The sequence below is a fragment of the Undibacterium pigrum genome (assembly GCF_003201815.1).
Taxonomy (GTDB): domain Bacteria; phylum Pseudomonadota; class Gammaproteobacteria; order Burkholderiales; family Burkholderiaceae_D; genus Undibacterium; species Undibacterium pigrum.
On record NZ_QJKB01000001.1, the window covers coordinates 1,153,427 to 1,211,097 of the forward strand.

47 protein-coding genes and 2 tRNA genes (2 of these 49 running past the window's edge) are annotated in these 57,671 nt (G+C 49.2%); 12 read left to right on the forward strand and 37 right to left on the reverse strand.

The features are described from left to right. Window positions 1-515 carry the 5' portion of a phosphoribosylanthranilate isomerase gene (locus DFR42_RS05065; protein WP_342766832.1) on the reverse strand. Its footprint begins 163 nt before the window's first position, so only the first 515 of its 678 coding nucleotides appear in the window; the start codon lies at window positions 513-515; its stop codon lies off the left edge, out of view. Window positions 516-636: 121 nt separating this feature from the next. Between DFR42_RS05065 and DFR42_RS05070 the strand changes: the two genes are divergently transcribed. After that, window positions 637-1,428, forward strand: a complete 792-nt coding sequence (locus DFR42_RS05070) for a WecB/TagA/CpsF family glycosyltransferase (RefSeq protein WP_110253820.1) — start codon at window positions 637-639, stop codon at window positions 1,426-1,428. A gap of 108 nt (window positions 1,429-1,536) precedes the next feature. Here DFR42_RS05070 and aceA read toward each other — a convergent pair whose 3' ends face one another. Then, the gene (gene aceA, locus DFR42_RS05075; protein ID WP_110253821.1) at window positions 1,537-2,835 is read right to left on the reverse strand and encodes an isocitrate lyase; all 1,299 of its coding nucleotides are present in this window, start codon (window positions 2,833-2,835) and stop codon (window positions 1,537-1,539) included. A 384-nt stretch (window positions 2,836-3,219) separates the two neighbouring features. Then, window positions 3,220-5,544 carry a cellulase family glycosylhydrolase gene (locus DFR42_RS05080; RefSeq protein ID WP_170133414.1) on the reverse strand — a complete coding sequence of 775 codons (2,325 nt, stop codon included), beginning with the start codon at window positions 5,542-5,544 and terminating at the stop codon, window positions 3,220-3,222. A gap of 137 nt (window positions 5,545-5,681) precedes the next feature. Between DFR42_RS05080 and DFR42_RS05085 the strand changes: the two genes are divergently transcribed. Beyond that, window positions 5,682-7,001 carry an O-antigen ligase family protein gene (locus DFR42_RS05085; protein WP_110253823.1) on the forward strand — a complete coding sequence of 440 codons (1,320 nt, stop codon included), beginning with the start codon at window positions 5,682-5,684 and terminating at the stop codon, window positions 6,999-7,001. On the opposite strand, the gene DFR42_RS05090 is transcribed toward DFR42_RS05085, so the two are convergent. Genes DFR42_RS05090 through DFR42_RS05110 form a run of 5 tightly spaced genes read right to left on the reverse strand, consistent with a single transcriptional unit; the run spans window position 6,990 to window position 12,353 of the window. Continuing rightward, window positions 6,990-8,039 carry an acyltransferase family protein gene (locus tag DFR42_RS05090; RefSeq protein ID WP_110253824.1) on the reverse strand — a complete coding sequence of 350 codons (1,050 nt, stop codon included), beginning with the start codon at window positions 8,037-8,039 and terminating at the stop codon, window positions 6,990-6,992. The genes DFR42_RS05085 and DFR42_RS05090 overlap by 12 nt on opposite strands. A 3-nt stretch (window positions 8,040-8,042) precedes the next feature. Next, window positions 8,043-9,008 (reverse strand): glycosyltransferase family 2 protein, encoded by a 966-nt coding sequence (locus tag DFR42_RS05095; RefSeq protein ID WP_110253825.1) that lies wholly within the window; start codon window positions 9,006-9,008, stop codon window positions 8,043-8,045. A 6-nt stretch (window positions 9,009-9,014) separates the two neighbouring features. After that, entirely contained in the window at window positions 9,015-9,953 is a 939-nt protein-coding gene (locus DFR42_RS05100) for a polysaccharide biosynthesis tyrosine autokinase (protein WP_170133415.1), read from the reverse strand. Next, window positions 9,940-11,370, reverse strand: coding sequence for a Wzz/FepE/Etk N-terminal domain-containing protein (locus DFR42_RS05105; RefSeq protein ID WP_110253827.1), 1,431 nt, complete (start codon window positions 11,368-11,370; stop codon window positions 9,940-9,942). Before DFR42_RS05105 ends, DFR42_RS05100 begins: the two co-directional genes overlap by 14 nt. 5 nt (window positions 11,371-11,375) lie before the next feature. Continuing rightward, entirely contained in the window at window positions 11,376-12,353 is a 978-nt protein-coding gene (locus DFR42_RS05110) for a polysaccharide biosynthesis/export family protein (protein ID WP_110253828.1), read from the reverse strand. A 207-nt stretch (window positions 12,354-12,560) separates the two neighbouring features. Here DFR42_RS05110 and DFR42_RS05115 point away from each other — a divergent pair, with 207 nt between their 5' ends. Both DFR42_RS05115 and DFR42_RS05120 read left to right on the forward strand, forming a co-directional pair. Beyond that, on the forward strand, window positions 12,561-13,487 hold the full coding sequence (locus DFR42_RS05115) for a glycosyltransferase family 2 protein (protein ID WP_110253829.1): 927 nt from the start codon (window positions 12,561-12,563) through the stop codon (window positions 13,485-13,487). Window positions 13,488-13,537: 50 nt separating this feature from the next. After that, window positions 13,538-14,956, forward strand: coding sequence for an undecaprenyl-phosphate glucose phosphotransferase (locus DFR42_RS05120; protein WP_110253830.1), 1,419 nt, complete (start codon window positions 13,538-13,540; stop codon window positions 14,954-14,956). Between the two features lie 21 nt (window positions 14,957-14,977). Here DFR42_RS05120 and DFR42_RS05125 read toward each other — a convergent pair whose 3' ends face one another. Both DFR42_RS05125 and DFR42_RS05130 read right to left on the reverse strand, forming a co-directional pair. Further along, window positions 14,978-16,033, reverse strand: coding sequence for a GNAT family N-acetyltransferase (locus tag DFR42_RS05125; RefSeq protein WP_110253831.1), 1,056 nt, complete (start codon window positions 16,031-16,033; stop codon window positions 14,978-14,980). Then, on the reverse strand, window positions 16,034-17,287 hold the full coding sequence (locus DFR42_RS05130; RefSeq protein ID WP_110253832.1) for a YihY family inner membrane protein: 1,254 nt from the start codon (window positions 17,285-17,287) through the stop codon (window positions 16,034-16,036). Window positions 17,288-17,361: 74 nt separating this feature from the next. Between DFR42_RS05130 and wrbA the strand changes: the two genes are divergently transcribed. Genes wrbA through DFR42_RS05145 form a run of 3 tightly spaced genes read left to right on the forward strand, consistent with a single transcriptional unit; the run spans window position 17,362 to window position 19,803 of the window. Next, window positions 17,362-17,973, forward strand: coding sequence for an NAD(P)H:quinone oxidoreductase (wrbA, locus tag DFR42_RS05135; protein ID WP_110253833.1), 612 nt, complete (start codon window positions 17,362-17,364; stop codon window positions 17,971-17,973). After that, window positions 17,970-18,371, forward strand: a complete 402-nt coding sequence (locus DFR42_RS05140; protein WP_110253834.1) for a DUF2069 domain-containing protein — start codon at window positions 17,970-17,972, stop codon at window positions 18,369-18,371. The genes wrbA and DFR42_RS05140 overlap by 4 nt, the downstream gene beginning before the upstream one ends. Beyond that, on the forward strand, window positions 18,346-19,803 hold the full coding sequence (locus DFR42_RS05145) for an FAD-binding oxidoreductase (protein ID WP_245936828.1): 1,458 nt from the start codon (window positions 18,346-18,348) through the stop codon (window positions 19,801-19,803). Before DFR42_RS05140 ends, DFR42_RS05145 begins: the two co-directional genes overlap by 26 nt. A 42-nt stretch (window positions 19,804-19,845) precedes the next feature. On the opposite strand, the gene DFR42_RS29840 is transcribed toward DFR42_RS05145, so the two are convergent. Together DFR42_RS29840 and DFR42_RS05155 are read right to left on the reverse strand one after the other, a co-directional pair. Then, window positions 19,846-21,462 (reverse strand): methyl-accepting chemotaxis protein, encoded by a 1,617-nt coding sequence (locus DFR42_RS29840; protein WP_110253835.1) that lies wholly within the window; start codon window positions 21,460-21,462, stop codon window positions 19,846-19,848. Window positions 21,463-21,834: 372 nt separating this feature from the next. Beyond that, window positions 21,835-22,911: a metallophosphoesterase gene (locus DFR42_RS05155; RefSeq protein WP_110253836.1), complete on the reverse strand. Its 1,077-nt coding sequence runs from the start codon at window positions 22,909-22,911 to the stop codon at window positions 21,835-21,837. A gap of 133 nt (window positions 22,912-23,044) precedes the next feature. On the opposite strand from DFR42_RS05155, the gene DFR42_RS05160 reads away from it, so the two are divergent. After that, complete coding sequence (locus tag DFR42_RS05160) at window positions 23,045-23,944, forward strand: BrxR family transcriptional regulator (RefSeq protein WP_110253837.1); 900 nt, start codon at window positions 23,045-23,047, stop codon at window positions 23,942-23,944. 140 nt (window positions 23,945-24,084) lie between these two features. Here DFR42_RS05160 and DFR42_RS05165 read toward each other — a convergent pair. From DFR42_RS05165 to DFR42_RS05185, 5 genes are all read right to left on the reverse strand, one after another. Then, window positions 24,085-24,161: transfer RNA gene (locus DFR42_RS05165), tRNA-Arg, on the reverse strand. 112 nt (window positions 24,162-24,273) lie between these two features. After that, the gene (gene glmM / locus DFR42_RS05170) at window positions 24,274-25,620 is read right to left on the reverse strand and encodes a phosphoglucosamine mutase (RefSeq protein ID WP_110253838.1); all 1,347 of its coding nucleotides are present in this window, start codon (window positions 25,618-25,620) and stop codon (window positions 24,274-24,276) included. Window positions 25,621-25,634: 14 nt separating this feature from the next. After that, on the reverse strand, window positions 25,635-26,474 hold the full coding sequence (gene folP / locus DFR42_RS05175; protein WP_146218784.1) for a dihydropteroate synthase: 840 nt from the start codon (window positions 26,472-26,474) through the stop codon (window positions 25,635-25,637). A gap of 85 nt (window positions 26,475-26,559) precedes the next feature. Then, window positions 26,560-28,449 (reverse strand): ATP-dependent zinc metalloprotease FtsH, encoded by a 1,890-nt coding sequence (gene ftsH, locus DFR42_RS05180; RefSeq protein ID WP_110253839.1) that lies wholly within the window; start codon window positions 28,447-28,449, stop codon window positions 26,560-26,562. Between the two features lie 123 nt (window positions 28,450-28,572). Beyond that, a complete protein-coding gene (locus DFR42_RS05185; RefSeq protein ID WP_110253840.1) occupies window positions 28,573-29,217 on the reverse strand; it encodes an RlmE family RNA methyltransferase in 645 nt (214 codons plus the stop codon). A 32-nt stretch (window positions 29,218-29,249) separates the two neighbouring features. On the opposite strand from DFR42_RS05185, the gene DFR42_RS05190 reads away from it, so the two are divergent. Beyond that, window positions 29,250-29,726: a YhbY family RNA-binding protein gene (locus tag DFR42_RS05190; protein ID WP_110253841.1), complete on the forward strand. Its 477-nt coding sequence runs from the start codon at window positions 29,250-29,252 to the stop codon at window positions 29,724-29,726. Window positions 29,727-29,879: 153 nt separating this feature from the next. Here the strand turns inward: DFR42_RS05190 and greA are convergent, their stop codons facing one another. The 4 genes from greA to DFR42_RS05210 all read right to left on the reverse strand — a co-directional run bounded on the left by greA (window position 29,880) and on the right by DFR42_RS05210 (window position 35,582). Further along, on the reverse strand, window positions 29,880-30,356 hold the full coding sequence (gene greA / locus DFR42_RS05195; protein ID WP_110254249.1) for a transcription elongation factor GreA: 477 nt from the start codon (window positions 30,354-30,356) through the stop codon (window positions 29,880-29,882). Window positions 30,357-30,485: 129 nt separating this feature from the next. Then, window positions 30,486-33,704 carry a carbamoyl-phosphate synthase large subunit gene (gene carB, locus DFR42_RS05200; protein ID WP_110253842.1) on the reverse strand — a complete coding sequence of 1,073 codons (3,219 nt, stop codon included), beginning with the start codon at window positions 33,702-33,704 and terminating at the stop codon, window positions 30,486-30,488. A 4-nt stretch (window positions 33,705-33,708) separates the two neighbouring features. After that, complete coding sequence (gene carA, locus DFR42_RS05205; RefSeq protein WP_110254250.1) at window positions 33,709-34,863, reverse strand: glutamine-hydrolyzing carbamoyl-phosphate synthase small subunit; 1,155 nt, start codon at window positions 34,861-34,863, stop codon at window positions 33,709-33,711. 311 nt (window positions 34,864-35,174) lie between these two features. Then, complete coding sequence (locus DFR42_RS05210; RefSeq protein ID WP_110253843.1) at window positions 35,175-35,582, reverse strand: GlcG/HbpS family heme-binding protein; 408 nt, start codon at window positions 35,580-35,582, stop codon at window positions 35,175-35,177. 297 nt (window positions 35,583-35,879) lie between these two features. On the opposite strand from DFR42_RS05210, the gene DFR42_RS05215 reads away from it, so the two are divergent. Continuing rightward, window positions 35,880-36,362, forward strand: a complete 483-nt coding sequence (locus tag DFR42_RS05215; protein ID WP_245936865.1) for a C40 family peptidase — start codon at window positions 35,880-35,882, stop codon at window positions 36,360-36,362. Window positions 36,363-36,499: 137 nt separating this feature from the next. Here DFR42_RS05215 and DFR42_RS05220 read toward each other — a convergent pair whose 3' ends face one another. Further along, window positions 36,500-37,459 (reverse strand): patatin-like phospholipase family protein, encoded by a 960-nt coding sequence (locus DFR42_RS05220; RefSeq protein WP_110253845.1) that lies wholly within the window; start codon window positions 37,457-37,459, stop codon window positions 36,500-36,502. Window positions 37,460-37,818: 359 nt separating this feature from the next. Here DFR42_RS05220 and DFR42_RS05225 point away from each other — a divergent pair, with 359 nt between their 5' ends. Next, window positions 37,819-39,942: a bifunctional 2',3'-cyclic-nucleotide 2'-phosphodiesterase/3'-nucleotidase gene (locus DFR42_RS05225; protein WP_110253846.1), complete on the forward strand. Its 2,124-nt coding sequence runs from the start codon at window positions 37,819-37,821 to the stop codon at window positions 39,940-39,942. A 73-nt stretch (window positions 39,943-40,015) separates the two neighbouring features. Then, the gene (locus tag DFR42_RS05230) at window positions 40,016-40,750 is read left to right on the forward strand and encodes a tetratricopeptide repeat protein (RefSeq protein ID WP_170133416.1); all 735 of its coding nucleotides are present in this window, start codon (window positions 40,016-40,018) and stop codon (window positions 40,748-40,750) included. A 41-nt stretch (window positions 40,751-40,791) separates the two neighbouring features. Here DFR42_RS05230 and DFR42_RS05235 read toward each other — a convergent pair whose 3' ends face one another. The 15 genes from DFR42_RS05235 to truB form a co-directional block, all read right to left on the reverse strand. After that, entirely contained in the window at window positions 40,792-41,613 is an 822-nt protein-coding gene (locus DFR42_RS05235; RefSeq protein ID WP_110253848.1) for a response regulator, read from the reverse strand. A gap of 31 nt (window positions 41,614-41,644) precedes the next feature. Beyond that, a complete protein-coding gene (locus tag DFR42_RS05240) occupies window positions 41,645-44,377 on the reverse strand; it encodes a PAS domain S-box protein (protein ID WP_110253849.1) in 2,733 nt (910 codons plus the stop codon). 52 nt (window positions 44,378-44,429) lie between these two features. Further along, complete coding sequence (locus DFR42_RS05245; protein ID WP_110254251.1) at window positions 44,430-45,233, reverse strand: Crp/Fnr family transcriptional regulator; 804 nt, start codon at window positions 45,231-45,233, stop codon at window positions 44,430-44,432. Window positions 45,234-45,628: 395 nt separating this feature from the next. Continuing rightward, entirely contained in the window at window positions 45,629-46,438 is an 810-nt protein-coding gene (locus DFR42_RS05250; protein WP_110253850.1) for a Crp/Fnr family transcriptional regulator, read from the reverse strand. 280 nt (window positions 46,439-46,718) lie between these two features. Beyond that, window positions 46,719-48,917, reverse strand: a complete 2,199-nt coding sequence (locus DFR42_RS05255) for a DNA/RNA non-specific endonuclease (protein ID WP_110253851.1) — start codon at window positions 48,915-48,917, stop codon at window positions 46,719-46,721. A gap of 229 nt (window positions 48,918-49,146) precedes the next feature. Further along, a tRNA-His gene (locus DFR42_RS05260) sits at window positions 49,147-49,222 on the reverse strand. A gap of 150 nt (window positions 49,223-49,372) precedes the next feature. Continuing rightward, window positions 49,373-49,906 (reverse strand): hypothetical protein, encoded by a 534-nt coding sequence (locus tag DFR42_RS05265; RefSeq protein ID WP_110253852.1) that lies wholly within the window; start codon window positions 49,904-49,906, stop codon window positions 49,373-49,375. A gap of 227 nt (window positions 49,907-50,133) precedes the next feature. Further along, window positions 50,134-51,180, reverse strand: a complete 1,047-nt coding sequence (gene dusA / locus DFR42_RS05270; RefSeq protein ID WP_110253853.1) for a tRNA dihydrouridine(20/20a) synthase DusA — start codon at window positions 51,178-51,180, stop codon at window positions 50,134-50,136. A 141-nt stretch (window positions 51,181-51,321) separates the two neighbouring features. Then, window positions 51,322-51,711, reverse strand: a complete 390-nt coding sequence (locus DFR42_RS05275; RefSeq protein ID WP_110253854.1) for a cupin domain-containing protein — start codon at window positions 51,709-51,711, stop codon at window positions 51,322-51,324. 82 nt (window positions 51,712-51,793) lie between these two features. Then, window positions 51,794-52,138, reverse strand: a complete 345-nt coding sequence (locus DFR42_RS05280) for a DUF1294 domain-containing protein (protein ID WP_245936830.1) — start codon at window positions 52,136-52,138, stop codon at window positions 51,794-51,796. A gap of 30 nt (window positions 52,139-52,168) precedes the next feature. Continuing rightward, complete coding sequence (locus tag DFR42_RS05285; protein ID WP_146218785.1) at window positions 52,169-52,999, reverse strand: amidohydrolase family protein; 831 nt, start codon at window positions 52,997-52,999, stop codon at window positions 52,169-52,171. Window positions 53,000-53,076: 77 nt separating this feature from the next. Continuing rightward, on the reverse strand, window positions 53,077-54,441 hold the full coding sequence (gene trhP / locus DFR42_RS05290; RefSeq protein WP_110254253.1) for a prephenate-dependent tRNA uridine(34) hydroxylase TrhP: 1,365 nt from the start codon (window positions 54,439-54,441) through the stop codon (window positions 53,077-53,079). A 103-nt stretch (window positions 54,442-54,544) separates the two neighbouring features. Then, window positions 54,545-55,414 (reverse strand): DMT family transporter, encoded by an 870-nt coding sequence (locus DFR42_RS05295; protein WP_245936831.1) that lies wholly within the window; start codon window positions 55,412-55,414, stop codon window positions 54,545-54,547. A gap of 121 nt (window positions 55,415-55,535) precedes the next feature. Beyond that, on the reverse strand, window positions 55,536-57,368 hold the full coding sequence (gene typA / locus DFR42_RS05300) for a translational GTPase TypA (RefSeq protein WP_110253857.1): 1,833 nt from the start codon (window positions 57,366-57,368) through the stop codon (window positions 55,536-55,538). A 123-nt stretch (window positions 57,369-57,491) separates the two neighbouring features. Continuing rightward, window positions 57,492-57,671, reverse strand: the end of a protein-coding gene (truB, locus tag DFR42_RS05305) for a tRNA pseudouridine(55) synthase TruB (RefSeq protein WP_110253858.1). It continues 753 nt past the right edge of the window; the window shows 180 of its 933 coding nt (coding positions 754-933); its start codon lies beyond the right edge, outside the window; it ends in the stop codon at window positions 57,492-57,494.

Here is a 57,671-nt window from a genome sequence, read left to right on the forward strand (position 1 = left end):
AAAACGACCCGAGGCGCGAGCTCTTTTGGAATGAGAGACCAATCAAAAACCTTTCCACTACCGCCATACCCATCAACATGGGTATCTAGCAATAAACCACTGAATAAAGGACTAGCCTTACGATAAGACTGCTCACATTCTAGCAAATCCTCAGGCCTTGTGTCAGCTTTGACGCGATAAGCACGAATAAAAGGACGATTGACACTGGCCGCCAGGCTGGCACATTGCTCAGGCGTTTCATCGCCGTGGAATTGCAGCAGTTGCACGGGAGCCTTGCTAATGACATCTTGCAAGCCTGCTTCATCGATATTGACGAACAGGCCCACCGACATGACGAAAGGAGGCATTCCGCTTAGCAAAGCTCCGGCGGTATCAGGTGCGACATAGCGCGGACTGGGTGGATAAAAAACAAAACCCAAGGCATCAGCCCCAGCCGCGACAACGAATCGCACATCTTCTGGTCGGGTTAAGCCGCAAATTTTGATTCTTGTTTTGTGTTGCATATTGTGTTGCATGGATGCCACCGATTTTTAGTTTGCTTTATTTTACCTGCTTAATCCATTTACTCCTCATACCCTGAACATTTCCGTACATCTCTTATGCGATAATTAATTTACCACTTCAGCCATACAAATCATGAATTCAACAGCGACACATCTGCTCATTACCCGCCTGTTCGGATTGGATATCTGCAATATGCGCTTTGCAGATGCCAATCAGCATTTGCTGGAAGTTGCCAGCAGCCGTGATCATGCCAGCCGCGTGGTGGTGACGCCAAATGTGGATCATATGACCAAGCTCGAATATGAGCCTGAGTTCAAAACCCTTTATGCAACTTCAGATTATATTTTTGCCGATGGCATGCCGATTATCTGGGCCAGCAAAATGTGCGCCCTGCCCTTGCCGGAGCGCGTGACTGGTGCGGATTTGTTTGTGTCTCTATGCCGAGGCTGTATAGAAAAGGATTTGTCGATTTTTGTTTTAGGCGGCATGCCGGGGCAAGAAAGCCTGTTGCTGGAATCTTTTGCCAGGACTTACCCTGGCCTCAAGGTTGATATTTTTTGCCCGTCCATGCAATTCACTGCCGACGGCGCTGAAAGTGATCAGGCAATACAGCGCATACAAGCTGTAAAACCAAATATCCTTTTCATTTGCCTGGGTATGCCCAAGCAGGAAAGACTGGCGTTTCGCTATCGTGCGCAATTCACTACTGATAATGTGCCGTTGATATTGTGCGTAGGTGCAGCTATGGAATTTGCATTGGGACAGAAAAAACGTGCGCCCCTATGGATGCAAAAGATAGGCATGGAATGGTTCTGGCGTCTGGCCAGCGAACCGCGCCGCCTATGGCAAAGATACACAACGCAGGCTTGGCGCTTTGTCGGACTCTTGCTGCGTGAGAGAAAAATACAAAAGCAAATGCGCTGAATTCCAAAAAAATTCCAGCAAACTGTACTCTAAGTTTGGGTAAAACGATAAAAAAACCGCACAGATAACAATCTGTGCGGTTTTTTCTTGGGAGATTACTTTAAATACTTATGCCACTTTTTTTGCATCGAAGAATTGCTCATCTTCCGTAGATCCATGCAAAGCTGTCGTGGAAGACTTACCTTGCTGGATAGTTTGCGTCACAGCATCAAAGTAACCAGTACCAACTTCACGTTGATGTTTGACGGCTGTAAAGCCTTTTTCTGCTGCTGCGAATTCAGCTTCTTGCAATTCAACGAAAGCAGACATCTGGCGACGTGCATAACCATGCGCCAGGTTGAACATGCCGTAGTTCAATGCATGGAAGCCTGCCAGTGTGATGAACTGGAATTTGTAGCCCATTGCGCCGAGTTCTTTCTGGAATTTGGCGATCGTTGCATCGTCCAGGTTTTTCTTCCAGTTGAAAGAGGGTGAGCAGTTATAAGACAGCAATTTACCTGGGAACTTGGCGTGGATAGCGTCAGCAAATGCTTTAGCAAATTCCAGATCTGGTTTGCCAGTTTCGCACCAGATCAAATCAGCATATTCTGCATAAGCCAGGCCACGGGAAATCGCTTGTTCCAGACCTGGTTTGGTTTTGTAGAAGCCTTCAACCGTGCGCTCACCTGTGCAGAAAGGCTGATCGTTAGGGTCAACGTCAGAAGTCAGCAAATCAGCCGCTTCAGCATCGGTACGGGCCAAAATCACGGTAGATGTACCCATGATGTCAGCAGCCAGACGTGCTGCATTCAGTTTTTCAATCGCTTCACGGGTAGGAACCAAAACCTTGCCGCCCATATGGCCACATTTTTTAACAGAAGCCAGTTGATCTTCAAAGTGAACGCCAGATGCGCCTGCTTCGATCATGGCTTTCATCAGTTCAAAAGCATTCAATACGCCACCGAAACCGGCTTCAGCATCCGCCACGATAGGGGCGAAGAAATCGATGTCGTCTTTGCCTTCAGACCATTGGATCTGGTCAGCGCGTGTCAGTGTGTTATTGATGCGCTTAACAACCAGTGGTACAGAATTGGCTGGGTACAGGGATTGATCAGGATACATTTCGCCGGCAACGTTGGCGTCACCTGCAACTTGCCAGCCAGACAGGTAGATGGCTTTCAAGCCAGCTTTAACCTGCTGCATGGCCTGATTGCCAGTCAGCGCGCCCAGAGCATTGATGAAAGGCTCGTTATTCACCAGATCCCACAATTTGATCGCGCCGTTTTTGGCGATAGTGTGCTCAACCTTCATGGAGCCGCGCAGGCGAACCACGTCTTCTGCCGTGTAATTACGCTTGATACCGTTCCAGCGTGGATTGGTATCCCAGTCTTTTTGCAATTCTGCTACTTGTTGTGCGCGAGTTGTCATATTTCTCTCCTGTGGGCAAATCAAATGAAAAGGTGCATCCGTTGAGAGAAATAATAGAGTATTTTTTGCGGAGCAACAAGGTCTTATATAAGACATATGACAAATATTTAATCGTTTAAAATCAAATACTTAAAATTCATTTTTTGCGATGTGAAATTATATTTCTTAGAATGAGAAAAATAATTTGTGCAGCGAGTCAGTATTTTTCACAATGTGAAAAATTGATTTCACATCATAAAATTTGGCAATTCAGTTTTTTGCACAAAGAAAATTAAGTTTCAAATTCTCTCGGGAAACTGCAAATTTCTTATGCAGAATCCTTGTTGCAGCAACATCACTCCAGTTTCTTCAAGCTAAGCACTCAAAAATATTAGTCCGAAGGAACTACTCCAGCACAAGCTCATACCATGGCGACGGAAAGTCAAAAGCCAGCTCAAAGCCTTCTGCTTTTTTCTTGACTGCACCATCCGGCAAAGCCTTCATGCGCACACCATTGCCGTCCAGAGGATAGACCGTCATTTTTTTACTTTTACTGGCATGGAATAATGTGACGGGCAAACGTTCCAGCCAGGCTGGCGCAGTGCCATCCAGTGAGCCTGAAGGTTTTGTCGCAGTTGCCAGATCTGGCTCCAGCGTCCACCAGGCAGCCTGCCCTTCGTAATTAATCAACTGCTTGGGTCTTTCGGGTTGCACCCCTGGCTGTGTACTTGCAGTTGCGCCACTGAGCACCAGCAACATGTGACGACTATCTTTGAGGGGCAAGGTGTCACGACTGGTCAACATAATGACGCCGTATTGCCGGCCTTTTTCTGCGAATGCCGGCAAGAATTTATCTATATCCAATACGGCCTGAACTGGTGCCTTGCGCCCGGCAAAAATACGCGTATAGCTGGTTTCTGCCGCCAGCCAGGGGCCAGACTCGCTGTAACGCAGTTGCCCGCCAGGGGCGGACCAGAGCATTTCCTGCTCATTCCAGAGTTTGGCTGTATGCCCTGCTGCCCCCAGTGGCCTCGGCTGCGAGCCATACAACATGGCTACGCGTGTATGGAAAGCATGTTTGTAGTCAATTGCATATTGCGTCTGCAAATAGGCAGGCAGGCCACCGCCGCTGACACCATCACGCAATGCGCCCAGCATGGTACGCTCTTCCGGTGCAAGCGTAATATTCATCTGTGTTGGCAAAGGCTGCACCTGGAATTGCCTGAACATGCTTGCTGCCATGCCATTGACCACCAATTGGCCGCTATGCCCACTCAAGCCAAAACTATCAGGCACAGAAAGCCAGCGGTCGCCATCTATATACTGGAATAAGAACAGACCATCCCAATCCTGGGCACTGGCGACTGCGCTCATGACAGGCAGTATCTCTGCCGACTGGCGGTTCGGAAATGCCTGATTGAACTCACTGACCACAAAGGGCTTGCGCGCATCTCGCACAAAAGCGCGTTGCAACAACGACTGCCAGCCCTCGCGCAAGACTGAACTATCGCGGATACGCCAGTCATTCCTGTCCCATTCCTTACGGGGAAAATCATAATGATCAACATAAAAATGTTCATCAACATAATCCATCTGCTGCTGCGCATCAGCAAGTGCAACACCACCGAAATACATCTGCGTGCCTGTCACTGGCAGCAAATCCCCCGCCTCCTGCCTGACTGTTTTACGCAAAAGATTCAGATACTGCTGGTCCAGTTCAGACAAAAAACGTACATAATCCAGCACCCTGCGCCCATTACCCTTTTGATGCGGCAGGTATTGCGGCTGCAGTGACTCTGGCGTATCCCAGCCCAGCTTATTGATAGCACGGCGCGAAAAGCGCTGCATGCCAGCGACCCAGCCTTCACCGTATTCAAGTATGCCGCTTTCTGATGACTTGACATTGATGACACCCTTGCGTGTATATGAACAACTATCCCAGAGCTTACAGGCATTATCAGCACTGCCATGCTGACGCAACACCCATTTTTGCCATAGCTGTTGCAAGGACCTTTCATATTCACCTGTCAAACCATCCAATTGCTTGCGTTGCCATGCACCAAGCAGTGACGATTCATTATTGATTTCCACCATGGCCAGGGCAGGCTCATCCTTGAGAGCCAGCCTGCGCATCAATTGCTGCACATATTCTGCCTGCAGACTGATCATGCGCGGTTCGAACAAATGCAGGGGGTGACTGGCAAAAGGCATCTTCTCGCCCGCCATCAAGGGTGTGATCTGATCAACGGCAGGACGGAACTGATAGCCCACATGCAGGTTCAGGTTGATGTATAAGCCCTCAGCCTTGAGCGCATCAATAAAGACGCGCAAGCGCCTCAAGGAGGTTTCATTGAAGCTGGGATAGGCTGCTGTCGTCAAAATACCACGAGGCTGGTCCAGGCTGTCGCTCAGTATGCTGTCGAGATGATGCAGGCGCACGGCATTGAAACCCAGTTTACGCAAGCGACGGGCAATTTTTTGTGCATCTTTTTCTTCTGGAAAATTGGCTGCACTGGAAAAACTGATGCCAAAGAAGCGCACCCGCGCATCGTCTTTGGTGCCCGGCCTGCCATCTGCCCCCACTCTGAAAAAATGGCCTTCCTTGACGAATATCCTGTCACTGCCATCCAAAGTGTGATTCAGGCCAGCAAAACTCACGACTGGCGACAAGGCATCTTCATTGACTTCAAAGCGATACCAGGCAATATCACCTGCAAGGGCGAAAGACATATGCAAACAGGCAAGGCTCAACAGCACCAATCTGATGGCAAAAAGGGCTGGCAATTGAAAATACTTCATAGTTTGGGTCGCAACAGACAAGGTAGCCATTAGAATATCGCACAAACACATGACATTAGTATTGAGAAATGCAAAATTTGCCCGTACTGCCCGGCAATACCAGCCTGAACTTGCTGGAAACCAGAATCGTCAAACTGATGATCATTCTGTTCGTTGTTTTTTCCCTGTTACCTTACGGCATTTCCTGGGATTACACAGGCTCGTCTGCACTGACCATGGAAGGCTCATTGACCACGAAATTGCAATGGGGCGGCCTGTTCCTTTTAGCCTCATTTATCCTGTACCGCCACATACCTGAAGCCTTGCAGGATCTGCGGGCGATGAACCCCTTTCTTGCTTTCGTGCTGATCTGGTGCCTGGCATCCAGCATCTGGTCACCCTTGCCAGCAACTACCTTCAAACGCGCCATACAACTCTATGGCCTGGTCATGATAGGTTTCAGCATACAACTGGCTGAGCAACCGCTGAAAATGATGGTGAATTATGTCTTGTATACCCTGACGGGCATGCTGATACTGTCCTTTTTCATGGCAGTCGCTGTCCCCAGCATAGGTATAGATTACGACCTGGGCGGCGCCTGGCGCGGGGCGCTATCGCAAAAAAATGAGCTGGGCCAGGTAGCTGCTCTCAGTATCTTATTATGGCAAATCAAGGCTTGCATAGAAACGGTGGGTATAAGAAGCCTGGTACTGGGGATATTGTTTTCCTTCTTTATGCTGGTCATGAGCAAGAGCTCAACCAGTATGATCATCACCTTGCTGACCTCTGGCGTTTTTCATCTGCTACGCAAGCGGCATATTTCATCCTCTTATTCATTGACGCGCGCCAGCCTCGTCATCATTTGCCTGCTCACTGTCGCCATCTATATCTTCTTCATGCAAGAGTCGCGCTTGCCTACCTGGCAAGAAGCAGCCTCCCCTATCGCTGGCTTGTTTGGCAAAGGCACAGACCTGACTGGTCGTACCGATGTCTGGCAACTGGTAGAGATGGAAATCAACAAACACTATTTATTCGGCCTGGGATACGGCGCATTCTGGCTGGGACCTGACAGCCTCTCACAATTTGTCATTGATGCCCTGCACTGGATACCTTTGCAGTCTCACAACGGGTATCTGGATATTTTGAATGAACAAGGCCTGGTCGGGCTGATACTGGTCGTACTCACTTTGTTGATGCAGGCAAAAATGTTGATTACCTTGTCCCACCTGGACAGGCAGCAGGCAGCATTCTGGTCAGCCATGCTGGCTGTTGTCGTGATTACCAATTTCACAGAGAGCAGCCTGTTTCGCGGCTTCGTTTTCCAGAATGTTTTCTTTATCTTCAGCCTGATTGCGGTCAGTTCATCTTCCCGCCGTCTGAAAATGGCACAGCAGACTTCACAGCATTAGCTTGCGCCCCAGGTTCTGGAAAGTCTGCTCAATATAACGATATGAGAGATGGGCTGACAGCAAAGACAATAGCGTGATCAGCACAATTCTGGGCAAGGTTGCCAGCTCAGGTAGAAAATGTGCAACGCTGTGCGTTACCAGCCAGTGATACAGATACAGGGAATAACTGATGCGCCCCACATAGACAACAAGCGGCAATTGCAGAAGACTGCTCATCCTGTTTTTGCTATAGACCAGGGTCGGGAACATGCAAAACAGAGCGATACCCTGCAAGGAATAACGCAATGACTCTCTGAATTCTTCATTGCGTATTGCCAGCGTCAGCAACAACAGGAATGCCCCCAGGAAGAAGACACGCCAGCGTGACAATTGCCGGGCAAGCTCAGGATAGCGAGCAAATACCAGTGACAAGGCGACCCCATACAGAATGGAATCAGCACGGGTATCGGTTGCGGTGTAAATCCTGTAATGCGGTAAATTATCCAGCCCCATAGCCAGCACGAGGTACACGCGCCAGGCTAACATCGCCAGCAGAATTGTCGTTATCAAACCCAAAAACTTTTTAGGCAGGCTGACAAAACCCATGAAAAGAAAAGGGAAGATAAAATAAAAATGCTCTTCCACCGCCAGTGACCAGGTAATTGCCAGAGGCTGCTTGATCAGATCGCCACTGAAGCTGGAGTAAATGCCATAGTAATTCGCAAAATAAAAAAAGACCGAGGCAACTTCTTCCCACTTCCAGCCATCCCCCGCCACTGACATCAACACCAGCGAGATAAATACAAATACCAGCAAAGCGGGGGTCAGTCTGAATATCCTGCGCACATAGAAATTACGTATGCTCACGCTGCCAGTGGCATCCCACTCGGCCAGCATCAATTTACTAATAATGAAACCGCTGATAAAAAAGAAAATGGTCACACCCAGGCCACCAGGAAACAAATGACCAAATCCTATGTGCGACATGAAAACAAAAGCGATGGAGACAGCGCGCAAGCCATCCAGAGCCTGCAAGCGTTGTGATTGATGGGTTGTCATGGATTATTTCTTTGCTGGCTGCTTGCCATAGGCATGACTGGCGCTACCCCAGAAATAACTGAGTTTGCCCAATTGTGATGCAGCGACCCTGAGCCAGCTAAAACTGCGCAAGTATTTAAGCGGCAAAAGCAACAATGCAAATAGAAGGGCCAGGAAAAACTGCAGGCAAGCACGCGCACCAAGCATCAAGGCGGCAGCGATTTTCTTACCGCCCTCCTGCATCGCCAGTTCAGTACGGATGAATAACTGCCCGGTGCGGTAAGACCTTTGTAGCAGCCATTTTGCTGTTGCCCTGTCTGCCGGGATGAATTCATTTGCTGGCGCTTCATCACACCAGACCATGACGGCGCCCAGCTTATCAAGGCGGCGAAACAGCATGGTATCTTCACCGCCGGTCGTACCAAAAGCCGGGTCAAACGGGCCTTCACCACCTGTCTGAGTCGCGGAAATGGATAGTAAAACAGAGCGGCGTATCAACACATTGCCACTGCGGGCATCCTTGTGATCTATTTTCGTGCCGGTAGGCATGCGACGCCGGTCAAAATAACCGCCTTCGCGTATCCAGGCTGGTGTGGTTGCAGAATATTCCGGTAATACAGGTGCAAACACCACATCGGCCTGTTCAGACTTTTGTACTTTCAGCAGTTGCTCCAGCCAATCTGGTATTGGAACTTCGTCGTCATCGATCATGACTATCCATTGTCCGCTGGCCGCAGCAATAGCTGCATTCCTGGCCAGGGAAATATTTGAATTTGCCAGATTTAATGCCTTGAGTCTTCCATCGAAACTGACTGCCATTTCTGCCAGCACTGTCGAAGCCGATTGCAGGCTGTCATTGTCGACCACAACAACTTCAATCTCTGGCCCATTTGGCACACCATGCAAACTTTGCGTCAGGATGGCTTGCAACAGGCGTCGCAATAATTCTGGTCTTTTGTAAGTACAAATGCAAATGCTCAACTCAGCCATGAGAACTCAGCTTTTTCGCCGGAACAATCTGGACAGCAAACGAATCGCCCAAGTAAATGGCGCAAAACGGGCTGCACCGGCAGACTCATATTGATTGAAAATTGTACCCAATACCTCGACACCAGCAGCCTGCATGTCGGCCTTGGCCTGGCGCAGCTCATCTACATAGGTATGGTCTTTTCTAGCGACCAGCAAGACACTGCCAGTCTGATGAGCCACCATTTGTGCATCAGAGGCCAGCGTCGCTGTATGTGTATCGACGACAAAAGCATCAAACTGCTCAGAACAGGATTCCAGCAACTCGCGCATGCGTGGCGCACGTAAAATCTCCAGCGGATTTGGCGGCTGCGGCCCTGCTGGCAGGAAATGCAAGTTAGGCATGAGCTGTATCAGGGCATCGCTTGCCGTGATACGACCAGCCAGCACGGATGACAAGCCATCTGGCTTACCCAGCGAAAAATATTCATGCAAACTGCCGCTGCGCAGATCAGCATCAATCAGCAAGGTTCGCTTGCCAACTTGCGACAAGGCGATGGCCAGGCTGGCTGCCATGTAGGATTTGCCATCACGGCGTGCGGGGCTGACCAGCGTGATCTTGATTTTATCTTGCCCGCTGAATTTCAAGAGCAATTCACTGCGCAGGCGGCGAATTTCTTCCGCCTCTTTACTGAAGGGAAAATAGAAAAATTTCAGGGATTTATCGGCACTGCCATTGATCAGGTCCTTGGTGGAATAACCGAATTGCTCTCCCAAAGCCTGGTCAAGCTGAGTCTGACTCAGGTAACCAAGCGCCAGGGCAGCATCACCAAACCTGAGTTTTTTTTCTTTTTGCAGCTGGGCGATTTGATCAATTTGCTCAGGCGTGAGCAAACCTTTTTGCAGGAACAACTCACCGAGTCGCCCAATCTTTGAGGTGGACGGATTGCGCGGCTCAGGTACTTGCATGTAAGCCACCCTGTCCATTGCCTGTCAATTTCTCATCAAATCCAATTTTAGCCATCACAGGTTCATCAAATTCACGTTCCAGATCTTCCAGGCAGCGTACGCGGCGGTTGATCAGCTCCAACAAGAAAGCCAGACCAAAACCGAATACGACGCCAGCCAGCAAACCAAATACCAGGTTATTGCGCAACAAAGGCTTCGCATGTTTCTCGGGCAGTTCGGCCCATTGCATGACCGAGGCATTCGAGATCGCGACATTACTGGTCATCAGCAATTCATCAAATTTTTGAATCGCGGCATTGTAGATTTTTTGCACGCTATCAAGCTGACGTTGATAAGAGCTGATCACGTCCCTGTGTATCTTGTTTTCAAAAGTCTTTTTCTGGTAACTGGCGATTTCTGTTTCTATGACTTTTTCCTGCTGAGTCAAGCGCCCCTCTGCGGCACCCAGCATGTCGAATGCAGTAGCAGACTCTCTTTTTAATTTGTCCAGCAGGGCCTGACGTTCATCATTGATCGCCATATATTTGGGGTGCCGTACACCCAAAGTGATTTTGGCATTGGCCAATTGGGTATCCAGCGAAATCAAGGCGGCTTTCAAGCCGGATATATGCCCTATGCCAGCAATCTCAGGTATGTCCGATTCAGGGCTGCCTTCCCTCACCAGTTTCTCCAGCGACTGACGCTTGGCTTGCGCTTCCACTTTTTGCAGTTGCACATCGATCAGGCGCACACTCAAGGCATTCATTTGCTTGGATTCGATATCTGCTCTTTCATCAACATCAACGATCTGGTGCTGTTGCTGATAAGCAGTCAGTTTTTTCTGCAACTCATCTATCTGCCTGCTCATGGATTCAAGTTGCGCATTATATTGATCACGGCGCGCACGGGCAGGCGCATTCATCATTTCCAGTGACAAGTCTATATAAGCCTTGACGACGGCGTTTGCCACATCCTTGGCATGCTTGGGGTCACCAGATGAATACTGGATTTCTATGACGCGGCTATTTTTATGCGGCGCCACATCGGTATTCCTGACGATAGTCTCTGCCAGGGCACGCAAACCACGCTGTTCGCCATATTTTTGGACAAAGCGCTTGGCCTCAGGCGTAGCTTGCAAGCCCAATGCCTGTATCACACGCTCAGCCACCTGCACGCTTTTGATGACGTCAAACTGGGTCTGCAGATAGCTTTCATCCTGCATGGGGTGAAACTGCCTGCCGCCAATGGGGTCATTGACACGATAGTCAATAAAAATATCAGCAACTGCGACATAGGTCTTTGGCAAAATCAAGCTGGCGACGGCAGCTCCGGTGACTGCCACGATCATGACTACGGCAATCAGCACCTGGCGGGCGCGCAGCATGGCGCCAATTTGTGCGAAGGATAAGACCAATTCACTGGGGGAGGTTTTTATCATACGCGTCAGAATATTCTTTCGTTGATAAACACCACATCACCTGGCTGCACCTTGTCGGCAATGCCAGCTGAAATTTCGCGCAATTCACCGCTCTCAGTTTTACGGTGAATAATGATACGCCTTATTGATCCTCTTTCTGTCACCCCACCACCTATGGATAAGACCCGCATGACATTCAAATCTTCTTCCATTGGATAAATACCCGGGCGGCGCACTTCACCATAGACATAAAAATTCTTTTGCTGTGGTACAAACAAGACATCATTGGGCTGTATTTTCTGCGCCAGTTCTGGCGGCAACGTGCTGGCATCCAGCTCCAGTTTGATCGAGGCATATTCTTGCAACTCAGAAGTCGGCTTGCCAGGTTCACGACGCAAGATACGCAGGCTTTTCTCTGCCTTTTGCGAAACGCCGCCAGCCAGGCTCAAGGCTTCCAGAATACTGATTTGTCCCTGCAATGGATAACGACCTGGTCGCAATACCTCTCCCAGCACAGAGAAAGTCCTGCTAAGCTGTTGTATGACCTTGATGGAAACCCGGGGATTTTTGATGTACTGCCCCTGTTCCAGTTTTTTTGCGAAGATGGAGGCAATTTCCAGTGCGGTTTTGCCCTTGACTTCTACCGTACCTACCAGGGGTAAAGTGATAACGCCACTCTCACCGATGGTGACGTCAGCTGTCAGGTCAGGTTGGCCAAAAACAGTAACCAGTAATTGATCACCCTCACCGATCACATCGGACGCAGCGTCATTTGCAGGCTCATCACCAGTTGTTTTAGCTGGAATTAATGTTTTTTCTGTTTGTTGTACTGTTGATGCATGAGGCAATTGTAAAAGCTGGCCTTCAAGCTTCATGCCATTGACAGGGATAGTCGTGACTTCTTGTGCATGTAATTGCCCGGCCAAAGTATACACCAGCACTGCACTAAGCAGCTTGCAGGCGGTTATTGTAGAGTGGGCAGAGAATTTGGACCAAATTGTCATCTGACTTCAGACATTTCATGGAAAGAACTTCATTTTATATTGCAATAGTAAGAATAGATGCAAATTTTTGTCAGGACAACAAAACTCTGCAGCAATGCTTTGCAAGCAACAATATCATTGCTCTTTAATAACAAAAATTAACCTTTATTGAATTGTGGGCAACTCAAAGCTCAGTTAACATTCAACTAAAAGTAAGAAAGATAAACTATGTCCAGTCTGAGCCCATCACCCGCAGAGCCATTAGCCGCATCCACAAAAGTGGTGCCTCTGGTCATCATTGCGCCAGTGCGTGATGAAGCAGACCTGATCAGGCTGACTCTGGACTCCATGGTTGCGCAAACCCTCAAACCAGTCGAATGGATCATTGTTGATGATGGTTCGCAAGACGGAACGGCGGACATTGTGCGCGAATATGCAGACAAATATCCCTTTATCAGGCTGGTGAAGCGTCCCGACCGTGGTTTTCGCAAGGTAGGTGGCGGTGTAGTCGCAGCCTTTAAATTTGGCATTACCCAAATTGAACATCAGGAATACGAATACATCGCCAAGCTGGATGGCGATATGTCATTTGGGCCCAGGTATCTGGAATGCATGTTTGAACAATTTGCTCTTGAACCAAAACTGGCAGCAGTGTCTGGCAAGGTTTATCGCGAAGAAGAAGGCCAGAAGATAGAAGAAATCATCATCGATGAACATGTAGCCGGCCAGTTCAAACTCTACCGCAGGACGGCATTTGAAGAAATTGGCGGCTTTGTGGAAGAAGTCTTGTGGGATGGCATAGACGTCCACACTGCCCGAATGAAAGGCTGGACGACCAAAAGCTTTTTGCATCCTGACGCCATACTCATGCATCACCGCCTGATGGGTTCGTCCGACAAGAATGTCTATCGCGGTCGCCTGCGCTGGGGTCGTGGCATCTGGTTCATGGGTTATCACCCCCTGTATGCACTGGCATCTGGCATTTTCCGCATGCGAGAAAAGCCATTTGTCATTGGTGGCTTGCTCATCATTGCTGGCTACCTGGGTGCGGCCGTCAAGCGAGCCCCAAGATACGAAAACATGGAATTTCGCCAGCATTTGCATCGCTGGCAGCTAGGACAAATCAAGAATCTCTTTTTTGGCAAAAAGAACTAATTCAACAAACCAGCGATATTACGAGTAAATAAGCGAAAAGTCTCCAAACCATGGTCAATGCCTCACGCGTCTCGAATACTTCACAATCAGCACAGCTATTGGCTGCGCTGACAGGTGTCGCATTTGGCATAACAACTTACCTGACATTGCTTGGCATCGTCCTGTACTCCAATCATACCGACCCGGAGATTTTTGGTGTACGCATGCTGATTGCCTGTCTCACCAGCATCATCCTGTTCTCCAGCCAGCAATTATTGGGAACAATGCAAGAAAAACATATTTTTGCCGCCTTCCCCAGCATCACCGCACGCTGGTTTGTGGTGTTCATGGTAGTTTTGCTGAGTGCCTATGTCGACAAATCAACCGAGCGCCTGTCACGCGCCGTCATGCTGATCTGGCTGTTCAGTACACCTTTTACACTGATGCTGACCGCTCTCATCATGCGCAAGCTGGCTGTACTGTACTACTCCAATCCTACAAGAAGGCGCAAGGCCGTGCTGATCTGGTCAAATTCGGCCTGTGCCGACCTGGTGGAATCTTTACGCAACACGCCGCTGGCAGCAATAGATTTTGTGGGTTTCTTTGACAACAGGAATGAATCACGCCCACCCAGCAACCTGGAAAGGCTGGGTGACTTGAGTGATGCAGCTGAATGGATAGTTGATTCAGATACTGGACGCGTCAATGTCGATGTCGTTTTCATCGGCCTCAACACCAAAGAGCCACCTGAACTGGCAGAAATCATCGCCATCCTGGAAGATAGTACTGCATCGACCTATTTCGTTCCTGAATCGTTGATCTTTGGCATGCCAGGCATACAATTGCGTGAACTGGCCGGCCGCCCCGTCCTGGCATCCACAGAAACTCCATTCATAGGCCTGGCTGCTTTGCCTAAGCGCATACTGGACTTGTTCGGTTCTTTCTTTGGCCTGATTGCCCTCTCCCCGATTTTGTTGCTACTGGCAATAGGTGTCAAACTGAGCTCTCCCGGTGCTGTGTTTTTCAAACAGGTCAGGTATGGGATTGCTGGTCGCCCTATCAATGTCTACAAGTTCCGCAGCATGCGTCAAAGCAATCCAAATGAACGAGTGGTACAGGCCACTGTTGGCGATCCACGCGTCACCAAATTTGGCCGATTCCTGCGCCGCTCTTCACTGGACGAATTGCCCCAGTTATTCAATGTACTCAAGGGTGAAATGAGCCTGGTCGGGCCACGTCCACATGCTGTTGAGCACAATGAACTCTACCGCAAACTGGTCAGCGGCTATATGTTCCGTCACAAGATCAAACCTGGCATTACTGGCTGGGCGCAAGTCAATGGTTTGCGTGGCGAGACCGAGACTCTGGAAAAAATGGAAGAACGTGTTGAATACGATCTTTACTATATCCAGCACTGGTCTGTCTGGCTGGATATCGTCATTATCTGGCGCACCATCAAAGTTGTACTTGGTGACAAAAACGCTTATTGATCGATGTTTATCGCGCCAGACTCATTTTGTGGCCTGGCGCAATTTGCGCAAATGTTGTCCCAGACTGGATGCCTTCAACATTTGCTTGCCATGATAAAGTCCCGCCTGTACCAGGCTCAAGATGGCGGGAGAACTGATAGCACCTTCACATAGCTGCTGGGCACCCGTAGCAAATCGCAGCTTGTAAGCCTGATCTCCCCTGCCCAGGTCTATCAAGCTGATGCCTGCTTGCGCAGCATGCCGCGCACATTGCGCCAGCAAGACCAGGCCTGGTGAATACTCGGCATAGTCGGTGTGATACCAGGGAAACCAGTAATGCATGACCTTGCTTGAACGCATGCCAAAATGTGCTGCAATCAGCGTATCCCCAGCATATAGAGTAGATACCATACCGGCAAAATCAGGCGTATCTGTTATTCTGATTTCATCGACGACTTTCCTTACCCAGTCACGCTTGAAGATATCATGCTCCGCCCCAACCGTACGCTGATACTGATCACTTTTACCTGCCAGCAAAGCTGCAAAATCGGCATCGCTGGTGCTTTGTAATTCAAAACGCAAATCGCCATACTTCTTGCTGAGTTTGCGCTCGTTGGTTGCCACTTTTTTCAATAATGTAGCATCGCGTTTTTCTGTCAGGCGCTGTGCATAAGCTTCAAAGCCACCGGTCAGATCAAGAGTATGCGACTGGCTTTGCACCCAGGCATATTCGCTAAATTTAGCCAAATCCAAAGGCATGTGGTTATAGGAAAAATAGCGGCATTGCATGGCACGTAGAGCATTTCCAAAGTCCAGATCAATGGATGCTTTACATATCGGCCCCTGATAATCTGCCAGAAAATCGCCTATGGACACTGCACGGGAATTGCTCAATGCATGAAATGGCCAGATACCCGCTACGCTGCCAGCATCTTCACATAGCAGGATACGGGCGTCCTCCCTGGCGCTGGCGATAATGGACGTAAAGGCTGGAGCATAGTAAGGACTATCGTAAACCACGTTTTGACCGCGCAAGTCTGCCCAGTGCGCCATGATGGACGCATCAAGTTCTTTAGCCCTGATCAAGCGAAATTTCATTTAAGCTTGCCCCGCCGGATAAAAATAAGTCTGCAGGTTCTGTTGTAAACCATTTTCTATACTTTGCACAACCAGACTGGATAGTTGGCTCTGGCGTGTTGTATCAAAGACGAACAAACGATAAATATCCGACAAGCGCAAACTGGCAGGGTTGATCAGCATGATCCACAGCTCAGCACCAGCTTCTTTTTTTCGCAACCAGAAGCGGCTGCGTGAAGCTGTGGTATTCACATTCACTCTGGCGACCCAGCCAGTTTCTGACATGCGTTCCAGCAAACCTTCAATTTCATCTATGCCCAGCCTGGTTTCAGTGCGTATGGTATTGACACTGACGGCGGCATTAGCGTCTGCCAGGCGTGCATCAACCAGTATCTGCAAAATACAGACGGCATCTTCAAAAGCACTGCCAGGAGTAGGCACATGCCACCAGCGTTCAAATTTGACGACAGGCAAGGCCGCAGCGATGATGGCGCCAATCAGGATAATCAACCACGAAACATAAATCCAGACCAGGAACAGTGGCACGGCTGCCAGGGCACCATACACGATGGTATAAGTCGGAAATTGAATCACAAAGCTGGCGAATATACGCTTGGCAATTTCAAATGCCACCGCAGCAAACAAACCACCCCAGGCAGCGTCACGCCATTCAACCGAACGATTTGGCACTACCAGATACAGCAAAGTAAAAGCACCCGTTGTAAAGGCAATTGAAGTCAGGGTATAAAATAGCGCACCCAGGAATGGCACAGCACCCACCACACCACTGGTGGCAGTAAACAAATAAGACGTGCTGGAGATGGAAACACCCACCAGCAAAGGCCCCAAAGTGACAATGGCCCAGTACACCAGCAGCCTCTGCAGGGCCGGACGAGAGCGTTTCACCTGCCAGATCTGGTTGAATGACTTGTCTATCATTGCCATAGTAGTAATGGCAGTCACCATCAAGGCTACACCACTGATGGCAGAAACCCGGGTAGCCTTGGTGGCAAATTGCGTCAGATAGCCCAAAATCGTATTGGAAATCCCCTTGGGCATCAGACTTTGAATAAAATACGCCTCCAGCGAAGTGCGGAAGGTATTGAATAGCGGGAAAGCCGTAAATATGGCAAAAGCCACGGTCAGAATAGGTACCAGGGCCAGTACCGTAGTAAATGTCAGGCTACCAGCAACCTGAGGCAAGCGGCCTTCCTGCAGGCGCTGCAGGGCAAATTTGAAGAGATTGAGTATTTGTTTCCACGACAGACCACGCATAGTTTTTGCAGCTAGAGATATAAATGTCTCGATTTTAACCAGAGACCAGGAAAAAAGACTTCTATAATACAAGCATGACTACACAAGAACTCACGATTTTAGTTTTATTTTACTCACGGCATGGCAATACCCGAAAAATGGCAGAGTTTATTGCCCAGGGCATAGAAAGCGTACCCGGTTGCAATGCCCGCCTGCGTACCGTGCCTGCCGTTTCCACTGTGGCAGAAGCGACAGCTTCTGATGTACCCGCAGAAGGTGCGCCCTATGTGGAATTATCCGACCTCAAAGACTGCGCCGGTCTCGCCATGGGCTCCCCTACCCGCTTTGGTAACATGGCAGCAGCACTGAAGTATTTTCTGGATGGTACGGCAGCCGACTGGTTATCCGGCACCCTGACGGGCAAACCAGCCTGCGTATTTACTTCCACAGGCAGTATGCATGGCGGCCAGGAATCGACTTTGCTCAGCATGATGCTGCCTCTTATGCATCATGGCATGCTGATGCTGGGCCTGCCCTACAGCCACGCTGAACTGATGACAACATCGACAGGTGGCAGCCCTTATGGCGCGACACATTGGGCAGGTCAGGACGGAGCACAAGCAATTTCAGAAGACAGCCGCAAGCTGGCAATCGCCCTGGGCAAACGTCTGGCGGAAGTCAGCAAAAAACTGCAGGCTTCAGCATGAGCACAGCAACACCAGAAAAAAAATATTACCTGCTCGCTTCCGCCAGCCTGATTGCCTTGCTGCTGCTCTGCATTAGCTGGGAATGGTTGCTGGCACCTTTGCGTCCCGGTGGTTCATGGATGATACTCAAGGCCCTTCCCTTGCTCATCCCCTTGCGTGGCGTGCTGAAGCGCGACAACTACACCATGCAATGGTCTTCGATGCTGATCTGGCTGTATTTTACTGAAGGTATAGTCAGGGCATATAGCGACAGGCTTCCCCTGTCCATGGCGCTAGCCTGGGCTGAAGTCGTATTATCCGTACTATTTTTTATCGCTATCGTTTTGTATTTGCGCCCTTTGAAAAAAGCAGCGAAAGCACTGATGAAAGCAAATGCAGCAAAGTCAGCAGCAGAGTGATGAAATGACTGAAGTCGACATCATGCGAACAGAATTTCTCGCCAATTGCATCAATATTCTGGGAAATGATTTCGTCATCACAGACGCAGCAGACCAGCAGCCCTACCTGACAGACTGGCGTCGACGTTTTGTGGGCAAGGCGCTGGCCGTATTGCTGCCACAATCCACAGATGAAGTAGCCAGTCTGGTGCGACTGTGTGCAGCACATCATATCGCCTGTGTGCCTCAGGGTGGCAATACTGGCCTGGTCCTGGGCAGCGTACCTGACCAGTCAGGCCATGCTGTCGTCATCTCTCTAAAACGTATGAACCGGGTGCTGGCTATTGATGTCGCCAACAACACCATCACTGTAGAAGCTGGCTGCCTGCTGGCACAGGTACAGGATACTGCCAGTGCAGAGCAAAGATTATTTCCTCTGTCTCTGGCATCAGAAGGCAGTTGCACCATAGGTGGCAATCTGTCGACAAATGCTGGCGGTACTGCCGTACTGCGTTATGGCAATACCAGGGAATTATGCCTGGGGCTGGAAGTGATCACAGCTCAGGGTGAAATCTGGAATGGCTTGCGCGGCCTGCGCAAAGACAATACTGGTTATGATCTGCGTGACTTGTTTATCGGTGCCGAAGGCACACTGGGCATCATCACAGCAGCCGTGTTGAAATTATTTCCACAGCCACGCGCACAAATCACCGCATTCACGGCACTGGAAAGTCCAGACGCTGCGCTGGATTTACTCAAATATAGCCAGGATGCACTAGGCCCGACACTGACTGCATTTGAACTGATTTCTGACTTCAGCCTGCAACTGGTACTCAGGCATTTCCCGCAACTCCAGCATCCATTCGGGCGCAGCTATCCCTACTATGCATTAGTGGAAATGTCTGACCATGAATCAGAAAGCCATGCGATTGCGCTTATGGAGCAAGTCCTGGAACAGGCCATGAATGATGGTCACGCCGCCGACGCCGTCTGCGCGACGTCCATCAGCCAGTCCAAATCCCTGTGGAAATTGCGCGAACATATTTCGGAGGCACAGGCCAAAGAAGGCAAGAATATCAAGCATGATATCTCTATCCCGGTTTCGCAAATCCCACACTTTATACAAATAACAGATGCCGAATTAAGCGCCGCATTTCCAGGCTGCCAGATTGTCTGTTTTGGTCACATGGGGGATGGCAATTTACACTATAACGTCTCAGCGCCAGTTGGCAGCAGCGATGCCGAATTCATCCTGCAACAGACTGCCATCAACCGCATAGTCCATGACAATGTGCATCAGTTCAAAGGCTCAATTTCTGCCGAACATGGGTTGGGTATGTTGAAGCGGGATGAAATCAAACTGTATAAATCCGAGCTGGAATTATCCATGATGCGTGCCATCAAGGTGGCGCTGGACCCACAGAATTTAATGAACCCTGGCAAGGTCCTGTAGATAGCCTCAATGCCAGTCATGGCATTGAGACAAATGCAGAGCTTAGTTAGCTAGTTGCCTTGGCGTATAGCGTCGTGCTTGCGGGCCATCCACCTCAACAGCCTGCATATGTTGAGGTAATTGGAAGACACTCACTGCACGCGCCAATTCAACTGCCTGTTCTTCCATGCTTTCTGCGGCTGCCGCTGCCTGTTCAACCAAAGCTGCATTTTGCTGCGTCATTTCATCCATTTGCGTAATGGCCAGGTTCACTTGTTCTATGCCTGAACTTTGTTCCTGACTGGCCGCGGTGATCTCGCTCATGATGTCGGCCACATGCTGGACACTGGTGACGATTTCATCCATGGTCTTGCCAGCTTCATCCACCAGCTTACTACCCTGATCGACTTTGTCTACCGAATCACTGATGAGTGACTTGATTTCCTTGGCGGCGCTGGCCGATCTCTGTGCCAGATTACGCACCTCCGCTGCCACCACCGCAAAGCCACGGCCCTGCTCGCCTGCCCTGGCAGCTTCTACCGCTGCATTCAAGGCCAGGATATTGGTCTGGAAGGCAATACCATCGATGACACCGATAATATCGACAATCTTGCGTGAACTCTCCTTGATAGAGCCCATAGTATTCACCACTTGCCCGACCACTGCTCCACCCTTCACCGCAACACCAGATGCAGAAACCACCAGTTGATTGGCCTGGCGTGCATTGTCAGCATTTTGCCTGACTGTGCTGGTCAGCTCTTCCATGGAACTGGCAGTTTCTTCCAGTGAACTGGCCTGCGATTCTGTACGGCTGGAAAGATCTGCATTACCAGATGCGATTTCCTGTGAAGCGACTGTGATGGTCTCTGTACCTGTTTTGATCTTGGAAATCGTATTCAAGAGATTTTCCTGCATCATTTTCAGTGAATGCAGCAAATCACCAATTTCATCCGTGCCGCTGGCTTCTACTGGCTTGCTCAAATCACCATTGGCAATTTGATCGGCGATGATTGCTGAACGCTTGATCGGTCCGGCAATCGTACGGGCAATCAACCATGCTGCCAGTGAGCCTATGACGATAGTCAAAACCCCAATCAGCAACATGCCCATTCTGGCATTCTTGTAATTCGTCAGAGACTCATCATAGGCAGTCTTCATGGCCTTATGCTGTTGCTGCGCCAGTTCACTCAGGGCCAGCATCCATTTTTCGTTTGGCGCATTAAAATCTGTTTGCAATACCGAAGCTGCATCAAAATAATTGCCCTCACCAACCAAACCTTTGATCTTATTGGCGATCGTCAGTACTTGCCGTTTTTGATCGACAGAATTTTGTAGCGTATCTTTACCTTCTTTGTCATCGATCAGTTTTTTTGCTGCCACTTCTGAAGCCTCATAAGATTCCAGAATCCTGGCCAGTTTTTTGGTCTCACGTTCTGCCTCAGCCATATCGCTGGGTGCTGTCATTTTTCGCAATACCAAGGCCAGAGCACGACCCTGCTCACGCATATCGGTAGCAGCATCAAGGCTGGCAACCTTGGTATTGAAAATATAATCTGTAGATGCCTGTAACTGACTTAGCCTGAATAAACCAAGTACCAGTAAACCACAGGAAAACAGAATGACCAGACCAAAACCCAAAGCCAGACGAGCACTAATCTTTAACCGCGACAATTGATTCATATATTTTCCTGAGCATCCTAAAAGCACGGAGAGTGGACATTAGTTTGGCACAGGGATATAAAACAAGACTTACTATCCTGTGCCAGGCAATTAATTGTTTTCAATACGAAAATCTTGAAAGAAACCCTGCTTCAACATGCCATGAGTAATGGCATGCTGACTATGTCTGCCTTTGAGAATCAGGATGAAATTCCCAGCAAAACAAGACGTGATGCTTGTTCAGAGTATAGCCTGAAACATCGACAGCGCAATCAAGTCATAGTGACGAAATGCAACATCAAATAACAGGCCACTTCAGTTGAGGCGCATGATTTTCTTAGTCAGTAAAAAAGAAAAATGACAAGATTTAACAGTTCACCATCACGACATTTTTTATGCTGACCCGGCATCAGTCTCCAGAAACGCATCGGTAGACACCACATGACCATCATCAAACTGCAAACTACGTTCGGGCCAACGCAAGGCTGCCAGCTTGTAGCTGGATGCAGAGATGTGCTGGTTCTTTCTTGCAACCCAGCGGCCACCAACAGAAAAATCTATGCAATATACATTGCCATGCTTGCCATGCCATGCACAGGGATTGATCTCTTCAAATAAATCTGTATCACCTTTACCAACCTGGGCACGATCAAAAGCATCATAGCGCCGCCAATAATGCCCAACCACTACCGGAACCCGCCCTTCATACTCATCCCACCATGGCACACGGCCAACAAAGCGCCATTTACCACCAGAATAAAAAGTACCATGCCATTCCCGCTCAACGCCAGAGGTCAGGACTCTCAAAGGATTATGCATTTGCATCATCACATCATGGCGAGCATGAGCCGGCATGAAGGGAGGCTGATGCTGCGGATCTTCCAGGCCCGGCGGGTGCGTCTCCAGTTCCTCAAGCATTGCAGCCTTTAATTCCGACGCCTGTCTGTGTGTCGCCTCATTCCATTGATTATCATGGTCAATCAAGCTGCCAGCAGGCAAAGTACGTATAGCCTGAATATGCTTTTCCATCCAGGCCGCATGTACCACGCGCAAATCTTCACGCTCCAGGCCAATTGGCAAGGACAATAGGAACTCAACGAGCTCTTCTTTTTTTTCAGCTGCCAGACGCTGAAATGGCGCGTACTTGGGTGCATCCCAAGCCTGTCTTTCATCAAAAAACCAGCCTGATCCATCTTTGGCACTACCGCGCAAGAGATTCATTTCATGGTTGCCTAATACCGCCATCGCCTTGCCAGCCCTTATCAGTCGCTCAACCAGGGCCAATACCGCCGGGCTATCTGGCCCCCGATCACAAAAATCACCGACAAAAACCAGAGTACGATCTTCCGGATGATTACCCTCTGTGTCATACCCGAGATGCTGCAACAAATTGCTAAGCGCCTCATATTCACCATGGACATCACCAATGATGTCAAGTGGCCCCGGAGGAAGTTGTTGTATCAGACTCATCATTATCCTTTTACAGTTATCTATTGCCGTTTAGCTGATTTGCAAAGCATCGAATCAATTTGATCGCTTACAAACTATAGCATCAAAATGATTCGATGATAAAATGATTTATCAAACCAGATAATTATTTCCCATGCATACAAACCTCTTGACTGAATTGCCAGCCGCCCAGCGCGAACGTCTGGCCTTCATCGAATTCCGCCTATGGTTTCTGGGTAAAGTGACACGCAAGGACGTCATGGAGCGCTTTGATATTGCCTCTGCCGCTGGGACACGCGATTTGGTGCTATATAGAGAGCTGGCTCCAGGCAATACCTGCTATGAAGGCAAGATGTATCACTATCGCGACAGCTTCCAGCCCCTGTTTCAACACAAGGCAGACAGGGTATTGTCAGCACTTTGCGCAGGCTTTGGCGATGGCGAACGCAGCATGGGTGAAGCCCTGCTACAACACGATATCCCTGCCAGACTGAACCAACCCAAGCTCGCAGACCTGGCGACCATCACCCGCGCGATCCAAGGTCAATATCCGCTTACCCTGACCTACCATTCCATGAAGACCGGCCCATCACAGAGAGAAATAGTCCCTCTGGCTCTGGTCGATTCAGGCTTGCGCTGGCATGTGCGCGCCTATGACAGAAGCAAACGGGAGTTTCGTGATCTGGTGCTGACACGCGTGGAGCACATGATAGAAATCAAGTCCGGCTCCAAAAACCTTTTAGTGCAAGAATATGAACAACTCGCTGCCGATGAACAATGGCAAAACATGATTGATATTGAGTTACATCCACACCCATCCCACCCCTACCCAGAATCCATCATGCGCGACTATGGCATGAACAAAGGTAAGCTGGAAGTCCGCTTGCGCGCGGCAGCTGTGGGTTACGTACTACGCCAATGGCAAGTTGATTGCTCAGCCAATGGACACCTTGACGGCAGGAATTTCAGACTGAAACTTGCCAACTTGAGTGTGCTTGATAAAGTAAAAAATGCAGTATTGGCACCTGGTTACAAAAAATTGGCGGCAAATTAATTGCGATCAACGGATCTATCTGAAGATGGAATTCTTTTAAATCCGGCACAATTTTCTAAACCTGCTTGCACCGTACCGTTAAGCTACTCCAGAAAAGAAAAAGCCCGGAATTTTAATCCGGGCTAAGTCTGTAAATCCGTTGGCCTGTCCAGCACGAATCGAACGTGCGACCCCGAGCTTAGAAGGCTCGTGCTCTATCCAACTGAGCTATGGACAGTCTTGTTCATGGGTGGCAAAACAAATGTTTGCTAGCCCAAAAACTGAAGGCTGAATAGTACATGGTATCGCCGCCAGATTCAAGAATGAAAAGCATCTGGCAGCGAATTTACTTAGATTGCAGGTGGAATGCAATCTGCCAGACGACGGGCACTGGTTGATGCCTGTTCAGCATCTTCTGCTTCGACCATGACGCGCACCAGTGGCTCGGTGCCTGAGGCACGTATCAATACCCTGCCCTTGTCTGCCAGTTCTGCTTCTACCTTCTGTTTTTCGGCTACGAGCTTTTCATTTTTCTGCCAGTCAAAACCGGCAGGTACTTTGATATTCAATAAAGTCTGGGGGAACAATTGCAGATCGTCAAAACAGGCATCCAGGCTCTTGCCGTTACGTCTTAGGGCAGACAATACCTGCAGGGCTGAGACTATGCCGTCACCTGTCGTATGCTTGTCCAGGCACAGCAAATGGCCTGAGCCTTCGCCACCCAGCAGCCAGCCGCGCTCATACATTTGCTCAAGCACATAACGATCACCAACTTTCGCACGGGCAAAGCCCACACCCAGTTTCTTGAATGCCAGCTCAACTGCCATATTGGTCATGAGTGTGCCAACCACACCTTCGACTTCACCTATGGCCATGCGGTCCAGCACCATCAGGTACAAGAGTTGGTCACCGTTATAGATCTTGCCGTGTTTGTCGACCATAAGCAGGCGGTCAGCATCGCCATCAAGGGCAATACCCAGATCAGCGTGATTGGCGCGCACGGCCAGGGCCAGCGCGTCAGGCGAGGTAGCACCAACCTTGTCATTGATGTTCAAACCGTTTGGCTGATTGCCGATGGCGATGACATCTGCTCCAAGCTCATGGAATACATGGGGGGCGATATCGTAAGCTGCGCCGTGGGCACAATCGACAACAATTTTCAGGCCGCGCAAATCCAGCTCTGCCGGGAAGGTACTTTTACAAAATTCTATATAGCGTCCATTGGCATCACTCAGGCGGCGAGCCTTACCAAGTTTCTCAGAACTGACGCACTGCATGGGGCGCTCAAGTTCGGCTTCTATCGCCAGCTCAACTTCGTCCGGCAGTTTATTGCCATTTGCAGAGAAAAACTTGATGCCATTATCATCAAAAGGATTATGTGATGCAGAGATCACGACACCTGCAGATAGTCGCAAAGCACGCGTCAGGTAAGCCACTGCTGGCGTAGGTGCGGGGCCGGACAACATAACGTCAACACCAGCGGCGGCGAAACCAGCCTCCAGCGATGCTTCCAGCAGATAACCGGAAATACGGGTGTCCTTGCCTATCAAGACGGTAGGTCGTGCATCACCAACAACATTCGCTTGTGCCAACACTTTGCCGGCGGCAAAACCCAGGCGCATGACAAAATCAGGGGTGATTGGGGCAACGCCAACTTTGCCGCGTATGCCATCTGTACCAAAATATTTTCTACTCATATACTTCCTGCTGTTCAACGGGACAGTGCATCCCAGACTTTGTATGCATCGACAGTTTCTGCCACGTCGTGCACACGGATTATGTTTGCGCCCATTTGCTTTGCTGCCAGGGCTGCGGCTATGCTGCCTGCCAGGCGTTCTGGTGCTGCTCTGCCCGTCAATCCACCTATCATGGATTTGCGCGAGACGCCCACCAGCACGGGCAAACCCAGTTCTCGCAGCAACTCAGGCAAATGCCTGAACAAGGCAATATTATGCGCCAGGGTTTTACCAAAACCAAAACCTGGGTCGAGACAAATGCGCTCGGCCTCTATACCTGCCTGCTCAAAAGCAGCCAGACGCTCACGCAAGAATACTTTCACTTCTTCATTGACATCAGCATATTCAGGGCTGAGCTGCATGTCCACTGGAGTATTTTGCATATGCATGGCACACAAGGCAGCATCTGCGTTTTGTACTGCTGCAATAGATTCTGGTGAACGAAAACCCTGGATATCATTGACCATGTCTACCCCGGCGAGCAATGCTTCTCGCATGACTTGCGGCTTGTAAGTATCAATGGATAAAGGCTTACCACAATCACGCAAGGCATAGATGACGGGCATGACGCGGCCCAGCTCTTCATCCAGTGGCAAAGGAGCAGAACCTGGGCGGCTGGACTCACCACCTATATCGATGATATCAACACCGTCTTCTATCATCTGTTCTGCACGGGCGATGGCACTTTCCAGGTGCAGGTATTTGCCACCATCGGAAAAAGAATCAGGTGTGATGTTGAGGACACCCATGACCAGGGTTCTGGATTGCGCTCCGCTTAAAGGATAGCGAAAACGGCCACATTGGAAATATTTCATTTTTCAAAAAGACTAAGGGTGAGGAATAATCCCCACCCTTGTACAAGAAATTCAAAAATTAATTGTGTGTTTTTTGTACGTCAGCTCAGGCTGGCGCTGTTGCACTAGGAGATACACCACCAGAAGACTTATCAGACGGAGGACGGTTAATCGCCTGACTTTGCTTAGGAGGACGTGGATCCACACCATTCATGATGTCATTGACCTGATCTGCATCAATCGTTTCCCAATCCATCAAGGCCTTGGTCATGGCTTCAACCTTGTCGCGATTTTCTTCCAGCAGTCTGCGAGCCAGGGCATATTGTGCATCCAGAATACTGCGGATTTCTGCATCCACTTTTTGCTGTGTTGCTTCAGAAATAGTCTTGGATGGGCCACCAAAATAACCTTCGCTCTGGCTATCTTCATACACCATGACGCCCATGCTGTCTGACATACCAAAGCGTGTCACCATAGAACGTGCCAGTTTGGTCGCACGGGAAAAGTCATTGGAAGCGCCAGTAGACATCTGACCAACGAAAATTTCTTCTGCAATACGACCACCGAACAAGATAGATATTTCTTCCAGCATCTTGTCTTTGTAGCCGCTGATATTGTCATGCTCAGGCAATTGCCATGTCAGTCCGAGGGCAAAACCACGTGGCATGATGGTAACTTTATGAACTGGATCTGCCTTGGGCATAAGTTTGGCAATAACTGCATGACCAGACTCATGATAAGCAGTATTCCTGCGTTCATCTTCACGCATGACCATGGAGCGACGCTCAGGACCCATGTAGATCTTATCCTTGGCATCTTCAAAATCCATCATTTCAACCAGGCGCTTGTTGCGTCTTGCTGCAAATAATGCTGCCTCATTAACCAGATTAGCCAGATCAGCGCCAGAGAAACCTGGAGTACCACGGGCGAGAATATCTGCCTTGACGTCCGCAGAGATAGGCACTTTGCGCATGTGGACGTTAAGGATTTGTTCACGACCACGAATATCTGGCAAGCCTACAGAAACCTGACGATCAAAACGACCTGGGCGCAGCAAAGCCTTATCGAGTACGTCTGCACGGTTAGTCGCAGCGATGACGATAACGCCAGAATTGGCTTCAAAACCATCCATCTCAACCAGCATCTGGTTCAGTGTTTGCTCACGCTCATCATTACCACCGCCCATACCAGCACCACGATGGCGGCCAACTGCATCGATCTCATCAATAAAGATAATGCATGGGGAGTGCTTTTTGGCATTCTCAAACATGTCACGGACGCGGGAAGCACCCACACCAACGAACATTTCAACGAAATCAGAACCAGAGATCGTGAAGAAAGGAACTTTTGCTTCGCCAGCAATAGCGCGTGCCAGCAAGGTTTTACCTGTACCTGGAGGACCAACCATCAATACGCCGCGAGGAATGCGGCCGCCGAGTTTCTGGAACTTGGTAGGGTCACGCAGGAAATCAACGATTTCACTGACTTCTTCCTTGGCTTCATCGCAACCGGCAACATCAGCAAAGGTGACATTGTTATTGGTGTCATCCAGCATCCTGGCCTTGGATTTACCAAAGGAGAATGCACCACCCTTACCGCCGCCCTGCATCTGACGCATGAAGAATACCCAGACGCCGATCAGCAACAGCATCGGGAACCAGGAGATAAATACTTGCTGGAGGAAAGATTGCTCTTCTGGCTGTTTGACATCAAACTTGACGCCACTATCTACCAGATCACGGATCAGACCTTTGTCCAGCACAGTAATTTGTGTCTTGACTTTTTTACCTTCAGAATTGGTCGCAACGATGGAGCGATTGGCTTCATCAATGGTGGCATCCTTAATATGCTTGGATTTGACCTCGTCCAGGAATTCAGAATACGGCACAGGCGTAACGCCAGCACCGATGCTTTTTCCATCAAACGTCCTAAAAAGTGTAAAAAGCACCAGGGCAACCACCACCCATATAGCCGCTTTTGAAAACATATTATTCACGAGAACTCCTTGAACGCAGGATGCGCCATTTGATACTGTAAACGTTCATTCTACCCCCATTGGGTAGAGCTTGCTAGCCAGCATATGTTGGCAATGTTGATGATTATCAAGAGGTAAATTCAATTAATCGGGGTTCTTCAGGCCTTTTCCGAGCAAAAATATCTCGGAAGACTTATCTTTACTGGCTTTTGGCTTCTTGTTGAGCACAGTTTTAAACTCGGCTTTAAATAAAGAAACAATATTGTTATAACTAGGCCCGTGGAAGCATTTCACCAATAAAGCGCCACCAGGCGTCAAATGAGCCTTGGAGAAAGCAACTGCCAATTCGATAATGTATTCGACACGGGCAGAGTCAACAGTAGAATTACCAGACAGATTTGGGGCCATATCAGATAAAACCAAGTCAACTTTGCGCCCCAACAATTTAGACTCCAGTTGATCCAGCACTTCATCTTCACGAAAATCGCCCTGTATGAATTGCACGTCGGCGATAGGATCCATAGGCAAAAGGTCCAGGGCAAAAATTTCACCCATGATGCCGCCACCCTCTTTACCTGCCAGCTTATTCCTTACATACTGTGACCAGCTACCAGGTGTTGCACCCAAATCAACAATTACCTGACCTGGACGTATCAATTTCTCTGATTCATCTATCTCTTTTAGCTTGTAAACAGCGCGCGCACGATAGCCTTCCTTTTGTGCAAGTTTCACATAAGGATCATTAATATGGTCGTGAACCCAATTTTGATTGAATTTATTCTTTGCCATTCGCGTAAAATACTGCTTTTAAAGGAATTACTATGTTAAAACTTACGCCCGCTGAAAGAAGCGAACTCCGCTCCGAAGCACATGCACTGAAACCTATCGTACTCATCGGCGAAGCCGGCCTGACTCCTGCTGTGATCAAAGAAATTGATGCTGGCCTGAATGCCCACGGCTTGATCAAGGTACGCGTATTTGGCGATGATAGAGAAGCACGTATAGGTATGTACGATACCATCTGTGCCGAGCTGAACGCAGCCCCAGTGCAACATATTGGAAAACTTTTGGTGGTTTACCGTCCTAAACTGGAAGGTACGAAAGAAACCAAACTGGTTAAAAAAGGCAAAGGCATGCGCGAAGTCACTATCGTCAAGCCCAGCCCAAGCGGAACAAAAAAACCAACTGTGTCCAAAGTCATGGTCAAAGGTAATGAACGCGTTACCCAGGGTGGCAATATCAAACGTGCAAAACCACGTCAAAGCAGTGCAAAAAAATCATCACTTGCCAATAGCTAAGCCTGAATACCTCTGATATCTGATCAGTACTCAACCCGGCCAACCAGGCCGGGTAATTACTCTTCCTACTGATACCTTACTGCCAATACGCTTCCATATCAGCATATATTCGATTTATAGCCACCAACCGAATATAAAATTGATCACACTTGATCACACGTACAGCACATCCAGTACTTCATACTCACGCACACCTGCAGGAGCCTGCACACCAACCACGTCACCTGCGTATTTGCCGATCAGGGCACGTGCGATAGGAGAAGTGATGGACACTTTACTTAATTTCAAGTCTGCCTCATCTTCACCAACGATCTGGTAACTCACTTTTTGTGAAGTTTCCAGGTCTTCCAGGTGAACGGTAGAACCAAACACGACACGGCCTTCTGCATCCAGTGTCGTTGGATCAATAATTTGCGCAGAACCCAGCTTACCTTCCAGCTCAGCAATACGGCCTTCGATAAATGCCTGGCGCTCTTTGGCAGCATCATACTCGGCATTTTCAGACAAGTCGCCTTGCGCACGCGCTTCAGCAATCGCATTGATGACGTCCGGGCGTTCTTTGGTTTTTAAAAGATGCAATTCTTTCTTAAGCAATTCTGCGCCAAACTTGGTGACAGGTACTGTACTCATATCATTCACACTCATAAAAGTAAAAATACAGAGGCCACATCCGACACCAGCATTACCGATGCCATTTGTGAACTCTGTATCGAAGTTCAAGCACCTCTGACTTTGCAGTCTAAGGCACTGTTGTTTCTATCAGTTTAAGGTCTTATGCAGTCCTTGTAAATCATAAACATGCAATTCATTCAAATGATGCATACCTTCAACCGCTGCTTCAGCACCGGCGATCGTGGTGAATGTTGTTGCACGGGCAATCAAAGCTGAAGTACGAATGGCGCGTGAATCAGTAATGGCATTGCGCTTTTCTTCAACGGTATTGATGACCATGGCAATTTCATTGTTCTTGATCATGTCAACAACGTGTGGACGGCCTTCAACGACTTTATTGACGACAGAAACCGGGATGCCTTCAGCCGCAATCGCCGCTGCTGTACCACGCGTCGCCACGACTGAGAAGCCCAGAGCAACCAGGTCTTTAGCCACTTTGACGCCACGTGGTTTATCGCTGTTCTTGATACTCAGGAATACCTTGCCAGACGTAGGCAATTTCACGCCTGCGCCCAGTTGCGATTTCACGAAAGCCTCACCAAAGGTTTTACCTACACCCATGACTTCACCGGTCGATTTCATCTCTGGACCAAGGATGGTATCGACGCCAGGGAACTTCACGAACGGGAATACTGCTTCCTTGACACTGAAATAAGGCGGCACGACTTCTGCGCCTATGCCTTGTGAATCGAGAGACTGACCAACCATGCAACGGGCAGCAATTTTTGCCAGTTGCAAGCCGGTGGCCTTGGATACATAAGGAACGGTACGTGATGCACGTGGATTCACTTCCAGCACGAATACGACATCTTTACCCTCTTGCTGCTGAATCGCAAACTGCACATTCATCAAACCAACGACATTCAAACCTTTTGCCATCAGCGCAGTCTGGCGCTTGAGTTCAGCAATGGTTTCTTGCGACAAAGAATATGGTGGCAGGGAACATGCAGAGTCACCAGAGTGAACGCCAGCCTGCTCGATATGCTCCATGACACCACCGATGAAGGTGCGCTCGCCGTCAGACAGGCAATCGACGTCAACTTCAATCGCATCATTCAGGAAGCGGTCCAGCAAGACTGGCGAATCATGCGAAACCTTGACTGCTTCACGCATGTAACGCTCAAGATCACGCTGCTCATGTACGATTTCCATCGCACGACCACCGAGTACATAAGATGGGCGTACCACCAGTGGATAACCAATTTCTTGCGCCAAAGCCAAAGCGTCTGCTTCAGTGCGTGCAGTACGGTTAGGCGGCTGACGCAAGCCCAGATCTTGCAGCATTTTCTGGAAGCGTTCGCGGTCTTCCGCAGCATCAATCATGTCTGGTGAAGTACCAACGATAGGCACGCCATTGGCTTCCAGGTCCAGTGCCAGTTTCAAAGGCGTCTGACCACCGTATTGCACGATGACGCCAACTGGTTTTTCTTTGTCGACGATTTCCAGTACATCTTCCAGCGTAAGTGGTTCAAAGTACAGACGGTCGGATGTATCGTAGTCAGTAGAAACGGTTTCAGGATTGCAGTTGACCATGATGGTTTCATAGCCATCTTCACGCATCGCAAACGCTGCATGTACGCAGCAATAATCAAACTCAATACCCTGACCGATACGGTTAGGGCCACCGCCCAATACCATGATTTTTTTCTTGTCGGTCGGGTTCGATTCGCACTCTTCTTCATACGTTGAATACATGTAAGCTGTATTCGTGGCGAATTCACCGGCGCAAGTATCCACGCGTTTGTAGACTGGGCGCACGTTCAAAGCCTTACGCTTTTCACGGATGGCTGTGTCTGTTGTTTTCAACAATTTTGCCAGGCGACGGTCAGAGAAACCTTTTTGCTTCAGTTGCAGCATGAGGGCTTTATCAACGCTGTCGAGTGACTGTTCATCCAACCACAATTCGATATCCACGATGTCCTTGATCTGCACCAGGAACCATGGGTCGATATGCGTCAGTTGATGCACTTCTTCCAGCGTGAAGCCTTGAGCGAAAGCGTCGCCAACGTACCAGATACGGTCAGGACCAGGCTCACCGAGTTCTTTTTCCAGGGTCTCGCGATCCTGGGTTTTTTCATTCATGCCATCGACGCCAACTTCCAGGCCACGCAGGGCTTTCTGGAATGACTCCTGGAAGGTACGGCCTATCGCCATCACTTCACCAACAGATTTCATCTGTGTCGTCAGGCGGTTATCTGCCTGCGGGAATTTTTCAAATGCGAAACGCGGGATCTTGGTAACGACGTAATCAATCGAAGGCTCGAAAGAAGCAGGTGTAGCGCCACCCGTAATTTCATTACGCAATTCATCAAGCGTGAAACCAACTGCCAGCTTGGCAGCGATTTTCGCGATAGGGAAACCCGTCGCTTTTGATGCTAAAGCAGATGAACGCGATACACGCGGATTCATCTCGATGACGATCATGCGGCCATCAGCAGGGTTGATGGAAAACTGCACGTTGGAGCCACCGGTATCCACACCAATTTCACGCAACACTGCCAAAGAGGCATTACGCATGATCTGGTATTCTTTATCCGTCAGTGTCTGTGCTGGTGCCACCGTGATGGAGTCACCGGTATGCACACCCATAGGGTCCAGGTTTTCGATGGAGCAGACGATGATGCAGTTGTCGGCCTTGTCGCGCACGACTTCCATCTCATATTCTTTCCAGCCTATCAGCGATTCTTCGATCAGCAATTCATTGGTAGGCGATGCTTCCAGACCGCGTTTGCAAATCGTTTCGAATTCTTCCGGGTTGTAGGCGATACCGCCACCCGTACCACCCATAGTGAACGATGGGCGAATGATGACGGGGAAGCCTACATCTTTTTGCACGACCCAGGCTTCATCCATGGAATGAGCAACGCCGGAACGTGCAGAACCCAGACCAATCTTGGTCATGGCGTTCTTGAATTTCAGGCGGTCTTCAGCCTTATCGATAGCTTCTGGTGAAGCACCGATGAGTTCGCAATTGTATTTGGTCAGAACGCCATGACGGTGCAGGTCCAATGCGCAATTCAGTGCAGTCTGGCCACCCATGGTAGGCAGAATCGCATCCGGTTTTTCTTTAGCAATGATGCGTTCGACGACTTGCCAGGTGATAGGTTCGATGTAAGTCACATCGGCCATTTCTGGATCAGTCATGATGGTCGCCGGATTGCTGTTGACCAGAATCACGCGATAACCTTCTTCACGCAAGGCCTTGCAAGCCTGTGCGCCGGAATAATCGAATTCACAAGCCTGGCCAATGATGATGGGGCCAGCGCCGATAATCAAAATACTTTTTATGTCGTTACGTTTTGGCATTCTCTTATTCTCCTGTCTTTGCCTTGGCCATCATCGCGGTGAAGCGGTCAAACAGGTAGGCAATATCATGCGGACCTGGCGAGGCTTCAGGGTGGCCCTGGAAGCAGAAAGCTGGTTTATCAGTGCGGGCAAAGCCTTGCAGCGAGCCATCAAACAAAGACACGTGAGTGACGCGGCAGTTGGCAGGCAAAGTCGCAGCATCGACTGCAAAACCGTGATTTTGGGAAGTAATCAATACCTGTTTGGTATCCAGATCCTGCACAGGATGGTTGGCACCGTGGTGGCCGAATTTCATCTTGAGGGTTTTGGCACCAGATGCCAGCGCCATGATTTGATGACCGAGGCAGATACCAAAGGTAGGGATACCCTTCTCTATCAATTCTTTAGCAGCAGCAATCGCATAATCGCAAGGCTCAGGGTCGCCTGGGCCATTCGACAAAAACACGCCATCCGGGTTCAGCGCCAGCACATCGGCAGCGCTGGATTGCGCAGGCAATACCGTGACCTTGCAGCCGCGCTCTGCCAGCATGCGCAGGATATTGCGCTTGACGCCAAAGTCGAAAGCGACGACGTGGAATTTCGGATTTTCCAACTGACCATAACCTTGGCCCAGCACCCACTCAGCCTCAGTCCAGTTGTAAGCCTGTTTGACAGAAACAACCTTGGCCAGATCCATGCCAGACAGGCCAGGGAAAGACTTGGCCAGTGCGATGGCTTTTTCAGCATCAGCACCTACCAGGATAGCACCGCCCTGGGCACCTTTTTCACGCAAAATACGTGTCAGCTTGCGGGTATCAATACCAGCAATAGCAACGATGTTTTGGGATTTGAGATAATCAGAGAGGGTTTGTTCAGAGCGGAAATTCGATACCAGCAAAGGCAGGTCTTTAATGATCAAACCAGCTGCATGGATTTTGTCAGACTCTACGTCTTCGGCATTGACGCCGGTATTACCAATATGCGGATACGTCAGGGTAACGATTTGGGAACTATAACTGGGGTCAGTCAGAATTTCCTGGTAACCGGTCATTGAGGTATTGAAGACAACTTCACCTATAGTTTGACCGGCAGCGCCAATCGAATATCCAGTGAAAATGCTTCCATCGGCGAGAGCAAGTATAGCGGTGTCCTGGCCGGAACGAAGAAGGGACTGCGGAATGGGCAGCAAGGGCAACTCCTGTATTGTTACCGCCGCTGCGACGCCCCAAGCTGTCGTTTCCCTGGCCGCGCAAAAATTGCCGCGTGGCCTGGAAAGATGATGGAGCGATGTGAATTTGGGTAGGCGCTACGGCGAGATTTCGGATTAGTTAAACCCTCGAATTATAGCGCGAAACGGCCTATCAGGCAAATACGAAATACCTGATAGGCCGTCATTTCCAGCAAATTCAAAAGTAGTACGAGCGTTCGTTTGCCATGTTTTCAATTCCCTCTTCAAAAACAGGCATGCAAATGCACCACTACTGACTACAATTACAGACCCAGTGCCGCGATACCTGCTTTTGCAATTTGCGCATCTTCAGCCGATTTAACACCTGACACGCCAACGGCACCAACGCACTGACCTTCAACAATAATAGGTACACCGCCTTCGAGCATACCCTCAATGAAAGGCGCGCTCAGGAAGGAATAACGGCCATTATTGATAATATCTTCATAGATCTTGGATTCGCGTTTGCCCAGTGCCGCAGTCGTTGCCTTGGCTGGTGCGATGTGCGCAGAAATAGGTGCCACGCCATCAAGGCGCTGCAACCACATCAGATGACCACCATCGTCAACTACTGCAATCACGACAGGCCAGTTATTGGCCTTGGCTTCCGCCTCTGCTGCTGCAGCAATTTTCTTGACATCATCCAATGTCAACACAGGTTTTGTTTGCATAAATACCTCTCCATTAAAGTCAGCAGGATTGTACGCCAAGCAATTGCGCTTAGGTATACAAACAGTTTTAACCAATTTGAAGATAGATAAAAATTATCATTTATACAAATTCATGTAGCAAAATTGCCTGCATGGCAAGTCAACAGCTGAAACTTATTGTTACGTAGAAATATTCCTGAAAGGTTTACATTTTTTCTGAGTTCGCTTACAGTTGACCGGTTTTTCCAACCAGGTGCAAAGATGCTAATAACCGTTTCCAGACTATCAAGGAAAGCCAAGTTAGTGCTTATCTCGACTATGCTGTTCGCAGCAGCAACCAATCCAGCCTGGAGCGCAGACAATCCCTTCCCCGAATCATCGACCGCCTACACCAAACTCCAGGAAATCAAGCAACGCGCATCCGACCTCACCGTCAAAGCCATGGATTTAATGGGCATACGCTATAAGCGCGGCGGCAACTCACCAGAAAATGGTCTCGATTGCAGTGGCTTCGTACGTTATGTATTCAAGGATGTAATTGGCGCAAATTTACCGCGCACTTCAGCAGAAATCAGCAAAGTTGGTGAACACGTAGAACAAAAAGACTTACAGCCCGGTGATCTGGTTTTTTATAACACGCTCAAACGCGGCTTTTCTCATGTAGGCATTTATCTGGGTGATAACAAGTTCATCCACTCCCCTTCAGCAGGTGGCCAGGTCAGGGTAGAAAGCATGGACATCGCTTACTGGAAAAAACGCTTTAATGGCGCACGCCGCATCAATGATGATGAAGTCAAATAATCTATCAATCTGGCAAATAATATAAAAAAGCTAAATTATTTAGCGACAAGCATTAAATACAAAATAAAAAAAATAAAGGCAGAGCATAGATTGCTCTGTCTTTATTTTTTATCTACCCAACTGCAGCAAACCGGCGATCAACGCTCCTGCATTGCTTTAATCTTTTGCTTAATTTCAGGCATTAAGGCCATTGCTGCTTTCTCGCCCGCCAGTATGGCCAGGTTACGGCCATTGAAATCATTCCCCTTCATGCCAGGCAATTCTGGACGAATAACTATCTCAGCCTGTTTCAATTCAAACTGATTAATGCTTTGCCCCATGATGGCCACGGTTTGCAACAATATATCCAGAGTGGCATTTGATACCAGGGCTTCTGGTGGAGAGGAAATATTGACGGCAATAATCAGATCAGCCCCCATTTCACGGGCAAAGCGAACTGGCACTGGAGATACCAGGCCGCCGTCAACATACAGGCGATCATTGATTTTCACAGGCTGGAATACGCCAGGCACAGCAGATGAAGCACGTACTGCCGCACCAGTATTACCGCGCTGGAACAGCACCGCATGGCCAGTTGCCAAATCAGTCGCGACAGCACCAAAAGGTTTGCGCAATTTTTCTATCGGCGCTTGCACCACCAGACGGTTGACATAGGCCTGCAAAGCATCGCCCTTCAATACGCCACTGGATTTTGAAAACAAGGGCAAGGACCAGTCAGAGATGGTAGCTTCATCCATATCAAGCGCCATTTTTTGCATGGCAAAACCATTGTTACCAGCTGCATACATGGCACCCACGACACTGCCCGCACTGGTGCCAACCACGATATCAACATTGATGCCCTGTGATTCCAGCGCCTTGATGACACCGATATGGGCAAAACCGCGCGCTGCACCCCCACCCAGTGCCAGACCTATACGCAAAGGCTTCAGCGTCTTTGCTACCGGTATGGCAGGCGCGGCAGATGGTGTAACTTGCTGAGGGGAAGTATTACAGGCTGACAAACCAAAAGCGAATAATACTGGCGCGATCAGGCGAGCCAGAACTGGTTTATTGCAAGCAAACAAAGAAGGAATTCGGGAAGAGAAATGCGGCATGTGATTTCTGAGTGTATGAATAAATAGTGCATTTTCCCCAAACCTTTAGGGATATCTTGCAGGTGCGTGATTATATTTCCAAAAACACTGCAACACAGAATTCACGGCGGAAAAATAGTAAGAAATTAATACAGGCTCAATCAAAGAAAGACTTTCCTGCTTCATTTCTTTGACCAAAATTAGATCAACATCATAAAATCGTGATACACATAATTCGATTATATATATGTCATGCTATAGAAATAATTAGTATTGATAATGCCGCACTTGCTATCCACTTATCAACAAATGCGCCTGCCAGATCCAGCGCCATGATGATGGCAATACTCAATATCTGATGCCCTTACTGAAAGATTTGCATGAAAAAAATTTCCTGGTTACCGCCACTGACGCCAATTGCAGCACTGATCGCCATTGCCCTGGCAGGCTGCGGCAGTAGCAATCCTGCGACAACAACCAATGTGGTGCCCGTAGTTGACCCTAACAGCATCCCCGAGGGAACGGTCGTCAAACTGGCCCTGCTGGAAACCACCGATATTCATCAAAACATCCTCAGCTACGATTACTACGGCTTGAAAGCAGACACCAGCCTGGGCCTGGAAAGAACAGCTGCCCTGATCAAAGAAGCCCGCGCTGAAAACCCCAATAATATTTTGCTCGATGACGGCGATGTCATCCAGGGCACCCTGCTCGGTGATTACCAGGCATTGGCCGCACCAGTCACTTGCAGTGGCACGCTGGCCATTTACAAGGTCATGAATGCACTGAAGTATGATGGTGCTGGCCTGGGTAACCATGAATTCAATTACGGTCTGGGCTTTTTGAGCCAGATCACCAATACCGACTTTGGCTTGCCAGATGTCAGCAAAGCTGGCACCTGCGGCGCACCCAACTTCCCCCTGGTTTTATCGAATGTAGTCGGCGCTACTAGCCAGAAACCTATCTTCAATCCTACGTCCATCATCAACAAACAATTCGTTGCGACCAAGCCTGATGGCAGCAGCATGAATGTCAAACTTAATGTTGGCATCATGGGCTTTGTGCCGCCGCAAATCATGGACTGGGATCAAAAGTCTTTAGCCGGCAAAGTTGTCGTCAATGGCGTGCAAGAATCTGCCAATAAATATGTACCTGAGCTGCGTGCAAAAGGGGCAGACCTGGTCGTCGCGCTGTCCCATGGCGGACTGGATGCATCGCCATATAGTCCAAAAATGGAAAACGGCAGTCTGCACCTGAGCACAACTGGTATAGATGCGCTGATGCTGGGCCACGCCCATTTGATCTTCCCTGCACCCAAGGAAGTTGGTGCACCAGCCATCGATGCCTCATTAGCCGCCCTGCCCGCTGCCATTGTGGATACTAAAAAAGGCCTGGTGAATGGCGTGCCTGCAGTTATGGCACAAAGCTGGGGTCGTCGCCTTGGCATTATACAAATGACGCTGAAATACCAAAGCGGTAAATGGGTAGTGCAAAAAGACCTGACCAATGTAGAAGCGCGCGGCTTCAAATATAAAGATGGCACCAACATCATTGATGCCGATGCCTCCATCGCACCATTGGTTGATACCGAACACAAAGCTACCATCAACTATGCGACACAGCCTTTGGGCACGACAACTGACTTTGAAATGTCCGCTTACTTCTCATTGGTCGGCGATGTATCTGCCATACAAATCGTCAATCAGGCGCAAATCGATTATGTGAAAAACTTTATCGCGACTTCGAATGATGCGACGATAGCCAGCTACAAATCCATCCCCGTCATTTCATGCAGCGCGCCATTCAAGGCAGGCCGCAATGGGCCGACAGATTTTACAGACGTAGCGCCAGGTGCCAGCCCGACATCACCATTTGGTTTGCAAGTACGCAACCCAGGTGATCTGTACCTGTATGGCAATAACAACCTGCAAGCCGTCAAAATCAAGGGTTCTGATCTGAAGAACTGGCTGGAAACAGCAGCAAAACAATTTGGCCAGATAGACCCTGCACTGACGACCGAGCAAGATCTCGTGCCTACTTATTCAACCATCTATAACTACGATGTGTTCTATGCAGACAATAATGCCCTGCTCTACCAGATTGATGTTACCCAGCCAGCAGGCAAGCGTATCGTCAACCTGACATATGCAGGCAAGTCCATAGGCGACAATGATGACTTCATCGTTGCCACCAATGATTATCGCGCGGGCGGTGGCGGCAACTTCCCTGGCATAGATGGCAGCAAAACCATCATCAAATCACCAGATGCCAATCAGGCTGTGGTCAGCAATTTCGTCAAGAAGCAAGGCAAAATCACCAGCGCGGCCAACGGCACTGGCCAGAGCTGGAGTTTTGTCAAAGTAGCAACCAAAGGGCCGGTCATTTTGCGCTCCACGCCAGGCAAAATAGCGGTAGCACAAGCCTTGGGCCTGAGCCGCGTTAAATCTGAAGGTGCACTGGATGCCAGCGGCTTTGCCAAATATGCGATAGATTTGAGTAAATAAGCATTTGCAAAAACCCGCAATGGATAAACCTGCACTTCTACTAGAAGTGCAGGCCTACGTTCTTGAGCAAACCATGTTGAACAAATTAAAAATCACTGCAGGTATTTTATTGATCTGCAATCTGGGTGCCTGCGCACCCGTACCAACCACGGCAGAAGTTGAATCTGCTGGCATACAGGCTCTGCATGCACAATTGCCTGCTGCCATTGCCTCGCTGGAAAAATGGGCGAATGCAGGCAATATCGTGGCTCAGCGCGAATTGGGTCTGGCCTATGCCATCAAGCCTGAACAGCAAGCCTTGGCCCTGCACTGGCTGGAACAGGCAGCCAGCAATCAGGGGGGCGATGCTGAAGCCCAGTTTCAACTGGCAGAAGCTTATTATAAAGGCCGCCTGGGCTTAACGAAGGATGAGCAACGCGCCTGGAAATTATACGAGGCCGCGGCCAACCATCAATATGGCAAGGCCAGCTTCATGCTCGCGCGCATGGCTAAATATGGTCAGGGTACGCAGCAAGACCTTGCTGCATCTGTGAAATGGCTGACAAAGGCCAGTGAGCAAGGCAATGCCCAGGCCATGTTCCTGCTATCAAATGCCTATGCCGCTGGTGAAGGCATCAAACAAGACCAGGCCATGGCCAGAAAATGGCTGGAAGAATCAGCAGAGCTTGAATACCCCGTCGCCATCCAGGCCCTGGCCATGGAACTGGAAAGCGGCAGCAAGCATGTAGAGAAAGACCCGCTGAAAGCCAGGCACTTAATCAAGGAAGCATCGGATGAACGACTCATGCGCTGGAACCGCTATCAATAAATAGCGACTCAGTGCCTCGTCAATGCATCCTCAACGTCGCCTCAATGTCGCCTGTGCGTGACATCCATGCCCACGCCGCGGTATCCTGCAAAGCGACTGGCAGAGTCAAAGAATGGCTCACCACTGACTTGCAGATATTGTATCGTGCCGTCGGGCTTGCAACGGCGGTAGATGAAATCCAGGAATGGCCGCCGATTGGCGATATTATCATCAAGCTGCTCACGCTCATCCACGTCCCAGCCTTCCATGCCCTTGGGTGCGGTACCCAGCATATCTTCTGCCTGTATCCCCAGCATCTCAAATACTGGCCCTGATACATTGGTGAAATTACCAAACTGATCCTGCTCCCAATACCAGTCAGACGACAGTTGGGTAAAGCTTTTGAAGCGCGCTTCGCTGGCACTTAGTTCTGCTGTGCGCTCCAGCACGGTTTGCTCCAGACGTTTATTGTAAGTATCCAGTTGTTGATACAGCAAGCGTACTTCCAACATATTGTGTATGCGCGTCTGTACCTCTTGCAGATCAAAAGGCTTGCTGACAAAGTCCTTGGCGCCGGCCTGCAAGGCGCGCAGCTTATGCCCGGGTTGGGCAGTGATCACCAGCACTGGCAAATACGCATCAGCAGCAATATTTTTTAATTCTTCCATGACTTCAAAACCATCCATGCCGGGCATTTGCAGGTCCAGCAATATCAGATCGTAATTATGTTCAATATGCAGGGCGCAAACGGTACGGGCATCCATCGTGGTGGTGATAGAGGTATAACCAATGTTACGCAGCATTTGCTCCAATAACATGACATTAGCTTTTTGATCGTCAACGATCAGGATGCTGGCCTTGAGAATTTCGACTGCTTCAAGCATTTCATTCTTTCAAAATCGTTGCGCCGCCATTTTATAATTCAGGCACATTTTCACGAGTCCTGGTATCCAATTCACCTTTATTGCGATCCAAACCGTGCTCCTTGGCATAATGCAGTGCCAGATCCAGCGCATCCATAAACTCATTGACCTTGATGGGTTTGGTCAGGTAACGGAAGAAGCCTGCATCCAGACCCTTTTCTATATCGCGCTGCATGGCATTTGCAGACAAGGCCATGACAGGTATATGTGCCGTCAGCGGATCATTTGCCAATATCTTGAGCGCACCAAAACCACTGAGGCCAGGCAAATTAATATCCATCAAGATCACATCTGGCTTGCATATTTGCGCAGTACTAATGCCCAGATGCGCATCGACAGCGGTCAGCAGTTTGAGGTCACTACGGCGGGCAATCAATTGCTCCACCAGTGCCAGGTTGGCAGGATTATCTTCCACATATAAAAGGCTGCGTTGTGATGAAGCCCAGGCTGGCATTTTGCCTGCTGATTGCTCCATCATCAATTCATCGTGATCGTCCTCATGCAATGCTGGGGCCAAAGCCAGTGCTAGCTCTATCCAGAATACGCTACCAACACCAACACTGCTTTCAACGCCAATCACGCCACCCATCAGCTCGATCAGCTGCCTGGTGACGACCAGGCCGATGCCGGTGCCCTCTTCATTGCCTGCATCCTGCCCCAGTCGATTAAAAGGTTGAAACAACTGGCCGAGCTGTTCAGGTGACAGGCCCTTGCCGGCATCCTTGACACTGATACGTATGCGGTTCTCGCCATGCACGGCATATTCAACCGTTACCGAACCTTCATCCTGATTGTATTTAATCGCGTTAGACAGCAAATTCACCATGACCTGCTTAAGTCTGGTGCGGTCTGCAAGCACGTATAGAGACTCGTCCATGACTGGAAAAATCATGGCGATGCCGCGGGTCTGTGCTTGCGGCTCGATCATGGACTGGCAGTCCAGCAAAACGTCGGCAAGCAGGATGGATTCTTTTGAAATACTGACCTTGCCAGACTCTATCATCGCCAGGTCAAGAATTTCATTGATCAAGCGCAGCAGATACCAACCGGCTTGCAATATCTGGTCTATTGACAATTTTTGATTATCAGACGGCGGCGGATTATCTGAGGCCATCAATTGCGCAAAACCAAGTACTGCGTTCAAAGGAGTACGCAATTCATGGCTCATGCTGGACAAGAATTCTGATTTGGCCAGATTCGCTTTTTCAGCCACTGCCTTGGCCAATTCCAGTTCTATATTGTTATTCTGCAGTCTTTGTTCAAATAATTTATATTCAGTCACATCGCGGGCAGATGCAAATACGCCCTGCAATTTGCGCTCTCTATCATAGATGGTGCTGGCGTTATAGGAAATTTCAGTTTCCTTGCCGTCTTTTGCTATCGCAGTCAGCTCACAATTGCTGACCTTACCGCTTTGCAACGCCTGCTTCATTGCCAGCTCGGCTGCTGCAGGTTCAGTAAAATAATTTTTGAACGGAGCACCGATCAGTTCATCACGTGTGCATCCAGTGATCGCTTCCATTTGATGATTGACATCGCTGATAACACCATTCAAGTCTGTCGTGATCAGTGCATCAATATTGGCTTCAATCAAAGAGCGCGTATAAAACTGTTGCTCACGTAAACGCTGGTCCAGCAAGGCCTGCTCTGCTTCTACTTGCTTGCGGGCAGTGTTATCTGTGCCTATCAAGAGGCTACCTATGACTACATCTTGTGCATCGCGCAAGGCAGTAACAGAAACAATTGCTTGTAAACGACTGCCATCACGACGGATATAGGTCAGCTCATGAATATCTTCAAGACTGCGCATGGCCTTAAAGATCAAGGCATCGAAACCCAGGGCGACCGGAGTATTGAACTCGACACTTAGCGCCGCTGCCCTGGCAGCCAGTTCATCAGCATCAGAGATATCAGCAGGACTGATCTGATTAACCACGTCGGCAGCGTCATATCCCAGCATATGCTCAGCACCGACATTGAAAATCTGGATAAGCCCCTGCGCATCAGTAGCAATAATGGAAAAATTCTGACTATTAAAGATGGCATCTTGCAAAGCGCCCATCTTCAGTAAAACTTCACGTACCTTGAGTGAGGTTTCTTCTCCTGCCATGCGGCCCAGCGTAGCGCGGCGTATCTGTAAAGCCCATAACAATAAAAATACCAGCAAAAACCCAACGCTGCCAACCACCAGCTTGATGCGAAATGCTGCTTTTAACTTGCGCTCATCAAGCAAAACCTGTTCATCGACTATCGCCTCAGCCAAAATATTCTGCACTTTGGAAGATGCCAGCAAACCTGCATTAAAGCCGGCGCGGCTAGCAGCAAAGCCAAGCGCCTCAAATTGTTTTTGGCTTCCATGCATGATGGTAATTCTCTCATCCACTGCCTTTTGCAATTGCGGTATGCGTGTTTGCTGTGAAAGATTATCCAGCGTCAAACCATGCAAGTGTTGAATGACTATCGCCAGTTCATCGAGCCGGGCATTTCGCTGACTGATAAAGCTTTCTTCTTTCGTCAAAAAATAGGCTTTTTGTGCATTCTCTGCCTCAGACAGTTTGACACTCAACTCATTGAGGTCATCAATCACTTTGCGGGTATGATCTATCGATTTGACTGCATCAAAAGGTACGGCGATATTCCAGGCAATTCCACCTATCATCAGCAAAGCCAGCAAGGTAATGCCAAAGCCGATCAAGGTAAGACGCTCTACCGAGATTGCCTTCATATAATTTCATTCACAGCAATCCTTCAATAAATTTCAAAATTCATATCAGCACTTACAAGCCTATGTTGCCCAATATGTTGCTCTGTACAGCACCTGTTTTTCTGACGATGGTGGCTGGCGCAGGTATGAATTTACCCTGGCGTTGCAAGACATCAGACAGCAAACGGGCAAATTCTTTCTTGACCACCCCATAGCATTCACATACATGCTCTTCCAGCCCCGCCCTGTCAACCACAGTGATATGCCCGCGGCGATAGCTGATAAAACCGTAGTTTTGCAATTTACCGGCAGCCTCAGTCACCCCTTCACGCCGCACCCCCAGCATATTGGCAATCAACTCCTGCGTGATGGTCAGGTCATTACCAGACATACGGTCCAGGGTCAGTAATAGCCAGCGACAGAGTTGCTGCTCAACGGTATGGTGACGGTTGCATACTGCGGTTTGCGACATTTGCGTAATCAAAGCCTGGGTATAGCGTAGCAATAAGCGCAAGACTGGCCCGGCACGATTAAATTCTTCCAGCAAGATATGCGCTTTCAGGCGATAACCCTGACCACCGGTTTGGATGATTGCACGGCTAGGCGTCGTATCGCCACCCATGAACAGCGAAATGCCGACCAGACCTTCATTGCCAACACCGGCAATTTCTGAAGAGCCACCGTTTTCCAGCAAATAATGCAATGACACTATCGCAGTGACTGGGAAATACACGTACTGTAACTTGCCGCCCGACTCATATAAAACATCGCCCAGCAACATGGACACCAGTTCCAGATGGGGTGCAAGGCGATCAAATTCTGTATCCAGTAATGCTGCCAGCAAATGGTTTTGATTCGGGTCTATCTGATTGCCCATATCGAATTCCTGCGTAATGTAGAATGAAGGACAAGGCACAAAACCCACCCAGAAAAATCTGTTCAGCATGCCCGCGCCTGACTCTATGGCATTAGTGCCTCTAGTGTCTGTTCGATATCACACATATAGAATAAATAATGCAAAGAAAACTCAGCGGCTGTCACTGCTCAGTTTTTGCTTTTGGCATCGACAATCTTATTTCGCCTTTGAAGTAGAAGCTGCACTATGGCAGCATCAAGAAAATACTTATGTACGCTAGCGTACATACAGTTGCAAATACAGTCGCAAATTCGCCGCAAACCACACATTTTTCAGACATTGATCTGACTATACGGTATCTGGCTTCAATATTTGAAAGGGAGTTCATTGACGACTATGCTCAGACAGCAATGACGCTAATCATTTTTTTGATCCAGACCAGCATGTACCGTAACCGGGCGCTGCACCTCGGCACGCCGGTCTGACTCACCCAGCACATGCAATGGGTCGCCATGCGGTATGTCAGCAAGCAGGCGATCAAATTCCAGTTTGACGACGGCATAGCATTCACAAACTACTTTCTCCAGCCCGGGGCGATCCATGACATCAATACGCCCGCGGCTGTACCGTATCAAACCCAGTCTTTGTATATTGCCCGCCGCAGCTGTCACGCCTTCACGCCTGACACCCAGCATATTGGCAATCAACTCCTGGGTCATGGAGATAGAATCTGAAGGCAGCCTATCAAGACTCAGTAATAGCCAGCGGCAAAACTGCTGCTCGATAGAATGGTGACGATTACAGACTGCGGTTTGCGTCATCTGCGTAATCAGTGCCTGGGTATAGCGCAATAACAGACGCAAGAAAGGCCCGGCACGATTGAATTCATCTTTCAGAAATTGTGCCTTGAGGCGATAAGCATGACCTGCACACTGCACCACTGCCCTGCTGGGTGTAGTTTCACCGCCCATGAACAAGGAAATACCGAGTATGCCTTCATTACCGACGATAGCGATTTCAGCAGAAGCACCATTTCCAAGCACATACAGCAAGGAAACGATGGAGGTGGTGGGGAAATAAACATGATTCAAGGTGCCGCCAGACTCATATAAGACTTGTCCCACGGGCATTTCCACCCATTCAAGGTGCAGGGCAAGGCGCTCAAATTCAGCTTGCGGCAAGGCGGCCAGCAAATGATTTTGCAGAGGATTGTGCGTGTTGGTCATGTATGAGGCCCTGAACTGCCGACTTGAATTCGAGTGACCTGGATTGTGTAGCCCAGAGTAACTGCTTACAGGGTAACAGGTATGAAGCTGATCTATACGCGTTATTGCTTGTATATTCTTGATTTAACTCGATTCATAGACAAAACAAGAAAGCTGATCAGATTTTCACATTAAATGTGCAAATTATCATCCCTTAGTCACGGGTATCATCAGATGAGCTGAGTCAGTATCTGCGACTATCTGGCAATACCGACTCCTTAAATAAAAAGCCCAGCTACACTTACTGATCAAGATAAATGTCATCAAGCTCATTCAAAACGACATAGCCTTCTGGCACTTCAAAGCCCGTACTTTCTTGCGCAGCAACAGAGCGCCGTGTGGTACTGCGTTTTTTCTTTGCCAGAGGATCGCAAGCTGACAATGGCAGCACTGGGGCAACCCCACCACCCGAAGTGAATTGCAAGCCAGTAAGGCGCTCGACTTCTGCAATCTTCACCTGGAAAGTTTTATATGCACCGAATGGCGCAGTCGCCTCAATGCCAAATTGCGCAATGACTTCACTTTGATCGAGTATATAGGCAGTGGCAAACAATTCTTGCTCAGCGTTGACGGTGGCAATCACTTTCCAGAAACGCACAGGATACTGAATTTTTGGGAAAGGCTTGTAGACCGGGTCATCTTCTTCAAAAATCGGCCCGGTAAAAATTTGTACATCCAGATTTGACTTCCTCAAGCCAGATTCCAGCACATAAGACTCCAGCCCCTGCCACAATTGTTTACCCTGGTTGAATTTCGCATGCTGTGGCACGCAATTACTCCAATGACAGGTATCAGCGGCAGACTGCAGGGCAAGTTCCGGCGTGCTACCAAATTCCAGATCTTCCCTGCGGGTCAGATGGCCGCGATCAAACTGATTATTTTTATAGTAGAAATTGCTGACCTGATGCTCAATGGGGATACGTGGATCGACTCTCCAGTCATCTCCCGGGCGACTCATCAGATAACGCTGCGAATGGCGCACGTTAGCTGCACTATAGATGGCAAATCGCCTTTGCGCATGCATGACCACACTGAAATTATGGTAATGCAGCAGATAGTTATTTCCATCCACAGGTTTGAGCAAGTGCGACACCTTGCTTTCCAGATCAGCGGATAATTTGGGGAAATTGATTCTCAATTTGCCTTGCCCCAAAAACCCTTCATCATATCCTTTGCGGTCGGCATAACTTGCGTCAAAAGGCACATCAAATGTTGCTGGTCTGTTGGTAGTTTTTGCAGCCTCCTGAAAACTGGCCGACTCGGCAGCGTAAGTCTGCTGACCCAGGCTTACCTGGCCGTCTTGATCTATATGTAAAGTAACAGAAACTGATCTACCCAAATGCGCTTGACTCATCTTGTTTACCTCAATTCTTTGTGGAGAAAAAATGGAAAGGCTTGCATGGCTTGCACTAGCAGGCACATCTGCATTGACAGGAAACGTCGTTGACATGCTGAACTCAGGGATACGTGCCTCAGGAATGGCTGCATGAAAAACAGCTTGCAGCAAGGGATGATCTCCTTGGGCCTGCTTTAATTCATTGACGATGCGCGATACACGTATACCCTCATTTGCCAGCCATTTAATGCTGTCTTCCGCATCCCGGGCAGGGTCAAAATCACGGCCATCTATGGTTTGCACCTTGTCATTCACCTTCAATGGAACACCACTATGATGGAGCGCAACGACATACCAGTCATTATTGAAAACGGGGGAACCCGAAGAGCCTCCCAGGGTGTCCGTGCTGTACCACAGTTCATTTTCTGTGCGTTTGATGAGCTTGTTTTCACGCACACAAAGCTGCTTGAGGCCACCATTGGGATGCTGGATGATGGTCAGCCATTCGCCATCACTCACCTTGCCGGTAGCCTCTATCAGTGGCAGATAGGAATAAGTCGATAATTGCACATCTGCATTGCTGGCCTTTGCGTCCACTGCCACCACGGTGAAGTCCAGACTGATACTGGTTTGAAACAGACGCTCAGGATGCAATTTGAATATATGCGGGCCAATTTGCTCACCACTCACATCCAACTCATAATCGAAATGAGCCTTGGAGTTCTTGCAACTCAAGGCGTCCGGCAATACATGGTTATTTGTGAGCAAAACTCCAGGGCCGATCAGAAAGCCCGTCCCCCAACCTATTTGGCTACCCCCAGGTCCATGTATCGCTATTCTGGCGACCGACCTGGCTGCCGCTACGCCACGTGCCAGATAATTGACATCCTGAAGTTCGTTACCCAGCAAGATGCGCTCAAAAAAAGCATCGGCTTTTTCGGTATCGCCCATGCTTTCACGCAAGAATTGCTTGCGCTCGACCTGCTGCTTGAGCGTTGATAATTGAGCCGGTGTTTTATCTCGCTTGAATCGCAGATCCGCATCCAGATCAAAATCACTGGCCTTTTGCTCTGCTTTTGCAATTTGCTCAAGTATCACACTCATACAACCTCTCAGGTTTGCAAGTATCAGCAAGGTATTAGCAAGAATTGAATAGCATAATACCTATAAAAAATGACAATTTAACGACATTTTTGTTATTTTCACAAACCAGGAGATAAATAAGGGATGAGCAATTGTGGTACCACTATTTTGCAAACCGACACCACATGCATGACTTAATGTTGAACATAAAGAAAAAGCCCGCTAGAAGCGGGCTTTTTCTTTGAATTTCTGGGGTGACCGATGGGGTTCGAACCCACGACAACAGGAATCACAATCCTGGACTCTACCAACTGAGCTACGGCCACCACTGCATCTTTCCTGCGAACTTTGCAGTGCAAGAGAGCTACGCATTATACGAGGAATTTGGCTTGAAGGCAATAGCATTCTTGGGAACAGCTAACCGAAGAGCATTTACACTCCTCAAAAATTGCTCATTTAATCGTGCGAGTGCATGATTAAAATTTACCGCCACCTCCTGCCCCCTCCCGCTGGCGTCCCATGCCACCTTTGCGCTGCGGTGCTTCTGCATTATCCGGACGCCTGGTTTTGCTAATATCTGCCGTCGCCCGCAAGGATGCATTGATCAACATTTGCAAAGATAAGCGCTGCTTGTCATCCAGAGCATCATTCAAAGTAAGGACTAGTTCACGCATTTGCTGGTTTTCTTGCAGAGTGGATTGTTCTTCTTGCGTGATTTGCGGATTCAGGTCGCGCAATTCCAGGCCATTTTGCTCAAGACGCAATTCCAGTTCGGTTTGCAGACGCTCCCTGCGTTTTTCACGCTGATGTTGCATTGCCGACAGCTTGCTTTCCGTTTGCTGCCATAACAATTGCTGATTGGCGTTGAGGTTCAATTCTTTTTTCAGCTCTCCCGCCTTAGCCAGCAAACTATCCAGCCGCAACTCCATCACTGGGGTCGCCTGCACGATGCTTGCAAACAGCGAAAAACAAACTGGTAGAGCGATTTTGCGTAATGTGGAAAAGGACATGGAGACTCCAGCAAAAATGTAGCGGGCATAAAAAAGCCTACGCTTTAAAGGCGTAGGCGAAATCTCACTGAGGTAGTGAGTTGAAGGAGCGTGCAATGAAACATAAGCAATATATTCCTGCACAGACACTACTCCACGATGTATTACAAATTCTTACGTATACTGGCGCTTCATTTACAAATTAGCTCATGTATTGGGGAGCTTGAGCGGCATGAACTTGCCTTTATCTATGCAGTTATGGCCGCCTGCTCATCCTTGCTGCGGTCAAAAGCCATGACGTTTTGCATGGCACTGGCAGCTTCCAGCAACAATTCCGGCTGGCCAGATGCAAGTCTCTTGCTATCAGACAGGATTTGACGGAAAACACGCGCACCAACCAGCCCCATCATCAGACCCAGCATATGACGCACGACCGTATTCAGGCGCAAGCCCTTGCCACCATTGCCGTACAGTTCCAGCTGATGATGAATGTAAGGGATCATATGCTGCAAAATTTCTTCCCTGCTTTTGACTGGGGTAGAGTCACCATAATAGCGCTCATCAAAGCTCGCCATGAAATAGGGGTTGTGGTAAGCCTCGCGCCCTATCATGACGCCGTCGACATGCTGCAAATGCAAATCCATGTCTTCCAGGGTTTTAATGCCACCGTTGAGAATGATTTCCAGATCAGGAAATTCTTTTTTCAGACGGTAGGCATAGTCATATTTAAGCGGCGGGATTTCACGGTTTTCTTTGGGCGACAAACCTTTGAGTATCGCATTGCGCGCATGAACAATAAAGGTCTTGCAACCAGCATCAGCAACAGTACCGACAAAGTCACGCATGAATTCATAAGAATCTACCTCATTGATGCCTATACGGTGCTTCACCGTGACATCAATCGAGACCACATCTTTCATTGCCTTGACACTATCAGCTACCAGCTGCGGTTCTGCCATCAGGCAGGCACCAAATGCGCCTTTTTGCACACGCTCAGACGGGCAGCCGCAATTCAGGTTGATTTCATCATAGCCCCATTGCTCACCCAGCTTTGCTGCGTGCGCCAGATCAGCCAGCTCACTGCCACCCAGTTGCAGGGCAACGGGATGCTCGCCAGGATTAAACTCAAGATGACGTTGTACATCACCATACAAGAGTGAACCCGTTGTCACCATCTCGGTGTATAACCAGGTATTGCGGGTGATATGGCGGTGAAACTGACGGCAGTGCCTGTCAGTCCAATCCAACATTGGGGCCACAGAGACGCGGCGCGGGGGTAGTGCTTTTGTATTCACAATAAAACAAGACGGCAATTTACAATACCGTATTGTACCTTGTCATTGGAAAATCGCCTTCGAGTGATACATATACTGGCAAAGCCGCGACAACAGGAATCACAATCCTGGACTATACAAATACCATGATTTACGCAGAAATTACCCCTTGCTTACGGGCTTATGCTGCGTGCCTTCGCCACGCGTCATAAATAACATACGACTTTCTGCAAACACTTTAGCCGTATGCCAGCGCCCCTTGGGCACCAATACTGCCTCACCTGCCTTCATATGTATATGCTCAACGGTATCTTCCAGCTCAATGAGGAAATCAGCGCGACCGGATAGCAAATACACGAATTCATCAGCCCCTGGATGCATTTCCCAGCTGGGCCAGTCTGACTCACAAGTAAATTCACTGATCAGCCAGTGTTTGCCGTAAGCCTCGATTTCTGCTTCGGGCAAAATCCAGAATGCGGGACCTTGTTCCAGCACAGTTGCCATGCCATCGGCCGCCAGCGCCACATAGGTTTTTTGAGCTTCAATTTTCATGCCTGGTCTCCCTGGATATACAGAATCATCTACAAAAAAACTATCTGTTTGGATGAAACCCCATATTACCAATTGGACAATGCTAATTCAATAAGTTCAATGACCAGGAGATAAACATGACAAGCACCAGGCAATTGAAGATGACTGTGACAGCAAATGCCAGCCGGAAAGAAGTTTTGATGGTTTTGTGACGAAACCAGTTTTGTGCCAACACGGCACCTGGCCACCCACAGGCCAGGCCACACAGCAATAAAGCGCGCTCAGAAATTCTCGGGGCACGCTTTCTGGCCTCTGCCTTATCAAAGGCATACATGATGAGTGTTACGACGCTCATGCAGGCATAGATGACGATTATGCCCAGCAATTGCAGTTGCCGATCAGTACGCACCAGGGAAAGTGCTTCTGTCAATTGATCAAAAAAATCCACGCCAGCCTGGTTAGAGTATGAGAAGCCGGATTATGGCAGACCAAACATCGCCAGTCCATTCTTATAGGCAATACGCTCTGCCACATCTCTTGGCAAATCACCGAGCATGCGGCGATAGAAAGCCATCAACTGCGGCACATCATCCCAACGCGAAGTAACCCAGGTATCTGTACCAAGCACAAACCTGTCGGGGTAGCGCAAAAACAGGCGCCTCCATTGCGGATTGAGACTACCGTCTTGCTCAAGATCAGAGCGAAAAGACAGCTCACTAACCAGGTTGGGATATTGTGCAAACATGGCCTCGACTTTATCGAGAGAGGTGCTCATGCCGGTATGCGCCCAGATCAGTTTGACGCCGGGTGCGTGAAACAAAATACGTTCTATCGCATCTTCGTCCGAGTGGGCATGCAGCCACAAATCACGCGCCTTGGCCAGCCTGGCAATTTTCGCCATATAGGGTGCATCAGCATCCTTGCCAAAGATATGAAATTCACCTATGCCACGATAGATGCCGCGCTGCAGTTCTTTTTCAACGAAGCGCTCTATCTCGGGATTGGCAAACCAGTCATGCCTGTCGGGCTGCACTCTGTAGGGACGCAGGAAAGGAACTATCTTGATGTCAGGCGCATTTTGCGCGATCAAATCCAGCGTGCCATCGTTTGGCCGACTGGTCGCCAACACAGCGCGTATGCCAAGCTGACGCCACATTGCAATAACACGCTGCGGCGACCAAGTGCTGCGCGCTTCAATGTTGTAATGCATGTGGGCATCAAATATGGGCAAAGGCTCTGTCGCTACAGCACTAAGCGACATCATGAGCAAAGAGCAGGTCAATAAGAAACTCTGTAGTTGTCTTTTCATAGCCATACCCCTTTGCCATATCTGATGCCTCTTTTGAATCAAGAATACACGCTATGAAAGAAGCGTCAACTCCCTGATTACAACATCCTGGCTATCAGGGCTTTTTCATGCCTGGCGTCCAGCGGAATACGCACCTTATGCCCTGCTCCGCCTATGATGTTCAGGGGCTGATTATCGGCATTACGCATCTCGGCCAGCCTGATCATTTCATTGCCACTTGGTGAAATGATTTCTATCTCATCGCCAACAGCGAAGCGGTTTTTGACTTCCACTTCAGCCCAGCCATCTGTCACTTGCAAGACTTGCCCCACATACTGGCTGCGGTGCGCCTTTGATACACCCTCCATGTAATTTTGATGTTCTTGTGTATGGTGGCGTTGATAAAAGCCATCGGTGTAGCCACGATTGGCAAGGCCATTCAACTGACCCAGCAAGTCAGTGTTAAACGGGCGACCAGCGACTGCATCATCTATCGCACGCCTGTAAGTTTGGGCCGTGCGGGCAACATAGTACAAGGACTTGGTACGGCCTTCGACTTTCAGCGAATCAATACCGATTTTTGCCAGGCGTTCGACATGCTCGACTGCGCGCAAATCTTTGGAATTCATGATGTAAGTGCCGTGCTCATCTTCAAGTATGGGCATGAACTGGCCAGGCTTACCACCTTCCTCTATCAGATAGGGACGATCAGCCAGGGGATGACGTGGCATATCGCCCATGGCAGAGAAAGACTGGTTGGCTTCTTCAAGTGCCTGCTGGTAATTGAATTTGATACTTTCAACCGGGATGCGTGCCAGGTCACCCGTTTCATTTTCTGCCGCATTTTCGACCTTGTAATCCCAGCGACAGGAATTAGTACATGTGCCCTGATTGGGGTCGCGATGATTGAAATAACCAGACAACAGGCAGCGGCCGGAGTAGGCAATGCACAAGGCTCCATGGACAAACACTTCCAGTTCCATATCCGGACATTGCTGGCGTATCTCCTCTATTTCATCGAGCGACAATTCACGTGAAAGGATGACGCGGGTCAGGCCCATTTTTTTCCAGAATTTTACATCGGCCCAATTAACGGCATTGGCTTGCACAGACAGATGCACCGGCACTTCTGGCCATTTTTCACGCACCATCATGATGAGGCCAGGGTCGGCCATGATAAGCGCATCCGGCTTCATATTGATGACCGGTTCCATATCGCGCAGATAGGTTTTGAGTTTGCTATTGTGCGGGAAGATATTGCTGGCGACGAAGAACAATTTGCCGCGCGCATGGGCACCGTCTATGCCCTGCTGCAATACATCGAGGGTAGAAAATTCATTATTGCGGGCACGCAGGCTATAGCGTGGCTGACCTGCATACACTGCATCGGCACCAAAGTCGAAAGCGGCATGCATTTTTTCCAGCGAACCGGCGGGCAAGAGAAGTTCTGGTGCTTTGAGCATGGCAATAAAATCCGAAAAGAAAAATGTTCGCGATTTTAGTGCCATGCTAATAGCCAGGTAAAATTTACGTGAAAATTATTTGATGTATATCAACCCTGCATCGTCAGGCGTCATTGCTGCGCATGGCAGTCAACTCATTGAATACCAGCGCTACTAGCACGACTATGCCGCCATAGATACTGGCAGTCGCTGGCACCTCGCCTGCACCCAGCCATGCCCAGATCGGTGCCAGCAAGACTTCAAGCAGAGACAGCAAGGCAATCTCCGGCGCAGTCAGGCTATTCGAGGCCCTGACCATGAGCATGCAGGGCAAACCTAGTTGAAAGAAACCGAGTATCGCCAGTATGCCAATATCATGCAGCGAGGCTTGAAAAGGCCAGGCAAATGGCAGCATCATCAGCGCAGAGATTGTCCCACCCAAAAACACCGCAGGCACCAGGTCAACCGCATGGCCACCCTTCTTGAGAATGATGACATTTGCCGAAGCTGCCAAGGGTATCCCAAATGCAATGAACATACCAATCATGCCACGCTCATCGACTTCAGAAATGCTGCCAAAAAACATCCAGCCCATACCTATGCAGGCCGCCGCAATTGCCCACCAGGTACGTGCGGGTATGCGCTGGTGCAAGACCAGCCAGGCCAGCAGCGCCGTGAACAGGGGCGACAGACTCTCCATGATGGAGGTATTGGCGACAGTCGTCATGGTCAGTGCGATCATGAAGCAGCTATACATGGTGGCCCACATGCAACCAGACAAAAAGCCTATCTTGCCGAGCAATTTAAGGCGCGGGATGAAAGCCCATTTGTATTGCCTGGCCATGACACCCGCAATAAAGACCGCCGCAAAAAAACTGCGCCAGAAAGTAACTTCAAAATCACGCGCGACTTCGAGGTGTCGGGTAAACACACCGGCAATACTCCACAAAGTCGCAGCGCAAATCATCAGCATCACCGCTTTGCGGTGAGACATTTTATTTTGCATATGGATCCAAATAAAAAAACCCGTTTGACCCTGGCCAGACTGGCTAGAGCAAAACGGGTTGATCTTCGTGCGGCAAAGTTACCAGCCGCACCAGTCAAAGGGAATCAGCTTATTCGCGTGATGCCTTTTTACGTTCGTGCTCTTTCAGGAAACGCTTACGCAGACGAATACTCTTAGGTGTAACTTCTACCAGCTCATCATCGTCAATAAACTCAACCGCGTATTCCAGGCTCAACTGAATAGGTGGCACCAGGCGTACCGCTTCATCCGTACCGGAAGAACGAACGTTGGTCAATTGCTTGCCCTTGATCGGGTTTACAACCAGGTCATTGTCACGGGAATGGATACCAATGATCATGCCTTCATACACTGGGTCATTGTGGCTGACGAACATACGGCCGCGGTCCTGCAATTTCCAGATAGCGTAGGCAACTGCTGCGCCATCATCCTGGGAAATCAATACACCGTTACGACGGCCACCGAGCTCACCTTTGGAATTATCAACTGGTGCGTATTCATCAAACACGTGGCTCATCAAACCTGTACCGCGTGTCAATGTCATGAACTCGCCCTGGAAGCCAATCAGGCCACGTGCTGGAATACGGTATTCCAGACGGACACGACCCTTGCCATCCGGTTCCATGTTTTGCAGGTCACCACGACGACGACCGAGTTCTTCCATGACGCCGCCCTGGTTGACTTCTTCTACGTCAACTGTCAGGTTTTCATATGGTTCATGACGTTCGCCATCGACCATTTTGAAGACCACGCGTGGACGGGATACTGCCAGCTCAAAGCCTTCACGACGCATGTTTTCGATCAGGATAGTCAGATGCAACTCACCACGACCAGAAACTTCATACGTGGAATCATCACCTTCAGCCTGGACAACGCGCAAAGCCATGTTGGATTTCAATTCACGTTCCAGACGGTCACGGATTTGACGTGTCGTCACGAATTTACCTTCGCGGCCAGCCAGTGGGGAGCTGTTAACCATGAAGTTCATCGTCAGAGTTGGCTCATCAATCTTCAACATCGGCAAGCCTTCTGGCGTGTCCGGTGCGCAGATGGTGGAGCCAATACCGATTTCTTCGATACCATTGATCAGGACGATATCACCAGCCAGCGCTTCATCAACCAGAACGCGGTCCAGGCCTTTGAATGTCAATACCTGATTGATACGTGCCTTGGTTGGCTTGTCTTCAGGACCATTCATCCAGACGACGTCTTGCAATGCTTTGACGCGGCCACGCAGGATACGGCCAACGCCGATTTTACCAACGTAGGAAGAGTATTCCAGGGAAGTGATTTGCAATTGCAGAGGACCATCTGGGTCATCTTCACGCGCAGGAACGTGTTCCAGGATAGCGTCAAACAATGGCTCCATATTGCCATCGCGCACTGTGTCTTCCAGACCTGCATAGCCTTTGAAGCCAGATGCATAGACGATAGGGAAATCGAGTTGCTCGTCAGTTGCACCGAGTTTGTCAAACAATTCAAAAGTCGCGTTGACGGCTTTTTGTGGATCAGCGTTTTCACGGTCAATCTTGTTGACGACAACGATAGGCTTCAAGCCCAGAGCCAGCGCTTTACGCGTAACGAAACGCGTTTGCGGCATTGGACCTTCTTGCGCATCAACCAGCAACAGAACACTGTCCACCATGGACAGAACACGCTCTACTTCACCGCCAAAGTCAGCATGGCCTGGTGTATCAACGATGTTGATGTGCGTGCCTTTGTATTCAACAGCACAGTTCTTGGACAAAATAGTAATACCGCGCTCTTTTTCGATATCATTCGAATCCATAACACGGGCATCAATCTGCTGGTTGTCGCGGAAAGTACCGGACTGACGCAATAACTGGTCAACCAGAGTGGTTTTGCCGTGATCGACGTGAGCGATAATGGCGATGTTACGAATAGCGCGTTTTGAAGTAGACATGATAGCGTTCTTATTGGGTAATTCTATGAGGTAAATCGGATAACCTGCGATTATAACATGTTGCAGCGCAAAAGTAGAAAAACTCCTATTATTTCAAGGAGTTGCTACGGCGCGATGACACAATTAGTGTTCAGTGGCAATCAGGCGCTCGGGCGCGAGTATGCCGTATTCCTGTAACTGGGCAGAACCCAGCAACTGCCCGTCCGATTCACGATAGACGCGAACGCGGCTAGTTTCAATGGGTAAAACGACTTCTTCTTTATTTAATGGCAGACGCTGGCCATGCAGGAAGCGGCGCGACAG

Excerpts from the sequence above, each read along its gene's own strand:
- DFR42_RS05185 (WP_110253840.1), bottom strand. The coding sequence starts at position 29,217 with ATGGCAAAGAATAAATTCAATCAAAATTGGGTTCACGACCATATTAAT.
- DFR42_RS05230 (WP_170133416.1), top strand. The coding sequence starts at position 40,016 with ATGTTGAACAAATTAAAAATCACTGCAGGTATTTTATTGATCTGCAAT.
- DFR42_RS05225 (WP_110253846.1), top strand. The coding sequence starts at position 37,819 with ATGAAAAAAATTTCCTGGTTACCGCCACTGACGCCAATTGCAGCACTG.
- DFR42_RS05265 (WP_110253852.1), bottom strand. The coding sequence starts at position 49,906 with ATGTCCTTTTCCACATTACGCAAAATCGCTCTACCAGTTTGTTTTTCG.
- DFR42_RS05215 (WP_245936865.1), top strand. The coding sequence starts at position 35,880 with ATGCTGTTCGCAGCAGCAACCAATCCAGCCTGGAGCGCAGACAATCCC.
- DFR42_RS05235 (WP_110253848.1), bottom strand. The coding sequence starts at position 41,613 with ATGCTTGAAGCAGTCGAAATTCTCAAGGCCAGCATCCTGATCGTTGAC.
- DFR42_RS05085 (WP_110253823.1), top strand. The coding sequence starts at position 5,682 with ATGCAAAATTTGCCCGTACTGCCCGGCAATACCAGCCTGAACTTGCTG.
- DFR42_RS05070 (WP_110253820.1), top strand. The coding sequence starts at position 637 with ATGAATTCAACAGCGACACATCTGCTCATTACCCGCCTGTTCGGATTG.
- DFR42_RS05155 (WP_110253836.1), bottom strand. The coding sequence starts at position 22,911 with ATGAGTCTGATACAACAACTTCCTCCGGGGCCACTTGACATCATTGGT.
- DFR42_RS05275 (WP_110253854.1), bottom strand. The coding sequence starts at position 51,711 with ATGAAAATTGAAGCTCAAAAAACCTATGTGGCGCTGGCGGCCGATGGC.
- DFR42_RS05295 (WP_245936831.1), bottom strand. The coding sequence starts at position 55,414 with ATGTCTCACCGCAAAGCGGTGATGCTGATGATTTGCGCTGCGACTTTG.
- wrbA (WP_110253833.1), top strand. The coding sequence starts at position 17,362 with ATGACTACACAAGAACTCACGATTTTAGTTTTATTTTACTCACGGCAT.
- glmM (WP_110253838.1), bottom strand. The coding sequence starts at position 25,620 with ATGAGTAGAAAATATTTTGGTACAGATGGCATACGCGGCAAAGTTGGC.
- DFR42_RS05245 (WP_110254251.1), bottom strand. The coding sequence starts at position 45,233 with ATGGGCAATCAGATAGACCCGAATCAAAACCATTTGCTGGCAGCATTA.
- DFR42_RS05100 (WP_170133415.1), bottom strand. The coding sequence starts at position 9,953 with ATGCAAGTACCTGAGCCGCGCAATCCGTCCACCTCAAAGATTGGGCGA.
- DFR42_RS05120 (WP_110253830.1), top strand. The coding sequence starts at position 13,538 with ATGGTCAATGCCTCACGCGTCTCGAATACTTCACAATCAGCACAGCTA.
- DFR42_RS05285 (WP_146218785.1), bottom strand. The coding sequence starts at position 52,999 with ATGAAAAGACAACTACAGAGTTTCTTATTGACCTGCTCTTTGCTCATG.
- DFR42_RS05115 (WP_110253829.1), top strand. The coding sequence starts at position 12,561 with ATGTCCAGTCTGAGCCCATCACCCGCAGAGCCATTAGCCGCATCCACA.
- typA (WP_110253857.1), bottom strand. The coding sequence starts at position 57,368 with ATGTCTACTTCAAAACGCGCTATTCGTAACATCGCCATTATCGCTCAC.
- DFR42_RS29840 (WP_110253835.1), bottom strand. The coding sequence starts at position 21,462 with ATGAATCAATTGTCGCGGTTAAAGATTAGTGCTCGTCTGGCTTTGGGT.
- DFR42_RS05140 (WP_110253834.1), top strand. The coding sequence starts at position 17,970 with ATGAGCACAGCAACACCAGAAAAAAAATATTACCTGCTCGCTTCCGCC.
- DFR42_RS05095 (WP_110253825.1), bottom strand. The coding sequence starts at position 9,008 with ATGGCTGAGTTGAGCATTTGCATTTGTACTTACAAAAGACCAGAATTA.
- DFR42_RS05080 (WP_170133414.1), bottom strand. The coding sequence starts at position 5,544 with ATGTCTTTCGCCCTTGCAGGTGATATTGCCTGGTATCGCTTTGAAGTC.
- carB (WP_110253842.1), bottom strand. The coding sequence starts at position 33,704 with ATGCCAAAACGTAACGACATAAAAAGTATTTTGATTATCGGCGCTGGC.
- folP (WP_146218784.1), bottom strand. The coding sequence starts at position 26,474 with ATGAAATATTTCCAATGTGGCCGTTTTCGCTATCCTTTAAGCGGAGCG.
- DFR42_RS05220 (WP_110253845.1), bottom strand. The coding sequence starts at position 37,459 with ATGCCGCATTTCTCTTCCCGAATTCCTTCTTTGTTTGCTTGCAATAAA.
- DFR42_RS05210 (WP_110253843.1), bottom strand. The coding sequence starts at position 35,582 with ATGCAAACAAAACCTGTGTTGACATTGGATGATGTCAAGAAAATTGCT.
- DFR42_RS05160 (WP_110253837.1), top strand. The coding sequence starts at position 23,045 with ATGCATACAAACCTCTTGACTGAATTGCCAGCCGCCCAGCGCGAACGT.
- DFR42_RS05125 (WP_110253831.1), bottom strand. The coding sequence starts at position 16,033 with ATGAAATTTCGCTTGATCAGGGCTAAAGAACTTGATGCGTCCATCATG.
- DFR42_RS05190 (WP_110253841.1), top strand. The coding sequence starts at position 29,250 with ATGTTAAAACTTACGCCCGCTGAAAGAAGCGAACTCCGCTCCGAAGCA.
- DFR42_RS05130 (WP_110253832.1), bottom strand. The coding sequence starts at position 17,287 with ATGCGTGGTCTGTCGTGGAAACAAATACTCAATCTCTTCAAATTTGCC.
- greA (WP_110254249.1), bottom strand. The coding sequence starts at position 30,356 with ATGAGTACAGTACCTGTCACCAAGTTTGGCGCAGAATTGCTTAAGAAA.
- DFR42_RS05105 (WP_110253827.1), bottom strand. The coding sequence starts at position 11,370 with ATGATAAAAACCTCCCCCAGTGAATTGGTCTTATCCTTCGCACAAATT.
- DFR42_RS05145 (WP_245936828.1), top strand. The coding sequence starts at position 18,346 with ATGCAGCAAAGTCAGCAGCAGAGTGATGAAATGACTGAAGTCGACATC.
- aceA (WP_110253821.1), bottom strand. The coding sequence starts at position 2,835 with ATGACAACTCGCGCACAACAAGTAGCAGAATTGCAAAAAGACTGGGAT.
- DFR42_RS05255 (WP_110253851.1), bottom strand. The coding sequence starts at position 48,917 with ATGAGTGTGATACTTGAGCAAATTGCAAAAGCAGAGCAAAAGGCCAGT.
- DFR42_RS05250 (WP_110253850.1), bottom strand. The coding sequence starts at position 46,438 with ATGACCAACACGCACAATCCTCTGCAAAATCATTTGCTGGCCGCCTTG.
- DFR42_RS05090 (WP_110253824.1), bottom strand. The coding sequence starts at position 8,039 with ATGACAACCCATCAATCACAACGCTTGCAGGCTCTGGATGGCTTGCGC.
- trhP (WP_110254253.1), bottom strand. The coding sequence starts at position 54,441 with ATGCTCAAAGCACCAGAACTTCTCTTGCCCGCCGGTTCGCTGGAAAAA.
- DFR42_RS05240 (WP_110253849.1), bottom strand. The coding sequence starts at position 44,377 with ATGAAGGCAATCTCGGTAGAGCGTCTTACCTTGATCGGCTTTGGCATT.
- DFR42_RS05110 (WP_110253828.1), bottom strand. The coding sequence starts at position 12,353 with ATGACAATTTGGTCCAAATTCTCTGCCCACTCTACAATAACCGCCTGC.